The sequence below is a fragment of the Aeromonas sp. Marseille-Q7275 genome, assembly GCF_965119515.1.
The window spans coordinates 1-57671 of record NZ_CBCPLW010000006.1 but is presented as its reverse complement, the minus strand read 5'-3'; the positions used below and the strand labels follow the sequence as shown (position 1 = coordinate 57671).

Below are 57671 nucleotides of genomic sequence, written 5' to 3'. Positions count from 1 at the left end.
GCAACTATGCGATCGGCAAAGCGGGCCGCCAGCGCCAGATCGTGGGTCACCCAGAGGATACCGCTGCCCTGATTGGCCCATTCGCGCAATTGGCTGAGCAGCAGACAGGCCAGCCCCTCGTCGAGCCAGGCGGTGATCTCGTCCGCCAGAATGTAACGGGCGCCGCCAAGGGCCGCGGTGCAGGCCAGAATGCGCTTCGCCATGCCGCCGGAGAGCTGGCGCGGGTAGCTGTCCAGGGTGGCAGCGGGCAACTGGTAGCGCAGCAGCTGCTCACCGAGCCGCTCGCGAGAACCATTCTGACCGCAGAGGCGTGCCGCACGGCCCAGCTGGCGCTCCACCGTCAGCAGCGGATTGAGGGCGCTCACCCCCTGCGGCACATAGCAGAGGGTGTGGCCGCGCAGACGGGCGCGGCTGGCATCGCACAGGGGCGTGCCATCGAGGGAGATGCTGCCGCGCATCCGCAGGTTGTCCGGCAGCAGGGTCAGAGCGCTTTGCAGCAGCAGGCTCTTACCCTCGCCGCTCCCCCCCACCAGCGCCACTATCTCCCCCGGCGCCAGTTGCAGGCTGATATCGGTCAGCAAAGGCTGCCAGCTCCGCCGCCCCAGCCAGGAGTAGTGGGCGGCTTCTATGGTCACATGGTCAAAACTCAGCATTGTTCACTCCCAAACCAGAGCTGTTGCAAGGCGCGGGTAGCCTGATCAAACAGCAGTACCAGCAGCAGCAACATCAGCCCCGGGAAGAGGGCCAGCCACCAGCCGCCACCGGCCAGATAACGCAAGGCATCGGCCAGCAGCAGGCCAAGGGAGGCCTCATGGGCCGCCAGACCGAAGCCGAGAAAGCTCAGCGCCGCGCTGTGCAGCACCGCGTGGGGGAACATCAGCAGGGTGCCGATAAACCACTGGGGCAACAGCCCCAGCAGCAGGTGGGTACGCCAGCGGCGCAGCGCTCCCATCCCCTGACAGCGGGCCAGCACCACGTAGTCGCTGCTGGCGATGCGCCGCGCCTCGGCGCAGAGAATAAGCGCCAGCTTGGGCCAGTGGGTGAGCGCCACCGCCAGGATCACCCCGCGCATGCCGCCCCCCACGACGAAGCAGATCAGGATCAACAGCAGCATATGGGGCAGCGCCAGCATGGCGTCGATAACCAGCCGCACCCCGTAATCACATCTGGGGTGAATGAGCGACACGCTTGCCGCCACCATGGCCAGCAGACCACTGCAGAGGGCCGTACTGATCCCCAGCTCCAGACTGGTGAGGGTACCCTGAAAGGCCCGCAACCAGAGATCCCGCCCCATCTGATCGGTGCCGAACCAGTGGGCCAGCGAGGGAGGTTGCTGGCGCGCCAGCAGATCCATCGGCACATCCTGAGCCGACAAGCTCCAGCCGTAGGCAGCCAGCAGCGCCAATCCGAGCAGGGCAAAAACCAGCCGCAGTATGGAGGGAAACGGATTAAACAGCATGTTCACCCTCCCAGCCCCGATTGATGCGCGCCAGCAGCAGACTGGCCACCGTATTGCCAATAAAGACCAGCAGGGTGCAGAACAGCACTATGCCCATCAGCAAGGGGATATCCCCTCTCAGCCCAGCATCCACGGTCGCCTGCCCGAGCCCCGGATAGGAGAAAACTTTCTCCGCCAAGAGCGATCCGCCAATAAGCTCGCCAAGGGAGGCAAACTGCAGGCAGAGCGCCGGAGTCAGGGCGTGGCGCAACACATGAAAACGCAGCATGGGCCAGCCGCCATCCCCCTGGGCGCGGGCGTAGCGAATAAAATCGCTCGCCAGCACCTCGGCCACCCGCCCCCGGGTGTGCAGCGCGATATTGCCAAGCCCCAGCAGGGTCAAGGTCGCCACCGGCAGCAATAGATGCCGCAACCGCATCAACCAGTCCGCCTCATCGGCAGAGAGGCCCGGCGTCCAGGCGCAGCAGACTGGCAACAGCGGCCAATGCACCGCAAACAGGGCGAGCAGCAAGAGGCCAACCCAGAAGGTCGGCAAGGAAGCGAGCAGGTAGGCAAAGCGGCAGATAAGGCGATCGGGCCAGCGGTTGAGATAGCGACCGGCACAGAGCCCCAGCAGGATGCCGAAAAAGCCGGACAACAGCCAGGCGCCCGCCAGCAGCAGGAAGGAGGCAGCAAAGCGATGGCCTATTACCTCACCCACAGGCGCGTTGTAGAGCATGGAGTAGCCGAGATCCCCCTGCAGTACCTGGGTAAACCAGTGCCAGTAGCGCAGCCAGAGCGGCTGATCCAGCCCCCAGCGGGCGGCGATGCGGGCGTACTGCTCGGGCGGCACATGCAGCAGATCGTTGCCGATATAGGCCTTGATGGGATCGATGGGGGAGTAGCTCAGCAGCACAAAGGTGGCGACAGAGACCAGACACAAGAGCCCTGCCAGACGCAGCAGGGTTTTCAGACTTGCAGTCATCATAGTGGACGAACTTAACGGCACGTCCACCGCCAATCTTGCAGGTTGTTGAGCAAAGACCAGCTACCGTGGATCTCCGGCGCCCCCTTGCCAAGGTCGATGCAGCGGTTGGCGAGATAGGTGTGCTGCACATTGAGCAGCCAGGCCCAGGCGGCATCCCCCTGCATTCCGGCGCCTGTCTTGCCATCCCACTCCACCTGCTGCCAGAACGGCACGGCCGCCTGCCAGTCGGGGGCATCCAGCGCCTGCTTGAGGTGGCCATCCACCACAGGGTTGCTGTAGTAGCCAGGGTTGTAGAACTCCACGCCGCCGGAGCCGCTCTGGTAGTGGTGATAGAGCTCCATGGGATCCAGACTCCCCCACCCCATCAACACCGGATTGGCGTGCATCTCCCGCTCCACCTGCTCCCAGCTGCCGGACTTGAGGCTCACGTCGAGACCGATGGGTGTGAGCATGGCCCGCACCGCTTCCGCCAGATCCCGGCGGGTGCTGTCACCGCTGGTATACCAGAGGGTAAAGGCGGCGCGCAGGTCGCCCTTGTGGCGAATGCCGTCACTGCCCCTCTTCCAGCCCGCCTCGTCGAGCAGGGCGTTGGCATGGGCGGCATCACCATCCTTGAAGGCGGTGGCCTTGTTCAGCCAAGGCAGGCCTTCTACCGCGCTGTAGGCGGGGATGGCGTGACCTTCCAGCAGTTGATCGGCCAGCAGCTTGCGGTCGATGGCGTAGTTGATGGCGCGGCGCACCGCGACATCCGAGGTTACGTCGTTGCCGATAGGATAACCCTTGGCATCCTTGCCGCCCGCAGGCGGAATGGGGAAGACGATGCCACGGTTCTCCACGCTCGGTCGCACCCAGAGCTTGAGCGAGGCAGGCACTGTGGGGGCCAGCGACGGGGGGATGCGCACCAGATCGAGCTGGCTGCTCTGGGCAGCGGCATAGGCGCTCTTTTCATCGATAAAGACAAACACCAGCCGTTTGAAGTCGTTGTTGCCACCGGCGTAATAGGGGTTCGCCTCCACCACCAGTTGCTGGCCGGGCAGGAAGCTCACCAGCCGGTAGGGGCCGGCACCGACCGGCTTTTGGGCATACGCTTTTGCGTCGTAATCGCGCTTCGACACGATCCCCAAGGATCCCAGCACGTTGACGAAGGTGCTCTGGGGAGCACTCAGGGTGATGGCAACCTCGGTGGGCGAGACCACCTTGGCAGAGACAAAGTTGCCCATGTCGATCTTGCCGCCGCCCCTGGCCGCGCTGTTGTAGGTAAAGGCCACATCCTCGGCGGTGAGCGGTGCACCGTTGGAGAATGTCAGATCGGGCTTGAGGCGGATGAGCCACCCCTTGCCATCCTTGCTCGGGGTCACCGATTGGGTGAGCAGATCCTGCCAACTGAGGTCTGCGTTCTGCTTGAGCAGCGGGCTGTGCAGCAGCAGGTAGCTGCCGTGACTCCAGCCCAGCAAGGGGTCAAACCCTTCGGTGGGTTCGGCGCCGATGGCGAGCTTGAGTTCGGCAGGCACAGGTTGGGCAGCCTGCACCGAATGAGACATGCCCGAGAGCAGAGCCAGCAAGAGGGTGGCAACCTCAGGGGCGCCATAAGGGCGAACCTGGCTATGGACATGACGGGGGATGGTCATAAGACTCCTTATCCATCTGAGCCACCCGACGCAGGGCGCCGGGCGACTCATCGAACGAGGGGGCCGACAGGGGCCCCCGAACTATGGCGGATGATCCCTGAAACCTAGGACTCGGTGGCGCCTAGCCCCTGGCTGCGGCGGGCTCCAAACAGCCGGCGCCGACCCAGATCCACGTCACCGCCTTGCTGCAGCGGCAAGGAGTGCAGCATTTTGAGGGTGCTGCTCACCAGCGAGCGCCCCTGCTCGGCCCCGAGATGGGGATCGAGCGGCGACATCAGGGAGCAGGCCAGCAGCTGTCCCGTCTCGGGCAATTCCCCCACCATAAAGGTCATGTTGCCGCAGGGGAGCTGCAGGGCGAGCCGATCGCTGCTGCTGCGCACCGGCCACAGCTGATCCGGCCCCGGCAGCACCACCACGCTCAGCATCCAGGGGGTGAGCACACAGCCGAGCCACTGACCGTCAAACAGCACGCACTCGGCCACTATGGGCATGGTGGCGTGATAGAAGGGCAACGCCTGCATCTCTTCGCGAGCGATCCGTTCGTACTGGGCAACCAGCAGGGGCGCGGGATTGCTGGCAAAACCCGAGAACTCCTGCACGGCATCAAGCTCGCTTAAATGGGACTGCGCCATAGGCCCTCCTGCTCTTGTTTTGCCTTTTCCTGTTCGGAAAGCGGCATTGCGGGGGCGCCAACACTGGCCAGCAGGGTCAAAATCCTATCCGTCGCCTCCCCCATCGCCGCCGCCACTAGCGGGGTGAGGCCGATGCGGGGCTCGAGGGACTCGGGCTCGACCCCGATCAGGGTGAGCCGCTTGGGCGACTCCCCCGTCATATGCAGCGCCGAGAGCACGTCCGCCAGCCCCAGCTGATGGGGGGAGATCTTGCGACCGAATAGGGTCGGGATCTCCTCATCCTTCAGGGTCACCACTGTGCCCGGCGGGTTACCGCTGCGCACCGCGTCCGCCAGAATGAGGTGATCGCGACTGGCCATTGCCTCCAGCAGCTCCATGCCGGCGGTGCCGCCATCCAGCAGCTCTATGCCGGGGGCGAAACGGTAGTCGCGCCCCAGCCTCTCGACGATGCGCACCCCCACCGCCTCGTCGCTCAACAGCAGGTTGCCCACGCCCAGGATCAGGGTGTTCATCACAGCACCTTCACCTGGGTCACTTCGCCATTCTGGGTATCCACCACGTGCACCGCACAGGACATGCAGGGATCGAACGAGTGGATGGTGCGTACCACCTCCAGCGGTTTGGCCGGATCCGCCACCGGGGTGCCCACCAGCGCCTGCTCGTAGGGGCCGGGCTCGTCATTGAAGTTGCGCGGGCCCGAGTTCCAGGTCGACGGCACCACCGCCTGATAGTTGGCGATCTTGCCGCCCTTGATGACGATCCAGTGGGAGAGCATGCCGCGCGGCGCCTCCTCAAAGCCCACCCCGCGAAACTCCTTGTCCGCCGGGATTTCCGCCTTGATGTAGGCGCTGACATCCCCCTTGCCGATGTTGTCGACCAGCGCCTTCCACTGGTGCGCCAGAGTATCTTTCAGCACGCAGCAACGCACCGCGCGGCCGATGATGCGGCCCATAGTGGAGTGCAGCTGTTCGGTCTTGATGGCCGAGCCGGTCAGCGCCTTGTAGATGCCGGTCAGCTGATCGAAATGCGCCACCGTCTCCGGGTGCTTGGCGGCCAGCTTGACCAGCAAGTCGGCAAGCGGCCCCACCTCCACCACCTTGCCGTAGAAAGTGGGGGATTTGACCCAGGAGTATTTGCCGTCATCCTGCCAGCCGGTGTAGTCGGGCTCGGTCTTGCCCTCCCAGGGCTTGAGGGGCTCGTCATCCTTGTACCAGGCGTGCTTGTTGCTCTCGGCGATGCCATCCATCAGCCAGGCGTCCTGATGGCTCTCGATGGGGCGATAGTCGGCCAGGTTGCCATTCTCGATATAGCCGCCCGGCATCAGGAAGCTGCCGCCGTTGGCGTCGGTGGGGAGCTCCGGCACGCTCAAATAGTGCTTGGCCCCCTGCCCCAGTGTCAGCCACTCGGGATAGTGCGCGGCTATGATGGCGGCATCCACCTTGTAGACCTGCTCGATAAACTCGCCGAGCCGATCGATAAAGCTCTTCACATAGAGCAGCCGCTCCAGGTTGAGCACGCTCGGCGCATCCAGGTTGATGGGGTTGGCCACGCCGCCCACCGCCAGATTCTGGATGTGCGGGCTCTTGCCCCCCAGAATGGCGACGATGCGGTTGGCATCGCGCTGACACTCCAGTGCCTGCAGGTAGTGCGCCACGGCGATGAGGTTCACCTCCGGGCTCAGCTTCATCTCCTTGTGACCCCAGTAACCGTTGGCAAAGATGCCGAGCTGGCCGCTGGCTACCAGGGCGCGGATCTTCTCCTGCACCTTGGCGAGCTCGTCGGCACTGTTGAGGGACCAGGTCGATACCCCCTTGAGGATATCCGCTGCTTTTTGCGGATTGGCCTCAAGGGCCGCCGTGATGTCTACCCAGTCCAGCGCCGAGAGCTGGTAGAAGTGGACGATGTGATCGTGGATGTTGTGGGCCGCGATGATGAGGTTGCGGATGAACTGGGCATTGACCGGCACCTTGGCGCCGATGGCGTTCTCCACCGCCCGCACCGAGGCGATGGCGTGGATGGAGGTACATACCCCGCAGATGCGCTGCACTATCATCCAGGCATCGCGCGGGTCGTTGCCCTTGACGATCTCCTCCATCCCGCGCCACATGGTGCCGGACGACCAGGCCTTGGTGACGACGCCGCCTTCGATTTCGCAGTCGATACGCAGGTGCCCCTCAATGCGGGTGATGGGGTCTATGGTGATACGTTGGCTCATACGTTGGCTTTCCCTCGGGCCTGATAATCTTGGTGAACACGTTCAAGTGATGGCAGTACCGGCAGCAGCCGGATCAACAGCAAATAGGCACACACCTCGATGGCGACGAAGCCCAGGGAGATCAGCACCTCCTCCGCGGAGGGGAAGTAGTGATAGCCATTGCCGGGGTTGAAGGCGAGCAGGGAGTAGTCCAGTCGCCAGAGGGCTGCGCCCAGCAGCATGCTGAGGGCCCCCAGGAACAACATGCGCGAATCCCGGCGGCTCTTGTCCCAGTGGAACACCAGCAGCGGGAAGATCATCAGCGCAATCTCGCTCCAGAACATGACGGCGTAGCGGTTGAGATCGGAGAGGTACTCCGACTTGTCGTTGATGACGATCTCGGCAAAGCGCAGCGCCACAAACAGGATCAGGAAGATGTCGATCACCTGGGTCAATTTGTAGAAGAGCGACTTCTCGTTGGGGCCCCGCCCCGCCAGTCCCGCCTGCACCAAAGAGCCCTCAAATACCACGATGGAAAAACCCATGATGAAGGCGGTCAGAAGCGAAAAGACCGGCAGCAGCTCGTAGCTTTGCCAGAGCGGATGGATCTTCTCCCCCGCCACTATCATCAACGAACCCATGGAGGATTGGTGCATGGTGGGCAGCAGTGCCCCTAGCGCCAGCACGAAGAACATGATCTTGTTGAGGCGAATGAGTGACGCCTTCCAGCCGAACTTCTCCAGCAGCACGGGAGCGAACTCCAGCGCCATAACCCCGATATAGATGGTCATGCAGACCGCCGTCTCGAACAGCACCGAGGAGGTGTTGAAGTGACCGGGCAGGTAGAAGTACGGCAGGTTCCAGTAACGCCCCACGTCTATGGTGATGGAGAGACCGCCCAGCGAGTAGCCGAACAGGCTCGCCAACAGGGCCGGTCGCACCAGGGGGTGGTACTCGCCCCGGTTGAACACATAGACAGCCCAGGCCAGCGCCCAGCCGCCACAGGCGAAACCGGTACCGATCAAGAGATCGAACGAGATCCACAACCCCCAGGGATAACCCCCGTTGAGATCGGTAACCGAACCCAGCCCGAAGAAGAGGCGCTTCAAGATCAGCATGCCGCACAGCACGGCGAAGGGGGCCAGTACCAGCACGGGCCAACTGACCAGCTTGCCGCCCAGCGGACGGGCCTTGTGTTCACTCATGATCCTTGCCTCCCGTCTGTTTGCCCTGATCCTGCGGCTTGCCCTGGTCGTGCTCATCCCCCCGATCGTGGCGCTTGGCATTGCGGCGAATAAGCACGGAGAGGCCGGTCAGCACCACCATGGGCAGCACCATCCCCTTGTAGAGGGTGTGCTGGATGTGCTCGGAGCGGGCACCGGAGGAGAGCTCCGGCAAGTCGGGCATGTCGAGATTGGTATAGGGCACCCCGGCCAGCACCAGCACCTGGGTGCCGCCCCCCTCCTTCTCGCCATAGACGTAAGGCTGGTAGTTGGGTACCTCGTGCAGGTAAGGGTCGTTGGCGCTGAAGGTCTGGCGCGGGTAGGCGTACTCACTGCCCGGGGTCGCCAGCAGGCGGCGCTTGGCCTCGGCCATCAGCTCCTCGCGGGTGCCGAAGATCACGGCGCCAGTCGGGCACACCTCGACACAGCCGGGCAATTTGCCCTGATCGATCCGCTCAAGCCCCTTCTGGTTGCAGAGCTCGCACTTGTGGATGGCCCCCAAAGGGTTGTCGTAGTCATATTTGGGCACATCGAACGGGCAGCCCACCATGCAGTAACGGCAGCCGGTGCAGACGTCCGGATCGTAGTGAACGATGCCGGTCTTGGGATCTTTGGTCAGCGCTTGCACCGGACAGACCGAGACGCAGTTGGGATCGACGCAGTGCATGCACTGCTTCTTGATGTAGGCATAGCCATCCACCAGTTGATCCTTGTGCTCGCCGCTGCCGCTCTTCCACACCTGAATGATGTTGTTGGTATAGGGGGTCAGCTTGTCGTTGGTGGACCAGGTCTGCGCCCCCTCCGGATTGGCCGGATTGCCGTTGAGGCGCTGACACTCCGCCACACAGGCCTGACAGCCGACGCAGAGGGTGGAGTCATACAACATGCCGAGCGACCCGGGAATGGGGGGCTTGTTCTTGGCCGCCGCCATGGCGCTGCCAGGCATGGCCGCCCCCGCCGCCATGGCACCCACTGAGGCGAATTTGAGGAAGTTGCGTCTGTTCACGGTCACTCCTCCCGTGATTGGGGCTGCCCGGCTTCGTGGCGCTTCTGCTGGCGACCGAGTTCACGCACCGTCATCAGACTCACCCCCACCAGCACCCCGAGGGCGCCACCGATAAGCCCGGTCGCGGTGGGCGAGGTATAGCCCCCCTCCTGGATCTTCACATCGGGCTTGTCCACCCGCGGGGTCGGGTTCTCCACCTTGGCGAGCTGGAAGATCCCCTTGCTGAAACCCACCCCCTGCTCGTTGCAGCCATAGCAGGGGTGGCCGATGCCGACCGGCCAGATGCCGCCGCCCACATCGCAGAACTCCAGGGTCGAGCAGTTGCCGTAGGTCTCCGGCCCCTTGCAGCCCAGATGGTAGAGGCACCAGCCCTGACGGTGACCCTCATCGCCAAAATCCTTGGCAAAACGGCCGGCGTCGAAGTGCGGACGACGCTCGCAGTTCTCGTGAATGAGACGCTCATAGGCAAACAGCGGACGCTTCTTGGCATCCAGCGCCGGCAGCTTGCCGTAGGTGATGTAGTAGGCAACCGTGGTGAGGAAGTTGTGGGGGTTGGGCGGGCAACCCGGGATATTGATGATGGGGGTGCCGATATTGCCCAGCGCCTCTTCCAGGCTGACGGCGCCGGTGGGGTTACCGCCGCTGGCTGGCACGCCGCCCCAGGCGGCGCAGGAGCCGATGGCGATGACGGCGGCCGCGTCACTGGCGGCACGGCGAATATGGTCGACGATGGGCTCACCGGCCACCATGCAGTAGACGCCACCATCTTTGAGCGGAATGGAGCCATCCACCACCAGCACATACTTGCCTTTATAGCGCTTGATGGCGTTGTGCTTGTTCTCTTCCGCCTGATGACCAAAGGCCGCCGAGAGCACCTCGTGGTACTCCAGCGAAATGGTATTGAGGATCAGGTTTTCTATGGTGGGGTGAGTGGCCCGCAGCAGCGATTCGGTACAGCCGGTGCACTCCTGCGCCCCAATCCAGATCACCGGCGGCCGCTCGGGGCTGGTGAGTGCGGTGGCCATCTTGGCCACGGCATTCTGGCTTAACCCCAGGGTTGCGGCCATCCCGGCGCACAATTTCATAAAGTCACGGCGATTAATTCCATGAGCCGATAAAAAAGTATCCTCGACCATTCTTTTTATTCCCGTCAGTGAGCATTGTTTGACAAATGCTTAATGGCGGGAATGCTATGCCTCCCCCCTGCTCTGTATGTTGATCTTTATCAAACAGAAACACGTTACTTGCCCATAGCGCCAGCATTGCCAAATAAAAAGCTATATGTAACATGCACTTATTGACTGTTAGCCACAACCAAAAATACCCATAAAGTAGTATTTTTCGTGCTTTTTGAATTAACTCAATTTAAATTACACCCCTATTAACCCATACATGGTGAAAAATTAAAGCGTTGTCACAGTATTTTTATTTGATGCTGAAAATCGATGATTTAGCCTTATTACATCCCTTGAATAAATAATCCTAGACCACCAGACACCAGGGTAATTAATCGACATGTCTCTGCTGACAAGCTCAGATGGTCAGTTGGATAATGAATATTATCTAGGTTGAACGACAGAGAGCGTCCATTCACTTAGTGATCAGGCATATCCCTCCCGGGTCTTTTAACCATCCGTTATTTTTTTCAAACGTAATGGGAGAATGCATCCGCAACGCCAGTTCAAAAAGAGACAAACAAGGATGTCAAAATAGGCTGGTTATCACACCATGAGCATGAGCAAACGCTATACCTATAGCCATGGGGCTTGGCTCAAAGGCATTGCGATGGAACCCGCCGCCACGGCAGTCTTTTTCCTCTGCAAATCCTGTTACATATGGGGTTTTCAGCCAATACAGAGGCTGAGTTCAGAGGATCCGTCATGGTGCACTCATGACACCAAGCCCGGATCCCGGCCCGCAGCTCCCTCCCCCTCCACCCTGGTGGCAAGGGGAGCCAGTGGCGGCCGGATGGCACATTTGTCGCACAGCAAGGTGGTCCCATCATGTCGCATCACAGGCCTGTCACCCCGCCCGATCCCCTCAGCCCTCCCCTGTCCGATCCGGGCAACTTCTCCCTGATCCTGGGGGGTCCCCTCTATCAGCTCTGGAGTCGGGCGCATCTTGGTGACATAGAGGCGCACATCAGACGACGGATCCTCATCCTGAGCGGGATCTGCTGGCTGCCCCTGTTGCTGCTGTGCGGGTGGGAAGGCAGCCTGCTGCAAGGGGTGGCGGTGCCTTTTCTGCTGGACATAGAGACCCATGTCCGCTTTCTCATCTGCGTCTCCTTGCTGGTGTTCGCCGAACTCGTCGTCCACCAGCGCATCCGGGGGATCGTCAGCCAGTTCATCGAACGGGGGCTGATCTCGCCGCTCTCTCTGCCACGCTTTCATGACGCCATTCGCAGCGCCATGGTCTGGCGAAATTCGATCCCCGCGGAGGTCGGCCTCATTCTGTTTGTCTTCTCGATGGGGTACTTCATCCGGACCCACACCTTCATCCTGGAGTCCTCGACCTGGTACGCCACCATGGAAGGGGGTAACCCGACCCTGACCCTGCCCGGTTTCTGGTTCTTCTGGGTGAGCAACCCCATCATCCAGTTCCTGCTCCTGCGCTGGCTCTACCGGCTACTGATCTGGACCCGCTTCCTCTGGCAAGTCTCCCGGATCCCCCTCTCCCTCATGCCGACCCATCCCGATCGCAACTGCGGCCTCGGCTTTCTCGGGGGTTCGGCCTACGCCTACTCGCCGTTGCTGACTGCTCTGGGGGCCCAGCTGGCCGGCTTTATCGCCAACCGGATCTTCTTTGACGCCGCCGTGCTCACCGCCTACAAGCCGGAGATCATCCTGCTCGCCGGCTTCGGCCTGCTGCTGGTGCTGGCGCCTCTGACGGTCTTTGCCCCCCATATTCTGGCGGCCAAGCGTCTGGGGTTGCGGGAATACGGCGCCCTCGCCGCCGAATACAGCCGCAGCTTCGAACACCGCTGGCTGCGCACGGCGGACAGAGACGGGGAATCCCTGCTCGGCGCCTCGGATATCCAGTCCCTCGCAGATTTCGGCAATGCCTATGCCGTCATCAAGGAGATAAGGCCCATGCCATTTAGCCGGGACATGTTCCTGCAGCTGGTGCTCGCGACTGTGGTGCCCTTCCTGCCCCTGCTCCTCACCCTCTTCTCCTTCGAGACTCTGCTCGACAGGCTGGTGGGGGTGATCTTCTGATGCGGGTGGGGAAGAAAAAAGCGGCATGAGCTGGACGAATTACCGCCTCCGGCAAGGAGACACCGCCATACTGCGCTGAAGCCGAGGAGATGACGGCCCCAACAACAAAAAAGCCCGACCATAAGGTCGGGCTTTCAATTTGGCGGTGGGTCGGGATTGACTCGCACCATCCCTGGCGCTCGCCCTGCGGGCAGCCTGCGGCTGTCCAGGCGAGCTATCCTGCCCCCTTGTCGAACCAGGGCTCGAACCGAGCCGTCCCTCGCTGGGCATCAGGGAATGTGATAACCCGAAATGCAAAAAGCCCGACCAAAGGTCGGGCTTTCAATTTGGCGGTGAGGGAGGGATTCGAACCCTCGATACGTTGCCGTATACACACTTTCCAGGCGTGCTCCTTCAGCCACTCGGACACCTCACCAAATTTTTACTTCTTGAAGTGGCTTTCGGAGCACGCTGCGCGTGCATCTTGCCGACTTCGTCGGTGGGCAGCCTCTAGGACACCGCACCAAAGTTCTGTCTGCTGTTTAACGTGTTCAGCCAACACGGGTTCGTTGCGCTGCTGCGCTGGAACGGGGCGTAATGTAAGGGATAGGAGCAAGCCGGTCAATCTCATTTTTCATCTTTTGCCATCGTTTGCTCAATTTGCGAACCAACTGACCAAAAAGATGCCGTTTCCTATCCCTTTACGTCAATTTTCAACCGCTTCGTGCAAATGTTCCCCTCTGATGGCTTCCTCCAGCGAGCCGTAGAACTCCAGCTCACCCGGGACGGGACGCACCTTGGCCCGCGCCAGGGTCTTGAGGGGCTGGAACTGCAGCTCGGCCACCTTCAGCTGGACGCCCGACTTGGCCATGCGCCGGGCAAATTGCTGGAAGGCAGAGAGCCCGCCGGCATCCAGGATGGAGACGGCCTCCATCTGCAGGATCAGCGCCTTGTGCTCCCCCACCTGGGCCAGCAACTCGTCGAAGACCCGCTCCGCCGCCGCAAAGAACAGGGGACCGTTGATCTTGTAGAGCAGGGTTTGCGCCGGCACCTCGCTGGCATAGCGCCCATGCTCCGCCAGATTGTGCAGCTTGGTCATCTTGGCAATCTCGCGCATGAACAGCAGAGACGCCAGGATCACCCCGAAGGTGATGGCGATGACCATGTCGAAGATGACGGTCAGCGACAGGCAGACCAGCAGCACCAGCACGTCGGAGCGGGGCGCCCGGCGCACCAGATCCACCACCTTGTGGGCCTCGCTCATGTTCCAGGCCACCAGCAGCAGCAGGGCGGCCATGGCGGAGAGCGGCAGCCAGGAGAGCCAGGGGGCCAGCACCAGAATGGCCGCCAGCACCACCAGCGCATGGACTATGCCGGAGATGGGCGAGGTGGCACCGGCCCGCACGTTGGCGGCGGAGCGGGCGATGGCGGCCGTCGCCGTGATGCCGCCGAAGAAGGGGGCCAGTATGTTGCCAAGCCCCTGGCCCACCAGCTCGCCGTTGGAGCTGTGCTTGCGCCCCGTCATGCCATCCAGCACCACGGCGCAAAGCAGGGATTCGATGGCTCCCAGCATGGCCATGGAGAAGGCGGCGGGCAGCAAGCGCTCGATGGCGGCGAGGTTCCACTCCACCGGCGCCCCATCCGGCCCGGGCAGGGCCCAGGGCATCACCAGGGTCGGGGCTATGGGAGGTATCCCCATGCCCTGAGTGCCATCGGCCAGGGTATAGCTGAACTTGCTGCCTATGGTGGCCACGTCCACCCCGAACTGGTGCAGACCGAAAGCCAGACCGACACCCACCAGCACGGCCGGCAGATGACCCGGCACCGGCAGCCGCAATCTGGGCCAGAGCAGCAGCACCGCCAGGGTGGCCACCCCCACCAGGGTATCACCCCACTGCCAGCTGGGCAGGGCATGGGCCAGCGCCTGCACCTTGCCGACATAGGTTTCCGGCATTTCGGGAACGTGCAGGCCGAAGAAGTCCTTGATCTGCAAGGTGGCGATCACGATGGCGATACCGCCGGTGAAGCCAAGCGTTACCGAGGGCGGAATGTATTCGATGAGGCGGCCGAGGCGCGCCATCCCCATGGCCATCAGGAAGAAGCCGGAGATGAGGGTCGCCATCAAGAGGCCCCCCACCCCGAATTGCTGGGCCACCGGATAGAGGATCACCACGAAGGCGGCTGTGGGGCCAGAAATCGAGAAGCGCGAGCCCCCCGTCACGGCGATGACGATGCCGGCGATGATGGCGGTGTAGAGGCCGTGCTGGGGCGGCACCCCGCTGGCGATGGCCAGCGCCATGGCGAGCGGGATGGCGATGATGCCGACCGTGATGCCGGCGATGAGGTCGCGGCCGAAGCGCGCCACGCTATAGGGTTCATCGATGCAGGATTGGCGCAATGCGATAGCCAGCTTCACGCCTTGTAAGGAAGCTTGATTGTGCATGTCTAGGGTAATACCAGAAGAGGGAGACAAAGGCCGGAGTGAACCGGCACCCGATCATCATCAAGGGCCGGCAGAGCTGTCGACGCGGCGATGGTATCCAGAGCAACCATACCCGAGCCGGCCCGATAATTCGATGGGCAGGATCAAGAAATGGCCATTACCCCGCATTATTGTCATCGATAGCTCGCATATCGCCGATTTTCCCAGCCATCCCTTCCGCTCTCTGCTCATCGCGAGCCAGCCTCTTTCCCGCCTCCCCCCATCACCTCAGAGGCAAGCCCATCGACAATGGGTATATCGCCAATTATCCCAGACATCCCTTCGGCTCTCTGCTCATCGCGAACCTGCCTCTTCCCCGCATCCCCTGCCCATCAGCTCAGAGACAAGCCCATCGACAAGGGACTTATCGCCGATAGGCATCACCCCCCTCCATGATCGGCTAATCCATTGCCGCGCCTCATCCAGACCGGGGTGCGCCTTCACGGCCAGCTCCACCGTGGCCGCAGGCAGGGCATCTCAAGCTGCTGATTGTGCTGAAAATAGTCCACAGCGTCCAAGTTTTGGGCAAACGGGCCGAAAAGCCCTTTTTCCGTGGCATGGCGGGTTGACACCCGTCCGGGGGATCATTAATATCCGCTCCGTCTCGACGAGACAGGCAATTCCTCCTTAGTTCAGTCGGTAGAACGGCGGACTGTTAATCCGTATGTCACTGGTTCAAGTCCAGTAGGAGGAGCCAATTCCCTCGTAGTTCAGTCGGTAGAACGGCGGACTGTTAATCCGTATGTCACAGGTTCAAGTCCTGTCGAGGGAGCCATCTTCTAAAGCCCAGTCTCAGGACTGGGCTTTTCCGTTTCTACTGCCCCAGCACGGGGCAAGGCGAAGCAGCGCGGCCACCCCTCCCTGCCCGTTTCCTCTCATTGCGCCTGAGGGCGCTGCCACAAGATGGCGCAGGCATACCCTCTCTGGGGTACCAGTCTGGTGCAGCATCCTTTCCCCCTTGATGACAACACACTCATCTCTCTGATTTATCAGTATAAAATTACTGACATCGGCCTTCGTAGCGACTCAGTTGACTGGCACAGCCCTTGCAATTCCTGATCTCAGGGACGTCACAAGGAGTTGCCTATGCTGCCCATCAAGCCGCCCGGACCCGGTTGCTACGACGAGATGTTGCTCGCCGACAACCAGTTTCGCGATCACTACCACGCCTACCTGGCGTGGCTGCACCAGACCGACGAGAAGAGCATAGAACGCAAGCGTGAGGAGGCCGATCTGCTGTTTCACCGGGTCGGCATCACCTTCAACGTCTATGGGGACGGGGACGGCGCCGAACGTCTCATCCCGTTCGACAGCATTCCCCGCATCATCCCCGCCCGGGAGTGGCAGCATCTGGACAAGGGGATCCGCCAGCGCGTCACCGCCCTCAACGCCTTCCTGCACGACATCTATCACGATCAGCGCATCCTGAAGGCGGGGGTGATCCCGGCCGCCCAGATCCTCACCAACGCCCAGTACCAGCCCTGTATGCAGGGGGTCGACCTGCACCGCAATACCTATGTCCATATCACAGGGGTCGACATCATCCGCAACAGCGACGGCGACTACTACGTGCTGGAGGACAACCTGCGCACCCCCTCCGGGGTCTCCTACATGCTGGAGAACCGCAAGATGATGATGCGCCTCTTCCCTGAGCTGTTTCACAACCAGCCCATAGCGCCGGTGGAGCGCTACCCGGCTCTCTTGCTCCAGACCCTGCGCGAGAGCAGCCCGGTGGACAACCCCTGCGTGGTGGTGATGACCCCGGGACGCTTCAACAGCGCCTACTTCGAGCACAGCTTCCTCGCCCAGCAGATGGGGGTGGAGCTGGTGGAGAGCGCGGATCTGGTGGTCAAGGATGGTCAGGTGCTGATGCGCACCACTACTGGGCTGAAAAGGGTGGATGTCATCTATCGCCGCATCGACGACGACTACCTGGATCCCCTCGCCTTCAACCCGGGCTCCCTCATCGGCGTACCCGGCCTGCTCTCTGTCTACCGCGCCGGCGGCGTGGTGCTGGCCAACGCCATCGGCACCGGGGTGGCGGATGACAAGTCCATCTACCCCTATGTGCCGGAGATGATCCGCTTCTATCTGGGAGAGGAGCCCATCCTCAACAACGTCCCCACCTGGCAGTGCCGGGAACCCGATGCCCTGGCCTATGTGCTGGCGCACCTGGAGGAACTGGTGGTCAAGGAGGTCCATGGCGCCGGCGGCTACGGCATGCTGATCGGCACCTGCGCCAGTCGCGAGGAGCTGGCCCGTTTTCGCGAGTTGCTCAAGGCCAGGCCCGACAACTACATCGCCCAGCCGACGCTCTCCCTCTCCACCTGCCCCACCTTCGTCGAGGCGGGTATCGCTCCCCGCCACATCGACCTGCGCCCCTTCGTCCTCACCGGACAGGAGCTGCGCCTGGTGCCGGGCGGCCTGACCCGGGTCGCCCTCACCGAAGGCTCCCTGGTGGTCAACTCCTCCCAGGGCGGCGGCACCAAGGACACCTGGGTCATGGAGGGCAACCCATGCTGAGCCGCACCGCAAGCGAACTCTACTGGATGTCCCGCCACCTGGAGCGGGCGGAGAACACGGCCCGCATGCTGGACGTCACCCAGACCATGTCGCTGATGCCCTCCATCGACGCCGATCACAGCGAGCTGGTGGCCCCTCTCACCATCAGCGGCACCCACGAGCCCTTCCTGGCCCGCTACGGCCAGGTGAACATGGAGAACCTGCTGCAATTTTTCTGTTTCGACGAGGAGAACCCGAGCAGCATCTTCAGCTGCCTGCGCATGGCCAGGGACAATGCCCACGGGGTGCGCGGCAAGATCCCGGGAGAGGTGTGGGAGAGCATCAACGCTGCCTGGATAGAGATCCGCAGGCGCCGCAAGGCGGGGCTTTCCAGCGGCCAGGCCCAGGAGTTCTTCGACTGGATCAAGGAGCGATCCCATCAGTTTCGCGGCGCCACCTATGGCACCATGATGCGCGGGGACGTGCTCTGGTTCCTGCGCCTTGGCACCTTCATCGAGCGGGCCGACAACACGGCGCGCATCCTGACCGTGAAGTATCAGGTGATCCGGGAGGACGAGGACAGCGTGCGCGAGTTCTACCGCTGGAACGCCCTGCTGCGCTCGGTGGGGGCCTACGAGGCGCACCAGACCCTCTACAAGACCCTCTCCCACGCCTCCATCGCCGAGCTGCTGATCCTGCGCAACGAAGTGCCGCGCTCCCTGCGCGCCTGCCTCGACGAGATGGAGCACATCCTGGCCCAGATCGAAGGGAACGCCGGCCAGGCGCCCCGGCGCCTCACCACCATACTCAACGCCCATCTGACCTATGGCGCCATCGAGGATGTGTTCGCCCTCGGCATGCAGGCGTACCTGAGGGACTTTCTCAGCGACATCGGCGCCATCGGCCAGAGCATCCACGCCGCCTACCTGGAGGTATTATGAGACTCATCATCGATCACCAGACCCGCTACCACTATGCCGACGTGGTGCGCCGCAGCACCCAGTACCTGCGCCTGACTCCCCACAGCACGGCCCGCCAGCAGATCCTCTCCTGGCAGCTGGAGTTGCCCGGGGAGGCCACCTGCACCACGGACGGTTACGGCAACATACTGCACGTGCTGAGCCTGGAGTCCCCCCACGAGGGGATCCTCATCCGCGCCCGTGGCGAGGTGGAGATCTGCGACGACGCCCAGGACGATGAGGAGCACTCCCTCATCTCCCCCCTGAGCTACCTGAGGCCCACCGCCCTCACCAATCCGACCCCGGCCCTGCGGGATCTCGCGCAGGCCTGTCTGCCAGAGGAGCCCACCCTGACCGACCTACAGGGGCTGATGGCACGCATCCTGGTGCTGATGCCCTATCAGCCCGGCAGCACGGACGCCACCTTCAGCGCCGACGAGGCCCTCGCCTCGGGCAGCGGCGTCTGTCAGGACCACACCCATGTGTTCCTGGCCTGCTGCCGCCATGCCGGCCTGCCGGCCAGGTACGTGAGCGGTTACCTCTACAGCCAGGACAGCAGCCACGTGGCGATGCACGCCTGGGCCGAGGTGTGGATCGAGGGGCGCTGGCACACCTTCGATGTCACCAACCTCACCTGCTCCGCCAGCGAGCACCTCAAGCTCGCGGTCGGCATGGATTATCTGGATGCCTGCCCGGTGCGCGGGGTGCGCTACGGTGGCGGCTGCGAGCAGTTGCAGAGCCAGGCGCGGGTCACCCGCCTGGATGGGCAGCAGCAATGAGGGCCCGGGAAGCGCTGGCGGGAGGGCGGCCATGACCTATTGCGTCGCCATGTGCCTGCAAGATGGCATCGTCTTCGCCTCAGACTCGCGCACCAATGCGGGGGTGGATCACATCGCCACCTTCCGCAAGCTGCACCTCTTCACCCAGGAGGACAGGGTGATAGTGCTGCAAAGCGCCGGCAATCTGGCCACCACCCAGAGTGTCATCAGCCTGCTGACGGAGGGGACGGGTCTGCTCAGCCTCCCAAGCCTCTACGAGGTCGCGGCCCTCATCGGCCAGACCATACGCACCGTCATCAGCCGGGATGGGGGCCAGCAGCAGGGGCATGTCAACTTCGGCTGCAACATACTGCTGGGGGGGCAGATCCGGGGGGAGCGCCACCGCCTGTTCCACATCTATCCGGAGGGCAACTTCATCGAGGCGAGCGCCGACACCCCCTACTTCCAGATTGGTGAAAGCAAGTACGGCAAGCCCATCATAGATCGCATCATCCAGTACGAGACGCCGCTCCAGACCGCAATGCAGTGCGCCCTCATCTCCATCGACTCGACCCTGCGCAGCAACCTGTCGGTGGGTTTGCCCCTGGACGCCCTGGTCTATCCCGAGGGGAGCTTCTCGGCGGCACACCTGCACCGCATCACAGAGCAGAACCCCCACTTCCTGGCCCTGCGCAAGGCCTGGGGCGAGGGATTGCAGCGGCTGTTTCGAGATCTCCCCCCCTTCCCCCTCTGAACGGGCGGGGAAGCGCCATGGCGCTTTCCCGCCCCCCTCTTTCCAGATATTCTGGCTGCCATTCGCTTCCCTCTCGATGGAGTCCCCATGCGCCGCTTCAACGTCATGCTCAACGGCAGCCGGCTGATGATGTTCCCCTTCTATGTCTGCATCCTTATCTGCGTTGCCCTCTTGATGGTGAAGTTCGCCATGCAGCTCTATGTGCTGTGCCGCGACATCATCGAGATCGACTATCTGGATCTCATCACAGGGGTGCTCACCCTGGTGGACTTCGTGCTGGTGGCCCAGATGCTGATCCTGGTGGCCATCTGCGGCTATGTGCAGTTCATCAAGACCCCGGAGCAGCGGGCGGCCCTGGGGGACAACTGGCTCAGCAAGATCAACTTCGCCTCCCTCAAACTCATCGTCATCAACTCCCTGGTCACCATAGCCGGCATCGAGGTGCTCAAGGCCTTCCTGGAAGACGGCACCGGCAACGAGACAGAGATGAAGTGGTCTGTCATCGTCTTCCTGGCCTTCTCCACCGCCGCCCTCATCTACGCCATCACGGAGCGGCTGGCGGATCACAAGTGACCCGGTCCTGATTTCATTCAGGATCTATTCATCAGCGGCCGAATTGATAACTCTTTTCATTACCCTTACCCCATTGTAAACTTGCTCGCCCCGGGCCGAACCGCCCGGGTGCTGGAGCACCTATGACAAGCCTTTCCCTCTCACCGCGACACCTCTGGCAATGGCTGGCCTATCACCATCAGGCCGCCGAGGGCTCCCTCTACCTGATGTTCTTCTCCGGCCTGCTGCTGTGGGAACCCCTGACCCCGGTCTGGTCCCTGGCGCGCTGGAACCTGTTTCTCCATGTGATGCTCTCGCTCTCCCTGTTTCCCCTGCTGTTTGGCGCCTTCTGGCTCTCCCATCGCAGCCTGCTGAACAAGAGCCGCAAACCTTTCTTGCGCACCACGGGTCGCATCATCGAAGCCCTGCTGCTGATCTGTCTCGCCAGCGGATTACTGCTGGTGCTGCACGGCACCCCGGGGGATAGCCTCGGCAACCTTGCCAGCTGGGCCCACTGGCTGAGCGCGCTCGCGTTGACGCCCCTGGTGCTGCGTCACGCCTGGCGCTGGACCATCTTGAAATGGCGTGCCTGATCTTATGTTGAAGTGGTTGTTCTCCCTGATGTTCGCCGCCCTGCTGCTGGGGACCGCCTCGGCCCAGGAGATGGGCGCGGCCATGATCCCCTATGACGAGGGCGACACTCCTCGCCTGCTGGTGGCCAACCAGGGCGCCGGCTCCGTCACCCTGCTTGAACGCCAGAGCGGCAAACGGCTGAAAGAGGTGCAGCTGGGGGGCGATCTGCGCCAGCTTGCCCGGGCCGATGACGGCACCCTGCTGGTCACCGACTACGGCGGCGATCGCCTGCTGCTGCTGGATGATGATCTCACCCTGGAAAAGGCGATCCCCACCGGCCATCGCCCTTATGGGGTCATCTTCGATCCCAAGCGGCAGTGGTTCTGGGTCAGCCTGTTCGAATCGGGTCGTCTGCAGGCCTATGACAGCGCGGGCAAGCTCCAGCTGGATGCAGAGACTGCCGAGACGCCCCGCGGGCTTGCCCTGACCGACGACGATCGCCTGCTGCTCACCCACGCCATGACAGGCCAGCTCGCCATCTATGATCTCGCCAAGCTTGGCCACGGCGCCAAGGGCGCCTCCCAGCCCGAGACCGTCCTGCCCAAGCCCAAGCTCATTACCCTGGCGGAGACCCACAGCGACACGCCAAGCGACTCCCAGGGTCTGCCGCGCCTGCTGGACGGCATCGCCCTCTCCCCCGATGGCAGTGAAGCCTGGCTGCCTCACGTGCTCTGGAGCTTCGACCACCCCTTCCAGTTCCAGAGCACCGTCTTCCCGGCCGTCTCCATCATAGATCTCGATGAGGAGAGTGAGCGCATCACTGAACGAGTAGACGAGCGCAAGCAGCTCTTCTTGCAGATCAATCTGCCCAGCGTCGGCAACCGCAGCCAGATCGTCTCCAACCCGTTCGCGGCGCGCTTCGCCGCCGACGGCAAGCGGGTCTATCTGACCCTGGCGGGCTCGGAGGATCTGCTGGTGTTCGACCTGTCGCGCAGCGGCAAATCCAACAGCAACCGTCACCGCCGCAAGAAGTTTCAGGGGGGCGCCAAGGCGACCCAGTTGCTGCGCCACCTGCCGGGCCAGAATCCGCGCGATCTGCTGATCGATGGCGACCATATCCTGGTGCACAACGTCATGGGGCAGGATCTCACCCGCCTCAGCTCAGGGGGCAATGGCCCCTTCGCCCGAGTCACCGTCGATCTGCCCCACTTCGCCAAACTGGTGGAGACGGATCCCCGTCCCGAAGCGCTCAAGCGCGGCGAGCGGTTGTTCAACCTGGGTAATACCGCCGCCAACAGCCGCTTCCCCATGGCCGGGGACAACTGGATGAGCTGCAACTCCTGCCATCTGGACGGGTTCAACTTCACCAACCGCCATCTGATGGCCGCCCATCGGCAGAAGAGCGGCGACAACGCCATCAACGGCCACGCCAACCTCGCCAACATGGTGGCGGGAGACTTCGTCGGCGAGTACCTGCACATGACCCAGCAGACCCAGGGCGGCATGGGCCATGACACCCGTGATGGTGCCGAGGCGGTTGACCCCGCCAGGCCCCAACCCGAGGTGAAGGCGATGATGGAAGACCTGCACGCCTTCGTGACCGCCGATGGCAACCTCCCCTATCTCGCCAACTGGCTGCGGCTCGATGCCCCGCGCAGGGATCCCGCCAAGGCGCCGACCACCCATCCCAAGGAGTGGCTCAACTCCGCCTCCTGCCAGAATTGCCACCAAGAGGCGTTTGCGGACTGGAGCGAGAGCAACCACCGGTTGATGGGCAACTCCCACCCCTACTACAAGGTGGTGCAGGCGCTGGCCCGCGAGACAGAAGGCGAGGCGTTCGGCCAGTGGTGCCAGGGCTGCCACATGCCCCAGCAGGTGATGAACGGCCGGCAGGATATGCCCAAGGGCTCCCACATGTTCGAGCAGGGCGGTGCCTCGCTGATTGCCGCTCATCAGAAAGGCGAGCCCGTGGTAGAGGAAGGCACAAGCTGCGTGCTCTGTCATCGCATCACCAGGCTCGAAGACGCCGGCGGCAACAGCGCCTTTACGGTGAACCTCAAAGACAGAGAGAGCTATGTGTTCGAGGATGCCCCAGGCGGCAGCCTCAAGCACTGGCTGGCCGAGCGGCAGATCAACGCGCGCCCCGCCATGCACAAGGCTTCCTACCAGAAGGATTTCTACCGCGATGCGGCCCTGTGCAAGTCGTGTCACAACGAGTTTGCCCCGGGCACCGGCGCCAATATCGTCAACACCTGGGATGAGTGGGAGAACTCCAGCTTCGCCAAGGCGGAGGATCCCGCCAGGCGGCGTACCTGCATCGACTGCCATATGAACCCGGAGCCCGGCAATGGCGGCGCGCCGGTGGCGGGCCAGTCCACCGAGAACGGCACCATGAAGGCGCGGCTCTATCGCCACAACTTTACCGGCGCCCAGCACCAGCTGGTGGGGCTGCGCAATCCCGCGCTCGAGCAGGAGAGCCTGGCGCTCTTGCGCTCAAGCGCCACCCTCTCGGCCCGTATCGAAGGGGCTGCCGATAACCAGCAACTGGTGGTGCGGGTCGCCAACGTCGGTGCGGGCCACGCCCTGCCCACCGGGGTCGCCGATTTCCGTGAACTCTGGCTGGAGCTGACCGTCACCGACGCCAGCGGCAAGGTGGTGCTTGCAAGCGGCCAGCCGGTGGACGGCGCCGTGCCCGAGGATGCGCGCCTGTTCAGAAAAGTGTTCGGCGATGCCGAGGGCAAGCCGGTGGGGCTCAAGTTCTGGCGCTACGCCAAACTGCTGGAAGATACCCGCATTCCGGCCGATGGCTGGCGCGATGAAGCCTGGCCGCTGCCAGCGGATGCCCAAGGGCCCTTCAAGGCCGATATCAGACTCAATTTCCGCACCTACCCCAAGTGGGTCAGTGATGCGGTGCGCGCCGCCGAGCCAAGCTTGCCGGCGCCACCCATAGTGCAACTCAATCGGCTGCAACTGACCCTGCAGCCCCTCCCCGTTACGCCCGATACGGAGCCTCAAACCTGATGTTTGCAAGTTTTCTCATTACCCTGCGCGAGGGGCTGGAAGCCTTCCTGCTGGTGGGCATCTGCCTCTCCTACCTCGCCAAGCTGGGGGCGAGCCGCTACAACAAGCTCATCTATCTGGGGGTGGGGCTGGGCCTCGTCGCCTCCCTTGTGGTCGCCTTCCTGTTCCAGGTGGTGGTGAGCCAGTTCGAGAGCGAGCGCTACAACCACCTCCTGATGGCGGGGATCCTCATCTTCGCCACCCTGGTGCTCACCTATATGGCAATCTGGATGCAGAAGCAGGCCAAATCCCAGGTGGGGGCCATGACGGCGCGCATCGATGCCGCCATCGACGGCGGCAACCTGTTCGGTCTGGTGCTGCTCGCCTTCCTGGCGGTGATGCGCGAAGGCTTTGAAACCGTGCTCTTCTTCTCCGCCCTGGTCTACTCAGGGCAAGGGGTGGATCTGCACGAGGGACTGATGGGGGCGCTGGCGGGGCTACTGGTCTCCGTGGTGCTGGTGTGGGGGCTGCTGCGCTCCACCCGCAAGGTGGCGCTGGCCCCCTTCTTCCGCTGGACCGGGCTGCTCATCATCATCATCGCCGCGGGGCTGCTGTCGTCCGCCGTCAACATGTTGCAGGCGGCAGACATCATCACCTTCTGGACCACGCCGGTGTTCAACATCAGCCACATCCTCGACGATCAGGGGGTCTTCGGCACCTTCCTGCGCGCCCTGTTTGGCTACAATGCCTCGCCGGCCGGCCTGCAGTTGCTGACCTGGGCCGCCTATCTGGCCATCTTCGTCACCCTCTGGCATCGCAGCTATCGCCCTCGGGCGCAGGGATAAACCCGCGGTTGCAACCCCATTCGGGAGCCGCGCCCTGGCGCGGCTCCCTTATCTATCAAGCAGTGTCGGAACACTCATGAGCGACAACAACAAGAAGAAGATTGCGGTACTGGGTGCCGGGCCCGCCGGTCTGATGGCCGCCTGGCGCCTCTGCCAGGCCGGTTTTGCGGTCACCCTGTTCGAGCAGGAGAGCGTGGTGGGCGGCATGTGCGCCACCCAGACCTTCAAGGGGCGCGATGGCGACTATCGCTTCGACTACGGTGGTCACCGCTTCATCACCAAGAACCCCGAGCTGCTCGCCTTTATCGACGAGCTGATGGGGGACGATCTGCTCCACGCCGAGCGAAAGAGCGTGATCCGCTTTGGCGGGCGCACCTATGACTACCCCCTGAACCTGCCGAACCTGCTCAAGACGGCCCCGCTGCCGCTGATGGCTGGTGCGGTGAAGGACTTGCTGCTGTTGCCCTTTGCCAAGAAGCCCACCGACTTTGCCAAGGCGAGCTTTGCCGAGTGGATCCAGAGCCACTTCGGCCGCACCCTCTACCGCCAGTTCTTCGAGGGCTACACCGGCAAGCTGTGGGGTATCAACCCTGACCAGCTCTCCGCCGACTGGGCCGGTCAGCGCATCAGCCTGATCGATTTGAAAGACGTGGCGCGCCGCCTGCTGCCAAGGCGCAAGGGCAACCTCTCGGTGCGCACCTATGCCCGCAAGTATCGCTACCCCAAATACGGTTTTGGCCAGATCTTCACCACCCTGGGGGAGCGGCTGGTGGCCGAAGGGGTTGAGCTCAAGACCGGCGCCACCATCACCCGCCTCGAGCAGGCTGATGGCCGCATCGAGCGAGTGTACTGGCAACAAGAAGGTATTGAGCAGAGCGAGCACTTCGATCAGGTGATCTCCACCCTGCCGCTGCCGCTCACCTGCCAGCATCTGGGCTTGCCCTGCGATCTGCACTACCGATCCCTGCGCTTCGTCAATATGCCCCTCAAACAGGAGAACCTGTCGGACAACACCTGGCAGTACCTCTCCGACCCCCATATTCTGGCCACCCGCCTGCAGGAGCCGCGCCGCCGCAGCCCCTTTATGGCGCCAGAAGGCCAGAGCTCGGTGATGCTGGAGATCCCCTGCAACCCGGGGGATGCCACCTGGCAGGCGCCGCTCGCCGATCTGCGGGGCCGGGTGACAGCCGATCTCGCGAGCCTCGGGGTCGATACCGCCAAACTTGGCGACGAGACCTTCGAGGCGCGCAGCGAGTACGCCTATCCGCTGATGGATCTCGGCTATCAGGCCCGCCGCAACGACGCCATCCAGGCGCTGATGCCGATAGCCAACCTCATCATGACCGGCCGTCAGGGGACATTCCGCTATATCTTCACCGACACCGCCATGGAGATGGGGATGATGGCCGCGGACATGGTGATCGACGGGGTGGACAGACGCCACGCCATCTATAACCATCGCAACGAAAATACCGTCATCGAGACCCAGAGCGTGGCGTAGCAACAGGAACAACCCCTCCCGGCCTCCCCCTTCGAAAGGGGGAAGGTAAAACGCCCTCCCCTGACAAGGGGAGGATCGGGGTGGGGTCCAACTCATCAGGACTGGCGCCATGCCGTCAGGACAAATCAACAAGGAGAACAGGATGACCATACGCCCGGGTTTGCTTGCCCTCACCCTGCTGCTGGCCCTGAGCGGTCAGGCGCAGGCTTACTCCTACGCCGCCGCCGGCAAGGAGCCGCTGATCGACGCCCGCGAGGCGCTGCTGGGCGCCGCCACTGATGGCAAGGATGCCAGCGCCACCTTGAGCGAGATTGCCGACGAGCTGACCTATCTGGAACAGCACCACAAGGTGGAGCTGCAAGCGCCCCTGGCCGCCGCCATCAAGGGGAAAGATGCTGCCGCCACCGCCGCCCTGCTCAACCGCGCCTACAAGGCGGAGATCGAGCGCCGCCTCGAAGGGGCGGCTCAGAACCTTGGCGACTACCAAACCGCCAAGGTGCTGGTGGTCAAGAGCAAGCGCTTCCTCGACTTGATCCTCCCCTCCCTCAATGAAGGGGATCGCAAGGCGGCCGAACAGGCGCTGGCCAGGGTGCTGGACGCCATCGGCAACCCGGGGGTATTCGGGGTGGGCGCCAAGCCCGCCGATGCCGCCGCCTTTAGCGATGCCGAAAAAGCGCTGATGGCCGTGCTGGCGCCGCTTTGATGGCTACCCGCCAAGCATTGCGCCATCTCGCTGTGACAAACGGTGAGTTTCGCTTCGCTCTACCCACCCTACGCACTTTGATGACCTCCCATCGATGACGGCGGCCCCCCTCATCCCCGACCCTTCTCCCGCAAGGGGAGAAGGGGGGCATTTCCACGGCCGATTACGCTTCGCTAATCGACCCTGCTTGCTGATCCTGCTGCAACTGGCTTGGCTCGGCTGGCTGCTGACCTTCCCGGTGGCGCTCGATTCCGACGATGCCCTGAACTTTGCCCACGGGGTAGTGCGCTTCAGCGTGCTGGAGTTCTCTCCCCACTTTCCGGGCTACCCCGCCTTTATCTGGCTGGCGCGGCTCATCAACCTCGCGGTAGACGACCCGGCCCGCGCGGTGCAGTGGGCCAGCCTGCTCGGCACAGCGCTGATAGCGCCCCTCGCCGCCTTGTTGGCGGTGAAACTATGGCAACGGCCAAACCTGCTGGCGCCGGTCTGGCTGCTGGTGCTGGCTCTGCCGCTCACCCCGACTCTGGCGCTCTCCGGCCTCTCGGACGGACCGGCGCTGGCCGCCTGGCTCGGGGCGCTGCTGGCCTTGCAGCATCGCAAAATCGCGCTGGCGGGTCTGCTGCTTGGATTGCTGCTGGCGCTGCGCCCCTCCTATTTCGTGCTGGCATTGCTGCCGCTTTGGCTCGGGATGCAACACAAGAGGGAACGACTCAGATTTATACTCCCCATTGCGCTGGTAGGATTTTCCAGCCTGCTCTTTGTCTGGCAGGCCGATGGCTGGGCCTATTTTGCCGAGGGGCGACGCTTTACCGACGGCCACTTCACCCTCTGGGGCAACACGGCGGCGGCCCACGGGGATCGGCTGCTGAGCTGGGCGCGCACCTTCAATGATCAACTGACCCCGCTCTGGCCCCTATTGATGGGAGCCTTGCTCCTGCTGCCACTCTGGCAGCGGTCAAAGGGCCAGACTGCCGCCCTCTCCCCGCTCTGGACCCTCTACTGGCTCGCCCTGCTGCTCTGGACCCTGTTTGGCCAGAACCCGGACAATCCCCGCCATCTGGCGCCCATTACCCTGCTCGGCATAGTGCTGCTGGCGGGCAGGCTGCCCCAATGGGGCGAGCGCCCTGCCATGCTGGGAGCCCTGTTGCTGCTCTGCACCACACTCACAGCGCCAGCGCCGCCCGCCATGGTGCAGGCCGCCCGGCTGGCCGAGCAGGCGTGTTCGGCCCTGGTGACCCAGTGGGGAGTGAGGCTGCTTAGGGAAACCACGACACTGCCGGTGACGGACGGCTGGTATCAGGGGGATGCCGCCCTTGCGCTCACCCAGGGGGCCTGCCGCCTCAGCCGCCGCCCCATAGCGCAGAGCGAGATGCCGCTCCCCCACCAGGGGCACTGGTTTGCCCCCCGCTTTGGCGCCGAACCCGGCCTCTGGCTCGCCATCCCGCGCTGACATCTGGCCCAAACGCGTCGCTGCGTCAGCTGACTCGTCTACACTCACTGCGCATGGGCGTGGCAGGGGGAGGATGCATGAAGGGAGGCAAGGAGTGGGCACTGGTGCCCCTGGTTCTGGCGCTGGCCAGTGCGCTCCTGGTGCTGCCTGTCTGGCTGCAGGGGGGCACTCAGGGGCACGATCTGTTCCACCACCTGCTCTCCGGCCACTACTTTGCCCGCCAGCTGTGGCAGGGGGAGCTCTATCCCCGCTGGCTGATGGCCATGAATGGCGGCTTTGGCAGCCCCACCTTCTTCTTCTATCCCCCGCTCCCCTACTATGTCAGCGCCCTCTTTGCCGGCCCAGGTGCCCCCGCCCAGCAGGCCATCTACCCCCTGCTCGGGAGCGCCACCCTGGCGCTGCTGCTCTCGGGCACGTTCGCCTATCTGTGGCTGCGCGCCACCACGCCCCCTGGCCGGGCCCTGGCGGTCAGCCTGCTCTACCTGATCCTGCCCTATCACCTGGCCATGGATCTCTATGCCCGCTTCGCCCTGGCGGAGTTCTGGGCCTTCGCCTGGGCGCCGCTGATCCTGCTTGGCCAGGATCTCGCCCATCGCGGCCTGCGCCAGGGCCTGCCTCTGCTGATCCTGGGGCTGGCGCTGCTGGCCTTCTCCCACCTGCCGAGCCTGCTGCTGATGATGGGGCTGGTCAGCGTGCGTGCCCTCTGGTTCGCCTGGCGATCCCGCACCCTGGCGCCCTGCTGGATAGCCCTGGGGGCCCAGGGGCTGGGGCTCTGTATGGCGGCGGCCCTGCTGCTGCCCGCCCTGGCGGATCAGGGGGCCATCTCCATGGAGCTGATGCGCGGCGGCATGTTCGACTTTCGGCGCAACTTCCTCGACCGTTTGCCCTCGGGCTGGGGGGACTGGCGCTTTCGCGGCCACCTGGCGTGGCAGAGCCTGCTGACCCTGGCCCTGCTGCTCATCGCCTGGGCCGCCGCCCGCGAGCCGCGCCACCCCGAGCTGCTGTGCTGGGGGGCGATCGGCGTCGCCGCCTTCCTGATGATGCTGCCCGTGAGCCAGCCCCTCTGGAGCCTGTTGCCCCCCCTGCAACGGGTACAGTTTCCCTGGCGGCTCAATCTCATCCTCACCCTGGCCACCATCGCCGTGGTGGCGCTCGGCACCCCCACTCACCGCCCCTGGCAGTGGCTCTGGTGGGGCATGCTGCTGCTGACCCTCCTCTCCACCCTGGCCTATGTGCGCCACGCCCCCCTCACCCAGGCCCCCACCCGGGAGGCCATGGCCCTCGAGTTCGACAGCAAGCGCAGCGCCCGGGAGTACAGGCCAAGACAGGTGCCGGGGGGCATGTTCGCCCCCACCCTGCTCGCCTGGAAGGACGAGTTCCAGCCCCCGGTGAGCGCCGAGCCCCCGGGCGCCAGCTGGACAGTGCACCGCTGGCAGCCAAGGGCCCTGACTCTGGCGGTGACGGCGGCCGTGCCGACCCGGCTGGTCCTGCACCAGTATGATTACCCCGGCTGGCAGGCCTGGCTCGACGAGCACCTGATGCTGACGGTGGGTGCCAACCCCCAGGGCCTGATGCAGCTCTGGGTGCCGGCGGGCAGCCACAACCTCACCCTCAGACTGACGGCGCGCTGGCCCGAGCGGGCAGGCAATGCCCTCTCCCTGCTCGGGTGGCTGGGCTGGCTGCTGCTTCTGTGCCACCACAGGGCAAGGCGTCCGGTGCGCTGAGTCCGTCGCAGATCTGACCTCTGGGCCCGGGGCAGGATAGACCTGCCCAAGCCTGCCAAAGCTGATAGACTCAGCACTTGCCCCTTTTTCCCGGCCCTGCCACGACTCGGATACCCTATGCCTCAAGCCACGACCCTCTCTCCCCGCTTCCTGTTCATCCTGCTCGGCGCCCTGGCGGGCCTGACCCCGCTCGCGGTGGACATGTACCTGCCCGCCATTCCGGCCATCGCCCGGGATCTGGCCACCAGCATAGACGGGGCCCAGCTCACCATCAGCGCCTTCCTCGGCGGCTTCGCCATCGGCCAGCTGTTCTACGGGCCGCTCGCCGACAGCTTCGGCCGCAAGCCGGTGATCCTGGCGGGCCTCTCCATGTTCGCCGTGGCCTCGGTGGGCTGCGCCCTGGCGGACTCCCTGCCGGAGCTGCTGGCCTGGCGCATGCTGCAGGCCGCCGGCGGGGCGGCGGGATCCGTGGTGGTCAATGCCCTGCTGCGGGATCTGTTCGAGAAGGATGCGTTTTCGCGAGCCATGTCCTTCGTCATCCTGGTGATGACGCTGGCCCCCCTGGTAGCCCCCGTGGTGGGCGGCTACATCAGCGCTCATGCTGACTGGCGGGTGATCTTCTGGCTGCTGGTGGGGATCAGCCTGCTCATCTGCGTGGTGATGCAGTGGAAGATAGAGGAGACCCTCAAACCCGAACACAAACAGCCCCTCAAGCTCGGCCAGGTGCTGCGCAACTACTGGGGCGTGCTCTCCCACCGCGGCGCCATGGGCTATGTGCTGTGCGGCGCCCTGTCGAGCTCGGGCATGTTCGCCTTCCTGAGTGCCTCCCCTTATGTCTATATCGAGTATTTCAAGGTACCGACCGAGCACTACGGCTGGCTCTTTGGCCTCAACATCCTGCTGATGATGGTGGTCACCTTCGTCAACAGCCGGCTGGTGAAGGGGGTGGGCGCCGAGCGCATGCTGCAGTACGGCCTGACGGTGCTGCCGCTGGCCGGGGCCCTGCTCATCTACAACGCCTGGAGCCAGACCGGGGGCCTGTGGGGCATCGTCATCCCAGTGGTGCTCTTCGTCGGCCACATCAGCCTGGTGGGGGCCAACGCCATGACGGGCCTGATGGGCCACTTCCCCCAGTCGGCGGGCACCGCCTCGGCGCTCGCGGGCACACTGCGCTTTGGCATAGGCGCCGTGGTGGGCATACTGGTCAACCTCAATCCCCCCGAGTCGCCGCTGCCCATGGCCATCGCCATCGCCGCCTGTGGCCTGAGTTCGGCGCTCTGCTACTGGCTGCTCACCGGCAAGCGTGCCAGGGCGGCCTGACGATCCCTTCGGCTCACCGTTATGCCGACACGAAAAAGCCCTGTCCACCGGACAGGGCTTTTTGCATCAGGGGCGCGGCCCTCAGGCATCGGCCTCCAAGCCGCTGCGAGCCAGAATCTCGCTCTCCACGCCATCCAGGCTCAGCTGGTTCTTCTTGCGCCAGTAGGCCTCTATGCCCTCCTTGCCCTGGCGCGCCGACCAGTTGGCGAGATCCTCCCTGTCCCCCTGATAGTCAAACAGGGGCACCGACATGCCGCAGGAGGTCTGGACCCGCTCAATGTCGAGCAGGAAGATCTGGCGGGCCGCCACGCTGGCCGGGAAGCGTGCCAGCGCCGTCTCCCAGTCCGGATCGCCCCGGTGCAGCACCCGCGCCTGACCATAGGCCCGCACTATCATGGGCGCCCCCTCGAAGGCGCAGAACATCACCGTCATGCGCGGGTTCTGCAACACATGGGCCGCCGACTCGTTGCCGCTGCCGGTCAGGTTGAGCCAGGCCAGGGTATGGGCATCGAGAATGCGTAACGAATCCCCGCCCTTGGGAGAGAGGTTGACCGTGCCCTCTCTCGCCGCCGTGCCGACAAAATAGATCTTCTGCGCCTCGATAAAGGCCACATGGCGCGGCGAGAGCGCCTCGAACAGTTGTCCCATCGTCCTTTCCCCTGCTGTGTCCATGGTGCTCAGAACAGGGCGCGGTTGAGCCACAGATGCGCCCCTATGCTGACCATATAGCCAAGCAAAATGGCAGGCAACCACTTGAGGTGACCGAGGAAGGTGTACATGCCCCTGGCCTGCCCCATCAGGGCCACCCCGGCGGCGGAGCCGATGGAGAGCAGGCTGCCCCCCACTCCAGTGGTCAGGGTCACCAGCAGCCACTGCCCGGTCGACATCTGCGGCTCCATCGACAGCACGGCGAACATCACGGGAATGTTGTCGATGACGGAGGAGAGCAGGCCGATGAGCACATTGGCCTGGGTCGGATCCCCCTGATAGAGGAGCTGGGACGCCAGCGCCAGATACCCCATGAAGCCGAGCCCGCCGACGCACATCACCACCCCGTAGAAGAAGAGCAGGGTGTCCCACTCGGCCTTGGCAATCTTGTTGAACACATCGAACGGCACTATGGAGCCGAGGCGCAGCAGCCGCGCCTCGTCGCCGGTGCGCTCATAGAGGGCGCGCTCCCGCGCCAGGGCACCTGGCTGGGTCTTGCGCAGGTAGAAGCCGAAAAACTGCAGATAGCCGAGCCCCGTCATCATGCCGAGCACCGGGGGCAGGTGCAGGAAGTGATGGCAGGCGACGGCGGTGCCTATGGTGAGGAGGAAGAGCAGCACTATGACGACGGCCCCGCGCCTGAGGGTCACCTCCTCGTCCAGCACCCTGGGGGCATGGCGTGGCACCATCAGGCTCATCAGGAGGGCCGGGATCAGGAAGTTGAGCAGGGCGGGGATGAAGAGCGCGAAGAACTGGCCGAAGGGTACCTTGCCCGCCTGCCACACCATCAGGGTGGTGATGTCGCCAAAGGGGCTGAAGGCGCCGCCGGCATTGGCCGCCACCACTATGTTGATGCAGGCAAGGTTGATGAAACGGCGATCCTCGTTGGCCACATTGAGCACCACAGTGCACATCAGGAGCGCCGTGGTGAGGTTGTCCACCACGGGGGAGATGAAGAAGGCCAGCAACCCGGTAAGCCAGAACAGGGTGCGCAGGCTGAGCCCGGCCCGCACCAGGCGGGCGCGCAGGGCGGCAAACAGCAGCCTGTCCTCCATGGCGTTGATGTAGGTCATGGCCACCAGCAGGAACAGCATCAGCTCCCCGTATTCCAGCAGGTTCTGCCGAAACCCCTCGTGGGCCAGGGGGCTCTGCCCCGCGTCCGCATAGACGACGCCAATGGCTATCCAGATGATGCCAGCGGCGATCAGCACCGGCTTGGATTTTCGCAGCTTCAGGTACTCTTCGGCCATCACCAGGAGGTAGGCGAGCACGAAGACGACGAGGGCGAATACGCCGACGCCGCTGTGGGTCAGGGCGAGGGGGCCTTCGGCCAGGGCGGGGCCGCAGAACAGGCAGAGCCCGGACAAGGGGGCAAGGCGTGAGGATCCAGACATGGGTGCGCGTCTCTTGAGAACCGTCTGGCATTGAGGCTAGCAGCGGACAGGGAAGTCACCCTCATCCCTGTCCGCAGGTCGAGCCGCCCGCCTCGACCGGGCAGGCGGCGTGGCTCAGGGGATATCAGGGGGATTTTTTGCCAAAACCGGACTGCTTGAGGGTGTAGCCTGCGCTGTTTTGCCAGGCATCCAGCCCGCTTCTGTTGTTGCCAGCTACCAGGCTGGCGGCCAGGCTCGGGCTGTTGAACAGCTGATCGGCGCCGAACACGAAGCCCCCCTCGGCCCGGGGGATGAGCACCCCCTTGGCCAGCAGCTCCTGGCGCAGCTCGATCACCGCCTCGCGCAGGGAGGCGGCATCCTCCCCGTTGGCGGTGGAGCCCGCCTGCACCATGAAGCCGGGGTTCTGCCGCTTGCCCACCGGATAACCATGGGCCTCGGCACCCTTGCCGTTGAAGTGATAGAGCTCGCGCTCGCCGGGCTTGTTGTCGGAGAGCGCCTTTTGCAGGGTCATCAGCTCGTTGTAGATATCGATGGGGACTACGGCAGCCTGCTTGGCCCCCTTGCTGTCGACGATAAAACTGACTTGCTTGTGTAACATCCTTGCTCATCCTGTGACCCATGGAAGCCCCTATTCTAACCACCTCTGGCGAGCGGGATCCAGCAAGGATCCTCATCCCTTTTGCAGGCGCGATCACTAACTGGCATAGTGACTGACATTGTGAAAGCCATTGGCCATCAACCGGTTATCCCATGCTGAACCTGCGCAACCTCAGTAAACGCTTCGCCAGCGGCGGCGAGACGCTCCCCCTGTTTGAGGGGCTGGATCTCAAGCTCGCCCCGGGGGAAACCTGTCTGCTGCTGGGGCAGAGCGGCTGTGGCAAGTCCACCCTGCTCAACCTCATCGCCGGTCTCATCGCCCCGGACGAGGGGGAGATCTGGCTGGGAGAGACCCGGCTCGACACCCAGTCCCCGGACGAGCGGGCCCGTTTGCGGGGCCGGCATTTTGGCATCGTCTATCAGGACTTCAACCTGCTGCCGACCCTCACAGTGCTGGAAAATCTCTGCCTGCCCCTGGAGATAAACCACCTGCCCCGGGACATGGCGCGCCTCGATGCCCTGCTGGAGCGCCTTGGCATGAGCCACAAGCGCCACGCCTGGCCTGAGCAGCTCTCCGGCGGCCAGCGCCAGCGGGTGGCCCTGGCCCGGGCCCTGGTTCACCAGCCAACCTGGCTGCTGGCAGACGAGCCCACCGGGAGTCTCGACGAGCACAACGCCGAGCAGGTGATGGGGCTGATGATGGCGGCGGTGCGCGATACCGGCGCCGGCCTCCTGCTGGTGAGCCACAACCCGGGCTATGGCGCCCTGGCGGATCGGGTGCTGCGCCTGGAAGGGGGGCAGCTGCTCGAGGGCAGACCCCATGGGTGACGCAAGCCGCAAGGATGATCCATGCTGCCGCTGAAGGCGCTGCTGCGCCTCTATCGCGCCCACCCCTGGCTGCTGCTGATGAGCCTGGCGGGGCTTATGCTGGGGGTCACCCTGGTGGTGGCCATCGAGCTCTTGAACCACAGCGCCCGCACCAACTTCGTCGCCGCCCGCAGCCAGCTTGCGGGGGAAGCGAACTACCGCCTGGCCCCCCAGGGCGGGCTGGATGAGCAGCTCTATGTGACGCTGGTGCGAAGCCAGCCGGAGCTTGACGCCATGCCAGAGCTGCACGCCTGGCTCAAGGACGAGCAGGGACGCAGCTTCCAGTTGCTGGGGATGGATCTCTTCAACCCAGGCCCCTTGCGCCGACTCTTTGGCGAGCAACCGGGGCGCGAGCCCGACTTCACCCTGAGCCGCGCCGACAGCGTCTGGCTCTCGGCCCCCGAGGCAAGGCGCCTTGACTGGCAACCGGGGCAGTCGCGGGCCTTTATGCTGGGCGATGAGGGGCAGCGCCCCCTAACCCTCACCCTGGCAGGCACCTTCGAGCCAGGCGCCGTTCCCATGGAGCGGCTGCTGGTGACCGACATCGGTCTCGCTCAATCGCTGCTTGGCAAGGCCGGAAGGCTGGATCGCATCGTCTTCAAGCTGAGCGATGCGCAGGCCAATACCTTGCAAAAAGCCTTGCAGGCCGCGCAGGGAGCCGAGTTCCCCGCTCAGCCCTTATGGCTCGAGCCCATCAGCCCGGCCCTCGATGCCAGCCAGCTCGGGGATGCCCTGGCCCTCAACCTCAGCGCCCTCTCCCTGCTCGCCATGGCGGTGGGATTGTTTCTGGTGTTCAACGCCCAGCGCTTCGTGCAGAGCGTGCGCCGCCCCCAGCTCGCCCAGCTCATCATCCTCGGCATGCCGCCAAGCCGGGTGCTCCGCTGGCTGGCCCTGGAGCTCTCCATCCTCGCCACCCTAGGCACCCTGCTCGGGCTGCTGCTCGGCAGCCTCTTGGCGCTGGCCCTCATGGGGCAGCTCACCCAGGCGCTGGCAGATCTCTATGGCCCCAATCCCATCGACCTGCTGCGCCTCTCCCCCGCAAGCCTCATCAAGGCGCTGCTGATAGGCCTGGCTGGCACCCTTGCCGCCAACCTCCCCGGCTGGTGGCAGTTGCTGCGCCAATCCCCTCTTGAACTGCGGGAAGGCAACAGCCGCCCGCCGGTTTATCCCTGGCGCAGACGCCTGCTCGCCATCGCCATACTGCTGCTCTGCGCCCTCTGCCTCCTGTTGCCGCAGACCGGCCTGGGGGGCGCCCTCTTCGTGGCCGGGGGCTGGCTGCTCGCCATGGCCCTCGCCCTGCCCGATGCCCTGCGCGCGCTGCTGGGGCGGCTGCGCGGGCACGGCTCCCTCAGCGTCCGGCTCGGGGTGGCCGAGACCCAATACCATCTGGATCGCACCGCCATCGCCGTGATGGCGCTGCAACTGGCCATCGCCGCGGCCATCGGCATCGGGGTCATGGTGTCGAGCTTTCGCTCGAGCGTGGAGATCTGGCTCGGCCAGCGGCTCGCCGCCGATCTCTATGTCAGCGCCCCCAAGGGGGTGGCAGGCAGCAGAGGCCAGCTGAGCGAGCAGACCCTGACCGCCATCCTCGCCGAGCCGCAGCTGAGCGCCGCCTCGCGCCGCGCCGTGCTCCCCGCCCGCTGGCAGGGACACCCCATCGAGTGGGCGCAGATGGACTTTATCCCCGAGCTCAAGGCCGCCTACCCGCTGCTGGTCGGACGCTGGCCCGCAACGCCCGACGAGGTGCTGGCGAGCGAACCGCTCACGGTGCGCCTCGGGGTCAGGGTGGGCCAGATACTTGATGTAACGAGCGAAGGGGGGCCAAGGCGACTCACCGTCACCGGGGTCTATCAGGATTACGGCAGCGACAAGGGGCAGATACTGCACGCCTTCGAAGGGGGCGCGGTACAATCCCTCGCCCTCTTCAGCCCAGACCCCGAGCGCCTCGGCGATCGGCTGCGCTCGCGCCTTGGCGAACGGGTGAACCTGTTGCCCGCCCCCGCCATCCACGCCGCGGCGCTCAAGGTGTTCGATCAGACCTTTGTGGTGACCGAGCTATTGAAACTGCTGATTTTGGGGATCGCCTTTGTCGGCATCGGCTCGGCCTTTATGGTGCTGGGGCTGGCCAGGCGCGGCGAGTTGCTGACCTTGCAGAGCCTAGGGATTGGCCCCCGCCACTGCCGCCGCCTGCTGGTGTGGCAGGGGGCGGGATTGGGGCTGCTCACGGCGCTCCTGGCCCTGCCGGTGGGCTATGGCCTCGCCTGGGTGCTGATTGAAGTGGTGAACCCCCGCGCCTTTGGCTGGCGCCTCGCCTTCGAGGCCGCCCCCTTGCACGCCGTCACGGCGCTCTTGCTGGCGCCGGTGTGCGGAGCGCTCGCCTCCTGGTATGCCGCAAGGAGAGTGGTATGAAAGTGAGTTGGACGTGGTCGCTGATGATCGCCTGCATCCTCCATGGCGCTGCGGTCGGTGCCTGCGATCTCGGCGCCCTGCTCGGCGGCGGCAGCGATCAGTTCAGGAAGGCCCTGCCGGGCCAGCCCATCCGGCTGCCCGCCGATCACGGCGCCCACCCCGACTACAGATCCGAGTGGTGGTATCTCACCGGCAACCTGCAAGATGAGCAGGGGCGCGACTACGGCCTGCAGTGGACCCTGTTTCGTCAGGGTATCGAGCAACAGATAAAGTCAAACAACCCCTGGCTCAGCCCCCAGCTCTGGCTGGCCCAGTTCGCCATCACGGATCTGGCGAGCGGTAGCCATCTGCAGGATGAGCGCACCAGCCGCCAGGGGCCTGGGCTCGCTGGCGCCAGCGGCGGCCAGTATTGGCTGAAAGAGTGGGTACTCGCCTCTGAAGGGGAATCGCTCTTTCCCGCCACCTTGAAGGTGCAGAGCAAGATGGGTGAGCTGAACCTCAGGGTGAGCGCCGCCAAGCCGGTTGTGCTGCAAGGCAAAGCGGGTTACAGCGAGAAGAGCCCGGGCAACGCCTCCTTCTACTACTCCTACCCGCGCCTGACGCTTAGCGGCACCTTGACCCTGGAGGGGGAGACCCGCAATGTCACGGGCCAGGGGTGGTTTGATCACGAGTGGAGCAGCTCGGTATTGGCCCAGTGGCAATCGGGCTGGGACTGGTTCTCCCTTCAGTTTGAAGATGGCCGCGAGCTGATGCTGTTTCGCCTGCGCACCAAAGCGGGCCACACTGAGCCGGAGAACCGCTACGGCATACTGATTGAGCGGGACGGCAGCAGCCGGGTGCTCGCCCCCGACAGCATCAGCCTCACCCCGGGCAAGACCTGGCGCGGCCCCAAGGGGCAAGACTACCCCGTCGAGTGGCAGCTTAAGGCCGCTGATTTGAATCTCGTTATTAAGGCGCGTCAACCCAATCAGGCCATGACGGGCCGCTTTGACTACTGGGAGGGGGCTGTGACTGTGGAGGGCGATGCGCAAGGACTCGGCTATCTGGAGATGACGGGATATTGAGCCCGGGCCCGCCCCGTTTCTTCGCTGCGTCTATTTTTTTGTATTGCGAGGCGAAGTCTACGCCCCATTACCATCTCTACGGTTTGGTTCTGAGGCAGCCTATCCATAACAGCCAGCACCAAATTGCCTGCCCTCTCCAATTTCTGATCCCCATCAAAAATACTCTCCAAACCACACCTAAAGTAAAACGTTTCGCTCAACAAGTGCTGCTACACTTGGTACCCTACTCATGCGACCCTCATAGCCCCAAAGGCAGCAAGGGAGCGACTATGGTTCGTACCTCTTCAATTCGGTTAACCTCAGCACAACGGAGGCTATATTCCGTGCGGTAGCCGTGTGATTTAGTGAGTAATGGAATAAGACTGGATACCAGTGAACACCATTGTTTCATAGTTAGGTAGGGTTTCATATATCCACAGCATCAATATTGAGTGTGGTATACGATATAATAATCTCAGTGAGAGCTTCCACTATATAGAAAGCATCTAGAGATACACGATTCAAGAAATTACTTTCTTTGTAAATCCTTCGACCATTAACACAGTCAATTCAACATTCGATACCCATAGGAAGAAAATGAAAGGTAAAATTACTCAATGGAATGATGACAAGGGCTTTGGGTTTATCACACCAGAAGATGGGTCAGACAATATCTTCGTCCATATCTCTGCTGTAAACCCCAAAGAAAGAAGGCCACAGATTAATGACGAGGTATTGTTTGAGACTGCAATCGATAGTCAGCGACGAGTGAGAGCTACAGAAGTTTACTATGAAGGTTGGACTCTTCGCCCTATCAAACAGCCTTCCAAACAAAGCTCTCATTCTAAGGGAGGGTCAAGTGATAAAAAAATCGCCCTTGAACCAGTCAGAAAAACACCTCTGGATTATATTTTTTTAATCATGGCTATAGTTTTGATAACTTTAGCTGGCTTTAACTATTTTAAAGAAAAAGATCTTACGATATCACTTCCAATTGCATTGCTTGCAATAATATTACTTGCTCTCTTTAGTCGCCCCAAAAAACCTTCAAACAAATTATTTACCTGTTCTCGCTGTCGCTGCAATGTTCCGTTTGACAATCGCACCATTCGCGCTTGGAATACGGGCACGCTAAAACTCTATTGCTCAAATTGCCATGCTGAATGGTTAAGCAATCAAAATGCTACAAATAATAATTCCTACTCATCAAGCAGAGGTCGTGGTTGCCTTGGTGTTCTAGCAATGATGATCATCATTCCAGTAGGGTTAGTGTCTATTGCATCTTGGCTGAGTTGAACATTACTTAATGAGAACTTGGCGTGAAGCAGCTAACGGCCATAGGCGTTAAAAATAAACACCCGACTCTTGCACCTATTTTCCAACAAAGAAACCCCCGACAGAATTTATTCCGTCGGGGTTTTATTTATCTCGCCGCCTGATCCACCAGATAGAGGATGCTGTGATAGGGGATGCCGGCGTGCTGGCTGAGCCCCATTTCACAGGTGCGGCTATTGCTGAATCCCTGACGGCAATCGCTGGGGACCTGGGCAGGCAGGCTGGCAAGCGCGGCGGCGTTGAGCTCCGGGGTCATCAGCCCCTTGTCGCCGGCAAAGCCGCAGCACTGGATATGCTCAGGCACGATCACCTCGCGGGCGCAGGCGCGGGCCAGCGCCAGCATCTTCTCCCCCAGACCCATGCGCCGGCTGCTGCAGGTGATATGGAGCATGACGGTCTCATCAATGGGGGTCAGCTCAAGGTGGGGCAGCAGGTGTTCCAGCACAAAGGCGGAGGGTTCGAACACCCGAAGGCCCTTGCCGAGCGTCCCCGAGAGCAGCCGCTGCACGCAGGGGCTGGTGTCGAGCAGCACGGGCCAGCGCCCCTGCTCGCTTGCCTGCCACAGGGCCTCGGCCAGATCAGTACGCTTGGCTTCCGCCACCTCACTCATCCCCTTGCTGTCATAGGGCATGCCGCAGCAGAGCCCCTCGATGCCTTGCGGCACTATCACCCGGCAACCCGCTTTATTGAGCAGGGATTGCACCACGTCTGGCAGTGACGGGGCATCCTCCTGCTGGCCGAATACCCGGCTGGCGCAGGAAGGTAGATAAACCACAGCGCGCTCGCTGGAACCGCCATTGCTCCCCTCCCCTTGCCACCACTGGTAACGGCTTGGCCCCGGCAATGTGGGCAACCAGGCGGGTGTGCGCTGGCCGCTGAGCTTGCGCACGCCACCCACCAATCCTGCCAACGCCTTGTCTCCCAACAGCTTGCCGGCAACCCCTTTGAGCCCCAGGGCCCCGCGCGCCGTGCGGGTAACCCCGGCGAAGTGATCCGCGCTCCAGCGGGCGATGGGCACGAAGCGCTGGTACTTTTCGCTGCGCAGCTTCTTGATAAGGCTGCCGGTGTTGATGCCAACCGGGCAGCGGTCGGCGCAGAGCCCGGTCGCGGCACAGGTGTCGATGCCCTGATAGTCAAACAGCCGGGCAAGATCCCCTGCCGCTTCACCGCTGCGACCACGGCGTGACAACTCCCGATAGAGCACGATACGCTGACGCGGCGAGAGCGACAGGGTGCGCGAGGGGCAGACCGCCTCGCAAAAGCCGCACTCGATGCAAGGATCGACGATGGCATCGCTCGCCGGCATGGGCTTGAGGTGGGCAAGGTGGGCCTTGGGGTCGTCGTTGATGATGACGCCGGGATTGAGCAGGCCAGCTGGGTCGAGCAGCGCCTTGATGCGCCGCATCAGCGCCATCCCCTCCGACCCCCATTCGAGCTCCACATAGGGGGCCATGTTGCGGCCGGTGCCGTGCTCGGCCTTGAGGGACCCGCCAAAGCGCACCGCGACGAGTTCGGCCACCGCATCCATAAAGGCGCCGTAGCGGGCCACCTGCGCCGGATCATCGAACCCCTGGGTAAAGACGAAGTGCAGGTTCCCCTCCAGCGCGTGGCCGAAAATGATGGCCTCGTGATACTCAAACTCGTCGAACAGTTGCTGCAGCCCCGCCACCCCTTCGGCCAGACGCTCGATGGGAAAGGCGACATCCTCGATGATGACTGTGGTGCCCGTGGTGCGCACCGCCCCCACCGCCGGGAAGAGCCCCTTGCGAATGGCCCAGAGGCCGGCGCTCTCCTTGGTAAAGGGTACAGAGGCGACCTGAGCGAACTCGGCCGCCATGACCGTCACCTGCTCGCAGCGATCCACCAGCTCCTGCTTCGACTCCCCATGCACCTCGATCAGCAAGGCGCAGGCGGCCAGGTCCAGCGTCTTGATAAAATCCGGCAGACCGGGCTTGCCCGCGACCGAGCGAAGGGAACGCCCATCCATCAGCTCCACCGCCGCCACCGGCGCACTTTTAAGGCGCGAGGTGGCCAGACAGGCCTGCTCGGCATCCCGAAACACCAGCAGGGCCGAGGCCTTGTGGGGGTATTCGGGCACGGTGTCGAGCACTACCTCGGCGATAAAGCCGAGGGTGCCCTCCGAGCCGATCATCAGGTGGGTGAGAATATCGATGGGGTCTTCATGGTCGAGCAGGGCATTGATGGCGTAGCCCGTGGTGTTCTTGAGCCGGTACTTGTGGCGGATCTTGGCGGCAAGCTCGGTGTTTGCCAGCACCTCTGCGCGCAGGGCGGCGAGCCCCGTGAGCAGCTCCGGGCGCCTGGCCGCAAAGGCGGTGCGGCTCTGGGGATCGCCACTGTCCAGCACTGTGCCATCGGCCAGCAGCAAGGTCATGGCGTGCAGGGTGTGATAGCTGTTGTGGGCGGTGCCGCAGCACATGCCGCTCGCGTTGTTGGCGGCGATGCCGCCGAGCTTGCAGGCGTTGATGGAGGCGGGATCCGGCCCAATCTTGCGCCCCAGAGGGGCCAGATAGCGGTTGGCATCGGCGCCGATCACCCCGGGTTGCAGGGCGATGTGTGCGCCCTCGTCCAGAATGCGGTGGCCGCGCCAGCTATCGGTCAGGGTGATGAGCACCGAATCGCTCAGGGCCTGGCCCGAGAGACTGGTGCCGGCGGCGCGAAAGGTGCACGGCAGGCCCAATTCGCGGCACACCCCAAGCACGAAGCGCACTTCATCGAGGGAGTCGAGGCGCACGATGCGCTCGGGCACCAGCCGGTAGAAGCTGGCGTCCGTGCCGTGGGCCAGCCGAAGATCAGGGTCGCTCACCAGCCGCTCCGGCGGGATGCGCGAAAGCACGGCGGTGTCAAACTGGTTCCAGCCCATCAGCAATCCTCCACCAGCACTACCAGCAGGCGGCTCGGGCCGTGGGCACCGTAGGCCAGGGTCTGCTGGATGTCGGCGGTCTTGGAGGGGCCGGAAACCAGCAGCAGATTGGTGGGCATGGCCTGTTGCCAGCGCCCGGCCAGCACCAGCCCCGCCAGGTTGTCGGCAATGGTGGAGGCCGCCAGCAGCGCAATATGGCAGGGGGGCACCAGGGAGAGAGTGCGCGGCTCGCCGCCATCCGGCAGCAACACCAGGGTGCCGGTATCGGCGATGGCACCCGCGCAGTGGGTTATCCCCGCCTGACAGACGTCGAACAGCTCGTCCTTCCAGCTCGCGAACTCCCCCGCCGGGGTCAACACAGAGTGCCCGGCGCAGGCGGCCGCAACCGCCGCCTGCCAGCGGCCGCCCTGGCCACAGGCCAGATGCGTTATTGCTTCCCCATCCAGCCAGGCGGCCAGATCCCGGGCAAGGGTTGCCTCCTTGACGGTGAGGATCTCGGCGTGGCTGACGCTGATCATGCCAAGGAAGCGCTCGCGCCGTGCGTTGTCATCTACCCCGCGCCAGGGCTGCCAGGCGTGCGGTGCGTGGGCAATGGGGGTGGCGGCGCCGCGCAGGCGGCTTAATATGGCCTCTTTGCTCGACATCTCAGGACTCCTTCTTCTTCTGGCGCAGCAGGGCGTGCAGGCTCTGGGGGGCGGGTTTGGGGGCCTCGCGGCACTGGGTCCAGGGGCCCAAGTGTTTGGGCATCAAGCCCCGCAGGCGACCGGCCACACCGGTTGCGGCGTGATAGAGACGCGGGTGGGTGGCGGCAAAGGCAAAGCCCTGCATGGCAAGCGTCTCGAGCCGACTCTTGGCCGCCCCCTGCCCCGCCAGCGGTTCGTGGCCAGGCAGTGCGTCGTGCTTGGCCTCCCGGCGCAGGCGCTGCAGCATGTCGGGAATGGGGATGCGCACCGGGCACACCTCGCCGCAGGCGCCACACAGACTGGATGCGGTCACCAGATCCTGGGTGCTCTTCAGCCCCAGCAGGTGGGGGGAGATGATCTTGCCGATGGGGCCCGGGTAGATGGTGCCGTAGGCGTGGCCGCCGATGCGGGTGTAGACCGGGCAGTGGTTCATGCAGGCGCCGCAGCGGATGCACTGCAGAGTCTTGCGCAGCTCCTCGTCCCGATAGGCCTGACTGCGGCCGTTGTCGAGCAGCACCAGGTGCACCTCGTCCGGGCCATCCAGCTCCCCTGCCCGGCGCGGGCCGCTGATGACGTTGAAATAGGTGGTGATGGCCTGGCCGGTGGCCGAGCGGGTCAGGGCGCTGTAGAGGGGCGGCACGTCGGATAAGAACTCCACCACCTTCTCGATGCCGGTGATGGCCACGTGGACTTTCGGCACCGTGGTGCACATGCGCCCGTTGCCCTCGTTTTCCACCAGACAGAGGCTGCCGGTCTCCGCTACCGCGAAGTTGACCCCCGACAGCCCCATGCCGGCGCGGCGAAACTCTTCACGCAGGGCCAGCCGTCCGGTCTGGATCAGGGCGTCCACGTCGGTGGTAGGGGTGAAGCCTTCGAGGTTATGAGCGAAGGTGTCGCTCACCTCCTGCTTGTTCTTGTGGATGGCGGGCATGATGATGTGGGACGGGGTGTCGCCGTCGAGCTGGACGATAAACTCCCCCATGTCGCTCTCAAGACAGCGGATGCCGTGGCGCGCCATCTCGTGATTGAAGCCCACCTCCTCGCTCACCATGGACTTGCCCTTGACGATGGAGCTCACCCCGTGTTTTTGGGCGATGCCGAGGATGATGGCGTTGGCCTCGGCTGGCGTCTGGGCCCAGTGCACCCTGATGCCGTTGCGCTCGCAGTTGGCTTCGAGCTGCTCCAAAAGCTCAGGCAGGCGCGACAGGCAGCGCTGGCGGATCTGTTCGGCCGCATTGCGCACCGATTCTTCTTCGGCCGGGTCGGCGAAGGCATCCCGCCGCTTGCCGCGCAGGTAATCCATGGCGCCGCGAAAATTCTGGCGCAGCACGGGGTCGGCCAGGGCCGCCTCGGCCTGGGGATGGAAACGGCGCGGCGAATACTTGGTGTGCTCACTCATGATGGGCCTCCTCTTTTTCAGACAAAGGCTTGCTGTGGGCGAGCAGGAAGCTGGCCAGGTGCATGGCGGGAAGCGCCTTGCCCTGATAAGCCAGGGATCCCTTGATGTTCAAGAGGCACCCCCAGTCCGCGCTCACCAGGGTATGGGCGCCGGTCGCCAGCAGGTGGCGGGTCTTGTCCTCCACCATGGCCTGGCTGATGTGGGGGTGGCGCACCGAGAAGGTGCCACCAAAGCCGCAGCACTCGCTCTCGTAGGCCTGCTCGTGCAGGGTGACCCCGCCCAGCTGCCCCAGCAGGCTGCGGGCCGTGGTGTGTACCTGCATCTCGCGCCGGGCCGAGCAGGAGGTGTGCATGACGATGCTCGCCTCCCTCACGGCGCGCCAGCGCACCCGGCAGACCCGGGCCAGAAACTCGGTGAGCTCGAACACCCGGTCGCAAAAATCGGCCACCTCGCTGCTCTCTGGAAAGAGGCGAGCATAGTGGTGGTGCATCATGCCGCCGCAGGAGCCCGACAGCACCACCACGGGCCAGGGCTCGGGGAAGAGCGCCATCTGGCTGAGGGCCACCTTGCGCGCCTCCTCCTCGTGACCCGAGGTGTAGGCCGGCTGCCCGCAGCAGGTCTGTTTCTCGACAAAGTGCACCCTTATCCCTTCCCGCTCGATCAGGGCGATGGAGTCGAGCCCCGCCACCGGGTCAAACAGGTCCACCAGACAGGTGGCGTAGAGATAGACATCGGCCGGCTTGGCCGGATAGACCCGCATTACCTTCATCACTTGCTCTCCTTACTTCAACTGCAGCAGTGCGTCCGAGACGTGGAAGCTGTACATGAGCGCCAACCCGATAAGACCGGTGGCCAGCAGGTAGTAGAGGGTGGGCAGCGCCGTCTTGCGCAGTGTCGCCCCCTCACGGCCGAGCAGCCCCACGGTGGCTGACGCCGCCACCACGTTGTGGATGGCAATCATGTTGCCGGCCGCAGCGCCCACGGCCTGCAGGGCCAGCATGGCGGCGGTGGAGACCCCCAGGGTCTGGGCCACTTCAAACTGGAACTGGCTGAACATCATGTTCGACACCGTGTTGGAGCCGGCGATAAAGGCCCCCAGCGCGCCTATGGTGGCGCTGAGCGCCGGGAAGAACTCCCCGACGAGCCCCGCGGCAAAATTGGCCGTGGTCACCGGCATACTGGAGAGATCCGCCCCGTTGACGCCGGAGTTGATGAAGATGCGCACCATGGGCACGGTGAAGATGAGCACGAAGCCGGCGCCGATCAGGGTGCGGCTGGACTCTCCCAGTGCCCGCCCGAAGGGGGCGAGGGAGCGCGATTGCAGCCAGGTGGCGATCAGGGCGCAGAGCACCAGCAGGCCCCCCGGCAGGTAGAGCGGCTCAATGGAGGCGCTGACCCCCTTCTCTCCCAGGAGGTCGGTGAAGGCGAGGCTCACCGACAAGAGGCTTGCCTTGAATTCCGGGCTCACCCGGCTGGCCACCAGCAAGAGGGCCAGCGCCACATAGGGGAGCCAGGCCAGCAGCAGGGACATGGGACGGCCGGCGGCCTCTTTGAGATCGAGCTTCAAGGAACCCAGCCACTCTGCGGGCCACTCCTGTTCGGGGGCGAAATCCCAGGTGTTTTTTGGCACCAGGAAGCCGTGGCGCGCCGCCGTCACCACCAGGGCCAGCCCCGCCAGCCCGCCGATGAGGGACGGGAACTCGGGACCGAGCAACATGCCGGTCAGGGCATAGGGGACGGTGAAGGCGAGCCCGGCGAAAATCGCGAAGGGCAGGATGGAGAGCCCCTCGGTCCAGCTGCGATTACGGCCAAAGAAGCGGGTCAGCATCATCACCATCAGCACCGGCATCAAGGTGCCGACGGTGGCGTGAATGAGGGCCACGTTGGTGGTCACCTGCTGCAGGTAGATGTCCCAGCTGCTGCCACCGGCGCTCAGGGTGTGGCCGATGGTCTGGTTATCCAGCCCCTTGTTGATGCCCACCAGGATGGGGGTGCCCACCGCACCGAACGACACCGGGGTCGACTGGATCATCATGCCGAGCAGCACGGCGGCGAGCGCCGGAAAGCCGATGGCCACCAGCAGGGGAGCGGCGATGGCGGCGGGGGTGCCAAAGCCCGAGGCCCCTTCGATAAAGGCGCCGAAGCACCAGGCGATGATGATGGCCTGGATGCGCCGGTCCGGCGAGATGTTGGTGAAACCGCCGCGAATGGCGGTGATGGCACCGGTGTGTTTCAGGGTGTTGAGCATCAGGATGGCGCCGAACACTATCCAGAGCACGGTCACCGTGATCACCAGCCCTTGCAGGGTGGAGGCGAAGACCCGGGTCGGGCTCATCTGCCAGCCCCAGAGGGCGATGAACACGGTCAACAGAAAGGCGATGGGCATGGCGCGCTTGGCGGGCCAGTTGAGGCCGACCAGCAGCACGGCGGCCACCAGGATCGGCGAGAAGGCCACCAGGGCCAGCAGGGTGTCTGTCATCATTGCGTCCTTGTCCAGAGGGGCACCCTGGGGGTGCCTTGTTGTTGTTTTGTTAATCGGACGTGACCTTACCCTGTTCCTTTTTCGCGATATATGGAAATAATGAACAACATTCGTTCCAAAAGTTGATCAATATGGCCAGTACCGACGACCTCATCCTCTTCGCCCAGGTGGTGGAGGCAGGCTCCTTCAGCAAGGTGGCTGAGCAAAATTCCATTACAAATTCAGTGGTTAGCAAACGGATCGGGCGTCTTGAAGAGGAGCTCGGGGTGCAGCTGCTCTATCGCACCACCCGTCGGCTCACCCTGAGCGAGGCGGGCAAGGAGCTCTATCAGGGTGCCAAAAATGTGAAGGCCGCCGCACTGGACGCCTTCGACGCAGTGGCGGGATTCGGTGAAAAGGTGAGCGGCCATGTGCGCATGTCGGTGCCCACCATCTCGGGGGAGCTGCTGCTGGCCGATGCGGTGGCCGATTTTTGCCAGCAGCACCCGGGGCTCACAGTGGAGATGTCGCTGGACAACCGCTTCGTCAACCTGGTGGAAGAGGGGTTCGATCTGGTCATTCGCACCGGTTATCTGGATGACTCCAGCCTCATCGCCCGCCACATCCTCGACTCCCAGTGGGTGATCTGCGCCGCCCCCGCCTATGTGCGCCGCTTCGGAGCGCCGCGCGAGCCCGCAGACCTGCAGGCTCACAACTGCCTGCGCTACGCCTATCAGAGCACGGGGGCGTCGGAGTGGGCCTTCAAGGGGGAGGACGGCAACTATCTGGTGTCGGTGTCGGGGAGCTTTTCAACCGACAACGCCGGTGCCCTGCGCAAGGCGGCGCTGGGGGGGCGCGGCATCGTCTATGTGCCGCGCTGCCTGGTCTATCACGATTTGATGAGCGGGGACCTGGTGGATTTGTTTCCGGAACGGGTGGGCAAGAAGCTTGGCATCTACGCCGTCTACCCCTTCACCCGCCAGCCACCGCGCAAGATCCGGCTGCTGATCGAGCACATCCGCCAGCGCTATCTGGATATCGCCCACTACTTCATCTGAGGCACCAGGCGGGCCTCAGAGGGCGGGCTACGCCGCCTGGGTGGACAAAAACGCCAACGACTGCCGATTGAAGTGATCCGGCTGCTCCACGTTGCAGACGTGGCCGCAGTTTTCGATGATCTCGAGCCGGCTGTAGGGGTCCCGGGCCACCTGCTCGCGCACCGGGGCGAGGAACATATGATCCTCCTCCCCCATCACATAGAGGGTGGGAATGGGCAGGGCGCGCTCCTTGAAGTAGCGCATCAGGGGGTTGACCTCGGTGGCGAGGCGGAACCAGCGTTTGAACTCCTTCTGGCAGAGTTTGCGGGCCTCGCGCACGAAGAGGTTGCGGGACTCCTGATGGTGCTGGCGCGGCATGATGATGAAGGCGAACAAGCGGTAGAGCCACATGTAGGGCAGTATGTGCTGGCCGACCCGGCCGAGCTGCACCAGCACCCGGGAGCGGATGTCGAGGCGCAGGATGGCGCCGCCGAGCACCATGCTCTTGACCCGCTCGGGGCAGAGCTCGGCCAGGTGGCGAATGAGGATGGTGCCAAGGGAGATGCCGACAAAATGGGCGCGGGGAATGCGCAGGTGATCGAGCAGCCGCAGTATGTCCTCGGTCACGGCCCGAAAGCTGTAGTGCCCCTTGACCACCTGTTGCAACTGGTTGGATTGGCCGTGGCCGCGAAGATCCAGCAGCAGCACGTTGAAGTGCTCACGGTAGGCGCGCAGTTGCTTGAACCAGATGGAGGAGCTGCCGCCGGCGCCGTGCACGAACACCACCCAATCCCGATCGGGGCCAAGCTCAAAGGTCTTGTGGTACAACATCTTATGGGCTCCCGGGGGGTTGGGGGATATACTCGGCGGGCATATTAACAGATGCCTCGCCTCGATGAATATGCTTGCTCTCATGATCGGACCAGCCTGGAGGCCTGTATGACGCTCACCCTTTTGCGCGAATTTCTGCTCAGCCAGCCGGGGGCCACCGAGGATACCCCCTTCGGCCCGGAGATCCTGGTCTATCGCATCGCCGGCAAGATGTTTGCCCTGGTGGACTGGCAGGCCGAGCCGCTGACCATCAACCTCAAATGCGAGCCGGAGTTGGCGCTTTTGTTGCGAGAGATCCACCCCGAAGTCAAACCCGGTTGGCACATGAACAAGCAGCACTGGAACACGGTGACCCTGAGCGAGAATCTGGACGCCGAGCTCTGGCAGGGCTGGATTGAACACTCCTACCAGCGGGTGGTGGCGGGCCTGCCCAAGGCCAAGCGGCCGCAGGCGCCGACCTCCCATTCCAAACCATGAGCCTTCCCATGTCTGACTCCCCTGCTCCGCACTCCCTAAACCCTGACCTCTATCGCGTCGTTCCTCTGGATGAGCGCCATATCCCGGCCCTGCTCGCCTTGTTCGAGCAGTCGGTGCGCCGCATGGGCCCGGAGCACTACAGCCCGGCGCAGGTGGAGCAATGGGCGCTGGGCGCCCGTCATCCGGGTCTCGCCAGCCAGTTGCGCGAGCACCACGGCTGGATCATCGAGCAGGAGGGCATCCCCCTTGGCTTTGTCACCCTGAGCGATGACGGCCACCTCAGCCTGCTCTATGTGAGCGCGGATCATCCGCGCCAGGGGCTCGGCGGCCTGCTGCTGGCGCAGGCACTGCAGGCGGCCAGCCAGCTGGGCCTGCCCAGCCTGACCACAGAGGCCAGTGCCTTCAGCCTCGCGCTCTTTCTGCGCCACGGCTTCGAGCAGGCCGGATTGGAAACCGTGGAGCGCGGCGGGGTCAGTTTTGTCCGCCATCGCCTCTACTGCCGCTTGCCAAGCGGGGGCCAGCCACTAAAATACCCCCCATTTCCCCAAAGCGATGAATGAAGGCAGCCATCATGGTGGTAGAGAGCGACGGTTATATTGCGCTTATCGAGTATCTGGTAGAGAGTCTGGGCCTGTTCGAGAGCCAGCAGCAGGGCACGGGCACCCAGACCATAGAGGATCTGGTGAGCAACCGGGTGGCAGGCAACCTCATGGCCATCTGCGAGCAGAACCCCCAGCTCGACCCCAAGGTGCGTTTCATGATCATGCAGGAGGCCGACGCCGTGGTGGCCGATCTGGAGGAGGTGCTCTCCGCCGTCTGGCTGCGGGCGCCCACCCCGGCCCAGCACGCCTTCCTCGATGAGTTCATCGATCTCATCAAGAACCTGTTCGACAGCACCATCGGCTAGTCCCCTCCCCCGCGGCCGCACGGCCCGCCAAAGATCTGCAATGAAAAGGGCCGCCTCAAAGGGCAGCCCTGCTTGCTATCACTTCCGATTCATCGCGCTTGTCAGTTGAATGAATATCGAGGCAAGAAATGTGTCTGGTCTTGGCTGCCGTCCATGGTAGCTACCCAGTTAGTCTGCCGAGGTTCGGCTAAGTTCCCGGCCAGGGCGCTTTTTTTAATATTTCTTTCAAAAAATCGAAACAGGGGCCTAATGGCCCCTGTTTTATCCAGGCTGCGCCTCAGCGGTTCAGGCTGGGGGGCAGGCAGACGCCAATGCCCCCCAGTCCGCAATAGCCTTCCGGGTTCTTCTCCAGATATTGCTGATGGTAATCCTCGGCGTAGTAGAAGGGCGCCAGCGGCAGGATCCGGGTGGTGATGGCGCGGGCATCGCCGCTCGCCATCATGGCCTGCTGGTAGGCCGCCAGGCTCTGCTGGGCGATGGCCTCCTGGGCTTCATCCCCATAGAAGATCACCGAGCGGTACTGGGTGCCGATGTCGCCGCCCTGGCGCATGCCCTGGGCCGGATCGTGTTGCTCCCAGAACAGCTTGAGCAGCTCGCCATAGCTGATGACCTTAGGGTCAAACACCACCTGCACCGTCTCCGCATGGCCGGTCAGGCCGCTGCACACCTCCTTGTAGGTGGGGTTGGGCGTCAGGCCCCCCTGATAACCGGCGGCGGTGGAATAGACGCCGGGCTGCTGCCAGAACAGGCGCTCCACACCCCAGAAACAACCCATGCCAAACCAGGCCAGCTCCATCCCCTCGGGCCAGGGGCCCTGGGTCGGGTGGCCGTTGACGGCATGCTGCTGGCCGATCGCCAGCGCTTCCCGTCGTCCCGGCAGGGCCTCTGCCGGTGAAATAATCTGCTCCATATGCCCTGTCCTTGAATAAAATCCCGCGCGACGCGGCTGACGAAAAGGAACCCCGAAGATAACAGGTTATGAGCCCGGATCAACCAGGGCGGTCCCTTCAGCGGGCTGACCGCCTTCCGGCTCGCCCGGGCGCAGGGCGCCTGCGGCTGGTCAAAATGGCGGCACAAAACACCAAAACCAATATTTAGTCTTGATTTGTGAATTTATTTTCATATATTGAGCAAATTGCTGCTTTTTTATGGAACGAAACACGTGCGTGAACGCGAACCCAGCCTGGTCCATGCCTTTCGGCAATCCACCCCCTATGTCAACGTGCACCGGGGTGCCACCTTCGTGCTGATGATGGGCGGGGAAGCCATCTGCCACCCCAACTTTGCCAACATCGTGAGCGACATCGCCCTGCTGCAGACGCTGGGGATCCGCCTGGTGCTGGTGTTCGGCTCGCGTCCGCAAAACGACGAGGCGCTGGCCCGCGCTGGCATCCAGGCCCAGTACCACAGACGGATCCGGGTCACCGATGACGAGAGCTTCGCCATCATCAAGCAGGTGTGCGGCGGTCTGCAATACGACATCACGGCCCAGCTCTCCATGGGGCTGGCCAACACCCCCATGCAGGGGGCGCGCATCAGCGTGGTGAGCGGCAACTTCGTCACCGCCCAGCCGCTCGGGGTGGAAGATGGTATCGACTACTGCCACAGCGGCCGGGTGCGGCGCATCGACGTGGAGGGGATCACCCGCCAGCTGGATCAGCATGGGCTGGTGCTCATCTCCCCCATCGGCTGCTCGGTCACCGGCGAGAGCTTCAACCTGAGCTCGGAAGAGGTGGCGCGCCGGGTGGCGGTGGATCTCAAGGCGGACAAGCTCATCTGCTTCAGCAGCACCCAGGGGGTGATGAACAGGCAGGGCGTGGCCATCTCCGAGCTCTTCCCCGAGCAGGCCGAGGAGCTGCTGGTGGAGCTGGAGCAGGCGGGCGAGGAGATGTCCGGCACCGCCCGCTACCTGCGCGCGGCCATCGCCTCCTGCCGGGGCGGCGTGCCGCGCTCCCACCTGGTGAGCTATCAGGATGACGGAGCCATGCTGCAGGAGCTGTTCAGCCGCGAGGGGCTCGGCACCCAGATAGTGCGCGAAAGCGCCGAGCGGGCGCGGGCCGCCACCATAGAGGACATCGGCGGCATCCTGGATCTGATCCGGCCGCTGGAGGAGGAAGGCATACTGGTGCGCCGCTCCCGGGAGCAGCTGGAGATGGAGATAGACAAGTTCACCATCATAGAGCGCGACGGCCTCATCATCGGCTGCGCGGCGCTCTACTGCTTCATGGAAGAGGCCATGGCCGAGATGGCCTGCGTCGCCATCCATCCCGAGTACCGCAACTCCAACCGGGGGGATCAGCTGGTAGCCAAGGTGGCCGAGCGGGCCAAGCGGCTCGGCATCCGCCGCCTGTTCGTGCTCACTACCCGCTCCATCCACTGGTTCCGGGAGCGGGGCTTCGATCCCCTGGAGGTGGAAGATCTGCCGGTGGCGCGCCAGCGCCTCTACAACTGGCAGCGCCGCTCCAAGGTTTTGTCCAAGACCATTTCGTAACTGATTGATCTTGTGCCTGGTTGTTGCCAATTGTGTACTTTTTTACAAACTCGATTGACAGTGCAATCCAGAGCAGGGTATTTCTACATGCACGCCACCTTCCGAGGTGGCACCAGAAGAGGAGCGCTGCCCAGGCAGCCCAAGGGAGGACACCAGAGTCCGGTGAACTTGGGTCAGGGGGAGCAGCGCCGAGACGAGTGAGGCAACTGGATACCTCAACGTCGGCTGCGGGGGCTGAATCCCCCGGGTTGTCATCGGTCGTGTGCATCCCACAGGCATCCAGCAGGATCCTTGTGGGATGGGCACCGCGGATGGAGTGCTTCTGGCCGGGATCCTTCGCTATTCCTGCCATTTTCTGCCTCCTCCTCTCTTTTGCCCGATGAAACCGGATTTTCACCTTGAGACAGGAGTATGCAATGAACCCGATCAACGTCGCCAAGTTTGGCGGAACCAGTGTCGCCGATGCCGCGGCCATGAACCATTGCGCCGACGTGGTGCTGGCCAATCCGGCGACCCGGGTGGTGGTACTGAGCGCCAGCGCCGGGGTCACCAACCTGCTGGTGAGCCTGGCCCAGGGTGAACTGGACGAAGCCGGGCAGGATGCCCAGCTCGACAAGCTGACCGGGATCCAGCAGGCCATACTGACGGCGCTCGGCAACCCGAGCGAGGTGAGCGCTCTCATCCACGCCCAGCTTGGCGACATTCGCACCATGGCCCGCCAGGCCTGCCAGCACACCGATGCCGAACTGGCCGACCGCCTCATCGCCTGCGGCGAGCTGATGTCCACCCGCCTCTTCACCGAGCTGCTGCACCAGCGGGGCATCAAGGCCCAGTGGCAGGACGCGCGCCAGCTGCTGCGCACCGACAGCCGCTTTGGCAAGGCGACCGTGGATCTGGCCGCCACCCGCACCCTCTGCCAAGCCACGCTAGGCCCGCTGCTCGGTGACAGCCTCATCATCACCCAGGGCTTCATCGGCGCCGACGCCGATGGCCGCACCACCACCCTGGGCCGGGGCGGCTCCGACTACAGCGCGGCCCTGCTCGCCGAGGCGCTGGACGCCGGCAGTATCGAGATCTGGACCGACGTGCCCGGCATCTACACCACGGATCCGCGCCTGGTCACCCGGGCCCGCCCCATCCCGGAAATCAGCTTCGTGGAGGCGGCCGAGATGGCCACCTTCGGCGCCAAGGTGCTGCACCCGGCCACCCTGCAACCCGCCCTGCGCCAGGACATTCCGGTGTTCGTCGGCTCCGCCAGGGATCCCGCGGCCGGTGGCACCTGGATCCGCGCCAGCACCGGCAGCAACCCGCTGTTTCGCGCCGTGGCCCTGCGCCGCCAGCAGGTGCTGGTCACCCTGCACAGCCTCAACATGTTCCACGCCTACGGCTTTTTGGCCGAGGTGTTCGGCATCCTGGCCCGTCACCGCATCTCGGTGGATCTCATCACCACCTCCGAGGTGAGCGTCTCCCTGACCCTGGATCACACCGGCAGCCAGAGCAACGGCGAGCCCATCCTGGGCGACAAGGTGCTGGCGGAGCTCGGCCAGCTGTGCAAGGTGGAGGTGGAGACCGACTTCGCCCTGGTGGCCCTCATCGGCAACCGCATGAGCGAGGCCGCCGGGGTGGGCAGCCGGGTGTTCGACGCCATTCGCGAGCACAACATCCGGATGATCTGCTACGGCGCCAGCGCCCACAACCTCTGCTTCCTGGTCAAGGAGAGCGAGGCGGGCCACATCGTCAACCGCCTCCATCAGGAGTTGCTCGACTGAGCCTGACAAAACCTTGCCAGCCCTTCTCCCCGCGAGGGAGAAGGGTTGGCATCAGGGTAAGCCCATGGCGACCCTATACCAACGAAGAGGGGCGCCGATGCGCCCCTCTCGTCATGCTGTCGTCCCCATGTCAGCGCGCGGGCTGGCGGGTCCGGGTCGGCAATAGGTTGGCCCGGATCTGCTCGCGCAGCCCCCCCAGCCGCTGCAGCAGCGCCGCCTGGCTGAGCCCGGCCTCGTCAAACCCCAGGTTATCGGCCAGCGCCGGGAAGTGATCCCGCACCGCCAGCTCCAGCCAGTCGAGGCGGCGCAGGGTCATGGGGCCGCAGCTCTTGCCGCTGAGATCGTCCTGGATGTCGAGCCGATGGCTGCGATACATGTCGCGCCACCAGTTGGCGGCGAGCGCCTGCTCGCTTGCCAGCGCCGCGCTCCACTCCCCCACCAACCCCTGCATCCGGGCCAGCACGGGGGCGCTGGCCCCCTCCCGGCTCAGGTACTGCAACTCCCCCTTCGCCCAGGCGAGGCAGAGCGTGCGCCAGTGGCGAAACAGCGGCAGGGGATCGCTCTGCTCCAGCCAGAGCCCGGACAGGGTGCGGGTCTCCAGCCGCTCAGGCACATGAAACTCCGGATCGGTGAGGCCGTTGGAGTTGAACTCGTGGAGGGGATCGAAGGGCCACATGTAGCCAAAGTCGAACACCGAGATCTGCTGGCCGTCGTCGAGCAGGTTGCCCGGGCTCGGATCCCAGTCAAACCAGCCCCAGCGGGCCAGCTCCGCCTCCACCGCCAGCATCTGTGCCAGGTTGCGCTCATTGAGCCTGCGCACCGGCTCTCCCCTCAGCCAGGGGGAGACCAGCACCCCGGCGCGGGCGGAGCCGAAGCTGGTGCAGACCACGTTGGAGAGGATGGTGGGGTGCAGCTCCCGCAGGCTCTCTATCTCCCGGCGCCGCTCCAGCTCGGTGAGAAAGGCGGTCTTGCCGTCGACGTTGGCCACCAGGGAGTCTGGCCGGCAGCGCTTCAGGCACCAGTGGTGCCCCTCCACCTTGAGGTGGAACACCTCGGCGGTGAGCCCCTGACCATAGACCTTGACGACGTCCGGGTGATCCTCGGTCAGCCTGATCAACTGGGCCAGGGGCAGGGGGCAGTCCCGCTCACGCCCGATCCGGATCTCGTCCCCGTTCTCCAGCATCTGGAGCAATCTTGCCTGACGTGCCGCAACCTTGGGATTCATGCATGTACCTCCAACCGTTACTGAGAGACTAAACAGCGCCCCCCTCCCAGACCAGCGGCAAAGCCCCATGATGACGCTTTCATCACAGAATCAGTGCCCCTCCCGGATCGGGATCACAATTTGCACGCCCAGGCTGTCACCCAGGATTCATCCCGTCGTCATTAAATTGACATCAAGGAACAAGCCCCTCACCATCGGGTCAAAATAGATGCAGCGTTGCTGCCCTGCCCGCTCCAAGGATGAGCCCCTATGAATGCCCCCGTCTGTGGTCACAGCCCCTCCCTCTCCCGGTCTCTGGCCGGGTGGTTGTTCGGCCTGCTGATCGCCCTGCTGTTGCTGACCCTGGCCCTGCCGCTGCTCAATCCCGCCGGCTGGCTCGGGAAGGCACAACCGCTGATCCTGGGGCCCGCCGATCAGCCCATCGCCACCCTCACCCGCCACAGCCTGCTCTACAAGAGCGACAGTCGCGGCCTCTATCTGGTGGTGCGCAGCCAGTGGCAACTGCTCAAGCCGCTGCAGGCGGGGGACAAGGTGCGGGTGGAGCTGCTCAACGACAAGGGCATTCGCATCGATCAGCTGAGCCAGGCGGTGGAGAAGCGCCAGAAGTGTCGCCAGAACCGCTGCACCCTGGATCTCAACAGCGCCCTGCGCGCCCCCGACGACGCCCTGGACAGCCGCTACCAGCTGCGGATCGGCCTGCTGCTGGCGGACAGACCCGAGAGCGCCGAGTACAGCCAGATCCTGCAGACCCTGCCGGAGCGCGGCTTCAACCTGACCTATCTGATGACCAGCCTGCTGCTGGTGCTGCTGGTGAGCGCCGCCGTGCTCAGGGCCCTGCTGCCGCGACTGCGCCGCAGCTACCGCTCCCGGGTGCTGGGCAGCCTGCTGCTCGGCAACCTCACCTTCGTGCTGCTGCACGGCTTCGTGGTGTTCAAGCTGGGGGAGTTTCTGCTCTGGTCGGGTTTTCGGCCCGAGCACTACTACCTCGCCTGGGGCAGCATGGTGCTGGGCTGGAGCCTCTGCGCCCTGGCGGGCTTCAACCTCTATATGGGGCTGGTCTTTACGGCCCTTTCGGGCATAGGGCTGCTCGCCAACTTCATGAAGATAGCCATCTACGGGGTGCCGCTGGGGGGGGACGATCTCGGCAACCTGATGGCCCTGCTGCACATACTGCTCGATCAGCACCCCGTGCTGCCGGTGCTGGCCCTGCTGGGGCTCTTGTTCCTGTGCTGGCGCTTCGCGCTGTCGCGCTGGATCCTGCGCACCACCGCCGCCACCGCCGCCTTCTTCGCGCTCTGCGTGTTCGCCACCCAGACCGGCAACAAGCTGCTGGGGGCCAACATCCGCTACGTGGACAGGGCGGTCAACTATCACAGGGACATCATCCGCGCCGGTCCCGGCCTCTACCTGTTCAACCTGGTGGACGAGATGCTGCAAAGCGGCAACATCTTCCGCTACCCCCTGCAGATCAACGAGCGCACCCCAGAGCTCAGCCAGCCGGCCCCGGGCCAGCCGCCCCGCTTCGATCTGGTGATAGTCCTGCAATATGAGTCCCTCTGGCTCGACTGGCAGGGCAGGATCTGCGCCCCCGCCCCCCCCCCCCCCCCCCCTCTCCCTTTTACACATCTTCACCTCCCGACCGAGGGGATCGGGGAGGGAGTGGGGGGGGGGGGGGCGGGTAGAAAAAAAAAAGAAAAGATAAAGAAATACGGAGTAGAGAAGAAGTGA

At 63.9% G+C, this 57671-nt stretch carries 46 protein-coding genes, 3 tRNA genes, 1 pseudogene and 1 riboswitch (1 of these 51 running past the window's edge); of the genes and pseudogenes, 27 read left to right on the top strand and 23 right to left on the bottom strand.

Annotated elements, in window-relative coordinates; translation table 11 throughout:
• The 10 genes from ACWPWQ_RS07595 to hybO all read right to left on the bottom strand — a co-directional run.
• Nucleotides 1–653: the 5' portion of an ATP-binding cassette domain-containing protein gene (locus ACWPWQ_RS07595; protein ID WP_454009460.1), read on the bottom strand. The gene continues 136 nt to the left of window position 1, outside the view; only the first 653 of its 789 coding nucleotides appear in the window; its start codon is at nt 651–653; the stop codon falls past the left edge of the window.
• Nucleotides 647–1459, bottom strand: a complete 813-nt coding sequence (locus ACWPWQ_RS07590; protein ID WP_454009459.1) for an ABC transporter permease — start codon at nt 1457–1459, stop codon at nt 647–649. Before ACWPWQ_RS07590 ends, ACWPWQ_RS07595 begins: the two co-directional genes overlap by 7 nt.
• Nucleotides 1449–2453, bottom strand: a complete 1005-nt coding sequence (locus ACWPWQ_RS07585) for an ABC transporter permease (protein WP_454009458.1) — start codon at nt 2451–2453, stop codon at nt 1449–1451. The genes ACWPWQ_RS07590 and ACWPWQ_RS07585 overlap by 11 nt, the downstream gene beginning before the upstream one ends.
• A complete protein-coding gene (locus ACWPWQ_RS07580; protein ID WP_454009457.1) occupies nt 2438–4054 on the bottom strand; it encodes an ABC transporter substrate-binding protein in 1617 nt (538 codons plus the stop codon). The genes ACWPWQ_RS07585 and ACWPWQ_RS07580 overlap by 16 nt, the downstream gene beginning before the upstream one ends.
• Before the next feature lie 104 nt (nt 4055–4158).
• Nucleotides 4159–4686 carry a hydrogenase-2 assembly chaperone gene (gene hybE, locus ACWPWQ_RS07575; RefSeq protein WP_454009456.1) on the bottom strand — a complete coding sequence of 176 codons (528 nt, stop codon included), beginning with the start codon at nt 4684–4686 and terminating at the stop codon, nt 4159–4161.
• The gene (locus ACWPWQ_RS07570; RefSeq protein ID WP_454009455.1) at nt 4668–5198 is read right to left on the bottom strand and encodes a HyaD/HybD family hydrogenase maturation endopeptidase; all 531 of its coding nucleotides are present in this window, start codon (nt 5196–5198) and stop codon (nt 4668–4670) included. The genes hybE and ACWPWQ_RS07570 overlap by 19 nt, the downstream gene beginning before the upstream one ends.
• Nucleotides 5198–6901 carry a hydrogenase 2 large subunit gene (hybC, locus tag ACWPWQ_RS07565; RefSeq protein ID WP_454009454.1) on the bottom strand — a complete coding sequence of 568 codons (1704 nt, stop codon included), beginning with the start codon at nt 6899–6901 and terminating at the stop codon, nt 5198–5200. Before hybC ends, ACWPWQ_RS07570 begins: the two co-directional genes overlap by 1 nt.
• Nucleotides 6898–8085, bottom strand: coding sequence for a Ni/Fe-hydrogenase cytochrome b subunit (gene hybB, locus ACWPWQ_RS07560; RefSeq protein WP_454009453.1), 1188 nt, complete (start codon nt 8083–8085; stop codon nt 6898–6900). The genes hybC and hybB overlap by 4 nt, the downstream gene beginning before the upstream one ends.
• A complete protein-coding gene (hybA, locus tag ACWPWQ_RS07555) occupies nt 8078–9109 on the bottom strand; it encodes a hydrogenase 2 operon protein HybA (RefSeq protein WP_454009452.1) in 1032 nt (343 codons plus the stop codon). The genes hybB and hybA overlap by 8 nt, the downstream gene beginning before the upstream one ends.
• Nucleotides 9110–9111: 2 nt before the next feature.
• Nucleotides 9112–10245, bottom strand: a complete 1134-nt coding sequence (gene hybO, locus ACWPWQ_RS07550; protein WP_454009451.1) for a hydrogenase 2 small subunit — start codon at nt 10243–10245, stop codon at nt 9112–9114.
• An 867-nt stretch (nt 10246–11112) separates the two neighbouring features.
• On the opposite strand from hybO, the gene ACWPWQ_RS07545 reads away from it, so the two are divergent.
• The gene (locus ACWPWQ_RS07545) at nt 11113–12327 is read left to right on the top strand and encodes a hypothetical protein (RefSeq protein WP_454009450.1); all 1215 of its coding nucleotides are present in this window, start codon (nt 11113–11115) and stop codon (nt 12325–12327) included.
• 327 nt (nt 12328–12654) lie between these two features.
• On the opposite strand, the gene ACWPWQ_RS07540 is transcribed toward ACWPWQ_RS07545, so the two are convergent.
• Nucleotides 12655–12742: transfer RNA gene (locus tag ACWPWQ_RS07540), tRNA-Ser, on the bottom strand.
• Between the two features lie 270 nt (nt 12743–13012).
• Entirely contained in the window at nt 13013–14749 is a 1737-nt protein-coding gene (gene dauA / locus ACWPWQ_RS07535) for a C4-dicarboxylic acid transporter DauA (RefSeq protein ID WP_454009449.1), read from the bottom strand.
• Between the two features lie 660 nt (nt 14750–15409).
• Between dauA and ACWPWQ_RS07530 the strand changes: the two genes are divergently transcribed.
• The 15 genes from ACWPWQ_RS07530 (at nt 15410) to ACWPWQ_RS07460 (ending at nt 31429) form a co-directional block, all read left to right on the top strand.
• A tRNA-Asn gene (locus ACWPWQ_RS07530) sits at nt 15410–15485 on the top strand.
• Nucleotides 15486–15487: 2 nt separating this feature from the next.
• Nucleotides 15488–15563: transfer RNA gene (locus ACWPWQ_RS07525), tRNA-Asn, on the top strand.
• Nucleotides 15564–15874: 311 nt separating this feature from the next.
• The gene (locus ACWPWQ_RS07520) at nt 15875–17311 is read left to right on the top strand and encodes a circularly permuted type 2 ATP-grasp protein (protein WP_454009448.1); all 1437 of its coding nucleotides are present in this window, start codon (nt 15875–15877) and stop codon (nt 17309–17311) included.
• Complete coding sequence (locus ACWPWQ_RS07515; protein ID WP_247626688.1) at nt 17305–18231, top strand: alpha-E domain-containing protein; 927 nt, start codon at nt 17305–17307, stop codon at nt 18229–18231. Before ACWPWQ_RS07520 ends, ACWPWQ_RS07515 begins: the two co-directional genes overlap by 7 nt.
• Nucleotides 18228–19028, top strand: a complete 801-nt coding sequence (locus ACWPWQ_RS07510) for a transglutaminase family protein (RefSeq protein WP_454009447.1) — start codon at nt 18228–18230, stop codon at nt 19026–19028. Before ACWPWQ_RS07515 ends, ACWPWQ_RS07510 begins: the two co-directional genes overlap by 4 nt.
• A 31-nt stretch (nt 19029–19059) precedes the next feature.
• Entirely contained in the window at nt 19060–19761 is a 702-nt protein-coding gene (locus ACWPWQ_RS07505; RefSeq protein WP_454009446.1) for a peptidase, read from the top strand.
• A gap of 87 nt (nt 19762–19848) precedes the next feature.
• Nucleotides 19849–20334, top strand: coding sequence for a YqhA family protein (locus ACWPWQ_RS07500; protein WP_139436110.1), 486 nt, complete (start codon nt 19849–19851; stop codon nt 20332–20334).
• A 122-nt stretch (nt 20335–20456) separates the two neighbouring features.
• A complete protein-coding gene (locus ACWPWQ_RS07495) occupies nt 20457–20906 on the top strand; it encodes a hypothetical protein (RefSeq protein ID WP_454009445.1) in 450 nt (149 codons plus the stop codon).
• 4 nt (nt 20907–20910) lie between these two features.
• Entirely contained in the window at nt 20911–23907 is a 2997-nt protein-coding gene (locus tag ACWPWQ_RS07490; RefSeq protein ID WP_454009444.1) for a YncE family protein, read from the top strand.
• Nucleotides 23907–24731, top strand: coding sequence for an FTR1 family iron permease (locus ACWPWQ_RS07485; protein WP_454009443.1), 825 nt, complete (start codon nt 23907–23909; stop codon nt 24729–24731). The genes ACWPWQ_RS07490 and ACWPWQ_RS07485 overlap by 1 nt, the downstream gene beginning before the upstream one ends.
• Before the next feature lie 76 nt (nt 24732–24807).
• On the top strand, nt 24808–26232 hold the full coding sequence (locus ACWPWQ_RS07480; protein ID WP_454009442.1) for an NAD(P)/FAD-dependent oxidoreductase: 1425 nt from the start codon (nt 24808–24810) through the stop codon (nt 26230–26232).
• Nucleotides 26233–26374: 142 nt separating this feature from the next.
• Nucleotides 26375–26935, top strand: coding sequence for a hypothetical protein (locus ACWPWQ_RS07475; protein ID WP_454009526.1), 561 nt, complete (start codon nt 26375–26377; stop codon nt 26933–26935).
• Nucleotides 26936–27122: 187 nt separating this feature from the next.
• Nucleotides 27123–28385 carry a hypothetical protein gene (locus ACWPWQ_RS07470; protein WP_454009441.1) on the top strand — a complete coding sequence of 421 codons (1263 nt, stop codon included), beginning with the start codon at nt 27123–27125 and terminating at the stop codon, nt 28383–28385.
• A gap of 77 nt (nt 28386–28462) precedes the next feature.
• On the top strand, nt 28463–30109 hold the full coding sequence (locus ACWPWQ_RS07465) for a hypothetical protein (RefSeq protein ID WP_429107937.1): 1647 nt from the start codon (nt 28463–28465) through the stop codon (nt 30107–30109).
• Nucleotides 30110–30226: 117 nt separating this feature from the next.
• On the top strand, nt 30227–31429 hold the full coding sequence (locus ACWPWQ_RS07460; protein ID WP_247626696.1) for a Bcr/CflA family multidrug efflux MFS transporter: 1203 nt from the start codon (nt 30227–30229) through the stop codon (nt 31427–31429).
• Nucleotides 31430–31510: 81 nt separating this feature from the next.
• On the opposite strand, the gene ACWPWQ_RS07455 is transcribed toward ACWPWQ_RS07460, so the two are convergent.
• The 3 genes from ACWPWQ_RS07455 to ACWPWQ_RS07445 form a co-directional block, all read right to left on the bottom strand.
• Complete coding sequence (locus ACWPWQ_RS07455) at nt 31511–32077, bottom strand: pyridoxamine 5'-phosphate oxidase family protein (RefSeq protein WP_247626697.1); 567 nt, start codon at nt 32075–32077, stop codon at nt 31511–31513.
• A gap of 29 nt (nt 32078–32106) precedes the next feature.
• On the bottom strand, nt 32107–33531 hold the full coding sequence (nhaD, locus tag ACWPWQ_RS07450) for a sodium:proton antiporter NhaD (protein WP_454009440.1): 1425 nt from the start codon (nt 33529–33531) through the stop codon (nt 32107–32109).
• 124 nt (nt 33532–33655) lie between these two features.
• Entirely contained in the window at nt 33656–34129 is a 474-nt protein-coding gene (locus ACWPWQ_RS07445; RefSeq protein WP_139436092.1) for a DUF4357 domain-containing protein, read from the bottom strand.
• Nucleotides 34130–34281: 152 nt separating this feature from the next.
• On the opposite strand from ACWPWQ_RS07445, the gene ACWPWQ_RS07440 reads away from it, so the two are divergent.
• The 4 genes from ACWPWQ_RS07440 (at nt 34282) to ACWPWQ_RS07425 (ending at nt 39743) form a co-directional block, all read left to right on the top strand.
• Nucleotides 34282–34956 (top strand): ABC transporter ATP-binding protein, encoded by a 675-nt coding sequence (locus ACWPWQ_RS07440; protein ID WP_202045183.1) that lies wholly within the window; start codon nt 34282–34284, stop codon nt 34954–34956.
• Between the two features lie 21 nt (nt 34957–34977).
• On the top strand, nt 34978–37404 hold the full coding sequence (locus ACWPWQ_RS07435) for an FtsX-like permease family protein (protein ID WP_454009439.1): 2427 nt from the start codon (nt 34978–34980) through the stop codon (nt 37402–37404).
• Between the two features lie 23 nt (nt 37405–37427).
• A complete protein-coding gene (locus ACWPWQ_RS07430; protein ID WP_454009525.1) occupies nt 37428–38468 on the top strand; it encodes a lipocalin-like domain-containing protein in 1041 nt (346 codons plus the stop codon).
• A 576-nt stretch (nt 38469–39044) separates the two neighbouring features.
• Entirely contained in the window at nt 39045–39743 is a 699-nt protein-coding gene (locus tag ACWPWQ_RS07425; protein WP_202045181.1) for a cold shock domain-containing protein, read from the top strand.
• Between the two features lie 127 nt (nt 39744–39870).
• Here the strand turns inward: ACWPWQ_RS07425 and ACWPWQ_RS07420 are convergent, their stop codons facing one another.
• From ACWPWQ_RS07420 to ACWPWQ_RS07400, 5 genes are read right to left on the bottom strand one after another with little or no spacing between them, the layout of a single operon-like run.
• Nucleotides 39871–42663, bottom strand: coding sequence for an FAD-binding and (Fe-S)-binding domain-containing protein (locus ACWPWQ_RS07420; RefSeq protein ID WP_454009438.1), 2793 nt, complete (start codon nt 42661–42663; stop codon nt 39871–39873).
• The gene (locus tag ACWPWQ_RS07415) at nt 42663–43307 is read right to left on the bottom strand and encodes a LutC/YkgG family protein (protein ID WP_454009437.1); all 645 of its coding nucleotides are present in this window, start codon (nt 43305–43307) and stop codon (nt 42663–42665) included. Before ACWPWQ_RS07415 ends, ACWPWQ_RS07420 begins: the two co-directional genes overlap by 1 nt.
• Before the next feature lies 1 nt (nt 43308).
• A complete protein-coding gene (locus ACWPWQ_RS07410; RefSeq protein WP_454009436.1) occupies nt 43309–44745 on the bottom strand; it encodes a LutB/LldF family L-lactate oxidation iron-sulfur protein in 1437 nt (478 codons plus the stop codon).
• The gene (locus ACWPWQ_RS07405) at nt 44738–45514 is read right to left on the bottom strand and encodes a (Fe-S)-binding protein (protein WP_454009524.1); all 777 of its coding nucleotides are present in this window, start codon (nt 45512–45514) and stop codon (nt 44738–44740) included. Before ACWPWQ_RS07405 ends, ACWPWQ_RS07410 begins: the two co-directional genes overlap by 8 nt.
• A 12-nt stretch (nt 45515–45526) precedes the next feature.
• Nucleotides 45527–47224 carry an L-lactate permease gene (locus ACWPWQ_RS07400; protein ID WP_454009435.1) on the bottom strand — a complete coding sequence of 566 codons (1698 nt, stop codon included), beginning with the start codon at nt 47222–47224 and terminating at the stop codon, nt 45527–45529.
• 62 nt (nt 47225–47286) lie between these two features.
• On the opposite strand from ACWPWQ_RS07400, the gene ACWPWQ_RS07395 reads away from it, so the two are divergent.
• The gene (locus ACWPWQ_RS07395; RefSeq protein ID WP_202045176.1) at nt 47287–48264 is read left to right on the top strand and encodes a LysR family transcriptional regulator; all 978 of its coding nucleotides are present in this window, start codon (nt 47287–47289) and stop codon (nt 48262–48264) included.
• 27 nt (nt 48265–48291) lie between these two features.
• Here the strand turns inward: ACWPWQ_RS07395 and ACWPWQ_RS07390 are convergent, their stop codons facing one another.
• The gene (locus tag ACWPWQ_RS07390) at nt 48292–49074 is read right to left on the bottom strand and encodes an alpha/beta fold hydrolase (protein ID WP_202045175.1); all 783 of its coding nucleotides are present in this window, start codon (nt 49072–49074) and stop codon (nt 48292–48294) included.
• A gap of 108 nt (nt 49075–49182) precedes the next feature.
• Here ACWPWQ_RS07390 and ACWPWQ_RS07385 point away from each other — a divergent pair, with 108 nt between their 5' ends.
• From ACWPWQ_RS07385 to ACWPWQ_RS07375, 3 genes are read left to right on the top strand one after another with little or no spacing between them, the layout of a single operon-like run.
• Nucleotides 49183–49551 carry an MmcQ/YjbR family DNA-binding protein gene (locus ACWPWQ_RS07385; RefSeq protein WP_202045174.1) on the top strand — a complete coding sequence of 123 codons (369 nt, stop codon included), beginning with the start codon at nt 49183–49185 and terminating at the stop codon, nt 49549–49551.
• A gap of 8 nt (nt 49552–49559) precedes the next feature.
• Entirely contained in the window at nt 49560–50111 is a 552-nt protein-coding gene (locus ACWPWQ_RS07380; RefSeq protein ID WP_454009434.1) for a GNAT family N-acetyltransferase, read from the top strand.
• 11 nt (nt 50112–50122) lie between these two features.
• Nucleotides 50123–50458 carry a DUF3802 family protein gene (locus ACWPWQ_RS07375; protein ID WP_139436190.1) on the top strand — a complete coding sequence of 112 codons (336 nt, stop codon included), beginning with the start codon at nt 50123–50125 and terminating at the stop codon, nt 50456–50458.
• Nucleotides 50459–50735: 277 nt separating this feature from the next.
• Here ACWPWQ_RS07375 and msrA read toward each other — a convergent pair whose 3' ends face one another.
• Nucleotides 50736–51368: a peptide-methionine (S)-S-oxide reductase MsrA gene (gene msrA, locus ACWPWQ_RS07370; protein ID WP_202045172.1), complete on the bottom strand. Its 633-nt coding sequence runs from the start codon at nt 51366–51368 to the stop codon at nt 50736–50738.
• Nucleotides 51369–51620: 252 nt separating this feature from the next.
• Between msrA and argA the strand changes: the two genes are divergently transcribed.
• Both argA and lysC read left to right on the top strand, forming a co-directional pair.
• Nucleotides 51621–52949, top strand: a complete 1329-nt coding sequence (gene argA, locus ACWPWQ_RS07365; RefSeq protein ID WP_139436071.1) for an amino-acid N-acetyltransferase — start codon at nt 51621–51623, stop codon at nt 52947–52949.
• A gap of 108 nt (nt 52950–53057) precedes the next feature.
• Nucleotides 53058–53279: riboswitch (Lysine riboswitch) on the top strand.
• Between the two features lie 86 nt (nt 53280–53365).
• Complete coding sequence (gene lysC, locus ACWPWQ_RS07360; protein ID WP_427230824.1) at nt 53366–54718, top strand: lysine-sensitive aspartokinase 3; 1353 nt, start codon at nt 53366–53368, stop codon at nt 54716–54718.
• Nucleotides 54719–54848: 130 nt separating this feature from the next.
• Here the strand turns inward: lysC and ACWPWQ_RS07355 are convergent, their stop codons facing one another.
• Nucleotides 54849–55943 (bottom strand): hypothetical protein, encoded by a 1095-nt coding sequence (locus tag ACWPWQ_RS07355; protein WP_454009433.1) that lies wholly within the window; start codon nt 55941–55943, stop codon nt 54849–54851.
• 249 nt (nt 55944–56192) lie between these two features.
• Between ACWPWQ_RS07355 and ACWPWQ_RS07350 the strand changes: the two are divergent.
• A pseudogene (locus tag ACWPWQ_RS07350) lies at nt 56193–57590 on the top strand (LTA synthase family protein); the annotation flags it as partial.
• Nucleotides 57591–57671 lie beyond the last annotated feature (81 nt).

Bases quoted from the DNA above. Each gene is read 5' to 3' on its own strand.
- ACWPWQ_RS07590 (WP_454009459.1), bottom strand. From the start codon at position 1,459: ATGCTGTTTAATCCGTTTCCCTCCATACTGCGGCTGGTTTTTGCCCTG.
- ACWPWQ_RS07580 (WP_454009457.1), bottom strand. From the start codon at position 4,054: ATGACCATCCCCCGTCATGTCCATAGCCAGGTTCGCCCTTATGGCGCC.
- hybE (WP_454009456.1), bottom strand. From the start codon at position 4,686: ATGGCGCAGTCCCATTTAAGCGAGCTTGATGCCGTGCAGGAGTTCTCG.
- ACWPWQ_RS07570 (WP_454009455.1), bottom strand. From the start codon at position 5,198: ATGAACACCCTGATCCTGGGCGTGGGCAACCTGCTGTTGAGCGACGAG.
- hybC (WP_454009454.1), bottom strand. From the start codon at position 6,901: ATGAGCCAACGTATCACCATAGACCCCATCACCCGCATTGAGGGGCAC.
- hybB (WP_454009453.1), bottom strand. From the start codon at position 8,085: ATGAGTGAACACAAGGCCCGTCCGCTGGGCGGCAAGCTGGTCAGTTGG.
- hybO (WP_454009451.1), bottom strand. From the start codon at position 10,245: ATGGTCGAGGATACTTTTTTATCGGCTCATGGAATTAATCGCCGTGAC.
- ACWPWQ_RS07545 (WP_454009450.1), top strand. From the start codon at position 11,113: ATGTCGCATCACAGGCCTGTCACCCCGCCCGATCCCCTCAGCCCTCCC.
- dauA (WP_454009449.1), bottom strand. From the start codon at position 14,749: ATGCACAATCAAGCTTCCTTACAAGGCGTGAAGCTGGCTATCGCATTG.
- ACWPWQ_RS07520 (WP_454009448.1), top strand. From the start codon at position 15,875: ATGCTGCCCATCAAGCCGCCCGGACCCGGTTGCTACGACGAGATGTTG.
- ACWPWQ_RS07515 (WP_247626688.1), top strand. From the start codon at position 17,305: ATGCTGAGCCGCACCGCAAGCGAACTCTACTGGATGTCCCGCCACCTG.
- ACWPWQ_RS07510 (WP_454009447.1), top strand. From the start codon at position 18,228: ATGAGACTCATCATCGATCACCAGACCCGCTACCACTATGCCGACGTG.
- ACWPWQ_RS07505 (WP_454009446.1), top strand. From the start codon at position 19,060: ATGACCTATTGCGTCGCCATGTGCCTGCAAGATGGCATCGTCTTCGCC.
- ACWPWQ_RS07500 (WP_139436110.1), top strand. From the start codon at position 19,849: ATGCGCCGCTTCAACGTCATGCTCAACGGCAGCCGGCTGATGATGTTC.
- ACWPWQ_RS07495 (WP_454009445.1), top strand. From the start codon at position 20,457: ATGACAAGCCTTTCCCTCTCACCGCGACACCTCTGGCAATGGCTGGCC.
- ACWPWQ_RS07490 (WP_454009444.1), top strand. From the start codon at position 20,911: ATGTTGAAGTGGTTGTTCTCCCTGATGTTCGCCGCCCTGCTGCTGGGG.
- ACWPWQ_RS07485 (WP_454009443.1), top strand. From the start codon at position 23,907: ATGTTTGCAAGTTTTCTCATTACCCTGCGCGAGGGGCTGGAAGCCTTC.
- ACWPWQ_RS07480 (WP_454009442.1), top strand. From the start codon at position 24,808: ATGAGCGACAACAACAAGAAGAAGATTGCGGTACTGGGTGCCGGGCCC.
- ACWPWQ_RS07475 (WP_454009526.1), top strand. From the start codon at position 26,375: ATGACCATACGCCCGGGTTTGCTTGCCCTCACCCTGCTGCTGGCCCTG.
- ACWPWQ_RS07465 (WP_429107937.1), top strand. From the start codon at position 28,463: ATGAAGGGAGGCAAGGAGTGGGCACTGGTGCCCCTGGTTCTGGCGCTG.
- ACWPWQ_RS07460 (WP_247626696.1), top strand. From the start codon at position 30,227: ATGCCTCAAGCCACGACCCTCTCTCCCCGCTTCCTGTTCATCCTGCTC.
- ACWPWQ_RS07455 (WP_247626697.1), bottom strand. From the start codon at position 32,077: ATGGGACAACTGTTCGAGGCGCTCTCGCCGCGCCATGTGGCCTTTATC.
- nhaD (WP_454009440.1), bottom strand. From the start codon at position 33,531: ATGTCTGGATCCTCACGCCTTGCCCCCTTGTCCGGGCTCTGCCTGTTC.
- ACWPWQ_RS07445 (WP_139436092.1), bottom strand. From the start codon at position 34,129: ATGTTACACAAGCAAGTCAGTTTTATCGTCGACAGCAAGGGGGCCAAG.
- ACWPWQ_RS07440 (WP_202045183.1), top strand. From the start codon at position 34,282: ATGCTGAACCTGCGCAACCTCAGTAAACGCTTCGCCAGCGGCGGCGAG.
- ACWPWQ_RS07435 (WP_454009439.1), top strand. From the start codon at position 34,978: ATGCTGCCGCTGAAGGCGCTGCTGCGCCTCTATCGCGCCCACCCCTGG.
- ACWPWQ_RS07430 (WP_454009525.1), top strand. From the start codon at position 37,428: ATGATCGCCTGCATCCTCCATGGCGCTGCGGTCGGTGCCTGCGATCTC.
- ACWPWQ_RS07425 (WP_202045181.1), top strand. From the start codon at position 39,045: ATGAAAGGTAAAATTACTCAATGGAATGATGACAAGGGCTTTGGGTTT.
- ACWPWQ_RS07420 (WP_454009438.1), bottom strand. From the start codon at position 42,663: ATGGGCTGGAACCAGTTTGACACCGCCGTGCTTTCGCGCATCCCGCCG.
- ACWPWQ_RS07415 (WP_454009437.1), bottom strand. From the start codon at position 43,307: ATGTCGAGCAAAGAGGCCATATTAAGCCGCCTGCGCGGCGCCGCCACC.
- ACWPWQ_RS07410 (WP_454009436.1), bottom strand. From the start codon at position 44,745: ATGAGTGAGCACACCAAGTATTCGCCGCGCCGTTTCCATCCCCAGGCC.
- ACWPWQ_RS07405 (WP_454009524.1), bottom strand. From the start codon at position 45,514: ATGAAGGTAATGCGGGTCTATCCGGCCAAGCCGGCCGATGTCTATCTC.
- ACWPWQ_RS07400 (WP_454009435.1), bottom strand. From the start codon at position 47,224: ATGACAGACACCCTGCTGGCCCTGGTGGCCTTCTCGCCGATCCTGGTG.
- ACWPWQ_RS07390 (WP_202045175.1), bottom strand. From the start codon at position 49,074: ATGTTGTACCACAAGACCTTTGAGCTTGGCCCCGATCGGGATTGGGTG.
- ACWPWQ_RS07385 (WP_202045174.1), top strand. From the start codon at position 49,183: ATGACGCTCACCCTTTTGCGCGAATTTCTGCTCAGCCAGCCGGGGGCC.
- ACWPWQ_RS07380 (WP_454009434.1), top strand. From the start codon at position 49,560: ATGTCTGACTCCCCTGCTCCGCACTCCCTAAACCCTGACCTCTATCGC.
- ACWPWQ_RS07375 (WP_139436190.1), top strand. From the start codon at position 50,123: ATGGTGGTAGAGAGCGACGGTTATATTGCGCTTATCGAGTATCTGGTA.
- msrA (WP_202045172.1), bottom strand. From the start codon at position 51,368: ATGGAGCAGATTATTTCACCGGCAGAGGCCCTGCCGGGACGACGGGAA.
- lysC (WP_427230824.1), top strand. From the start codon at position 53,366: ATGAACCCGATCAACGTCGCCAAGTTTGGCGGAACCAGTGTCGCCGAT.
- ACWPWQ_RS07355 (WP_454009433.1), bottom strand. From the start codon at position 55,943: ATGAATCCCAAGGTTGCGGCACGTCAGGCAAGATTGCTCCAGATGCTG.